Genomic DNA, 57,671 nt, shown 5'->3' on the forward strand with positions numbered 1-57,671 from the left:
CCGGGCTTCACAACCCCGGCTTTTCTAGGCCGAGGAAGGCCTCGCAAGGGCCCCGAAGTCAAGCCCCAATCGCGATCGTCGCGAAGCGGCGATGACCGGCACCGGCTCGACACGACCCGACGCGACCACCGACACAAGGTGACACGACCGCATCGGTGACCCTTCCGCTGGAACCGCCGCCGACCCACACAAGCCGACCCGAGCCGACGTTCCACGTGAAACCAGAAGCCCGCCCTACTCCCGCCCGGCCCACCAGTCGGCCAACCACTCCTCCTGCTCCCCCGTGTCCGGCACAGGAAACCCCCGGGCCGCCGAAATCAACCGCCAAGCCTTCTCCGGCTCCACCCCCTCCATCCCCAACAACATCCCGGCCAACAACGAAGACCGCCCAATCCCAGCCCAGCAGTGGAACACCACATGCGCCCCACGCCGGTACAGCGCATGCACCCCACCTACAACAGCCACAGCCGCATCCACATCAGGCACCGACCGATCCGCAATCGGAAAGCACACGTACTGCAGCCCGGCCGCCACCGCCACCCGCTCCTGATCCACGAGGTCGCACTCGACCCGTTCCGAATCAGTCTGAGCGGACACCACCACGTCGACACCGAGCCGGCGCAGCCCTCGCACCTTCCCCTCCAGCAACGCGCCGCCGGCCGGGTGAGCCATCGTCGAAACGACGCCGGGCCCGTCCCAGTCCACCGTGTAGAGAGCCGGAAGCAACTTTCCCCCAAGTTTCACGTGAAACGGCGCTCAGGATTTGGCGCCACCCGCCGTCGATCCGTCATGATGGTGCCCTGGCATTCGCCAGCTTTTCCACCGGCCGCCGGAACGTCGCCGCCGCGTGGTTTCACGTGAAACGCTCACGGACGGAGAACATGGCCGGGGAGTTGCCCGACAACGCGAAGCTCGTCTTCGGTGAGCACGTTGAGCGTGCCGCCGAGTTCGTCAGGCTCCTGGAGGAGCACGGCGTCGAGCGTGGACTCATCGGTCCCCGCGAGGTCGACAAGATTTGGGAACGGCACGTGCTCAACTCGGCGGTGATCGAGGAGCTGTTCGAGAAGAACGAACGGGTCGTCGACGTGGGCTCGGGCGCTGGGTTGCCCGGGGTCCCGCTCGCCATTGCGCGGCCTGATCTGAGGATCACGCTCCTCGAGCCGATGGCGCGCCGCGTCGCGTGGCTCGAGGAAGTGAAGGAACGGCTGAGCCTCGACAACGTGACGGTCCTCCGCGGCCGCGCCGAGGAGGGGCCGATCCGGAAGCAGCTGCTGAACTGCGACGTGGTCACGGCGCGGGCGGTGGCTCCGTTGGAGAAGCTGACGAAGTGGTGCCTGCCGCTCCTCAAGGGCGGCGGACGGATGGTGGCGCTCAAGGGCGAGCGTGCTGCAGAAGAGCTGGACCGCGACGGTGCCGCAGTGGCCAAAGCCGGGGGCGTGAACCCGCGGGTCGTCGTCGTGGGAGCGGACGTACTTGAGGTGCCTACGACGGTGCTCATCGTGGAGCGCCAGACGCGGAGGGATCGGTGAGCGTGTACCCGGAGTTCCAGGCTGCCGATGTTCCACGTGAAACGAAGCCCTCCAAACCCAAAGCCAAGCCGACCAACAACGGAGATGACAGCGCCGTGGTGTGGACCCCGATTGCAGAAGAGGCGGCTCGTGCGGCAAGCGTGCTGCACCCCGACGAGTCACTGCTCCCCCGCCCGACCCATCGCCGGGTGATCACCGTCGCCAACCAGAAGGGTGGCGTCGGCAAGACGACGAGCACGGTGAACCTCGCCGCCGCACTCGCCATCCACGGGCTCAAGGTGCTCGTGATCGACCTCGACCCGCAGGGCAACGCCAGCACGGCGCTCTCCGTCGAGCACCGCAGCGGCACGCCGTCCGTCTACGAGGTGCTGATCGGTGAGATCTCCATCGCCGAGGCGGCTCAGGTCAGCCCGACGTCCCCGAACCTCTACTGCGTGCCCGCGACGATCGACCTCGCCGGTGCCGAGATCGAGCTCGTCTCGATGGTGGCCCGTGAGTCGCGGCTCAAGGAGGCGCTGAGCCCCGAGGCGCTCGACCAGTTGCAGCCCGACTACGTCTTCATCGACTGCCCGCCGAGCCTCGGCCTGCTGACCGTCAACGCGATGGTCGCCGCGCAGGAGGTGCTGATCCCCATCCAGTGCGAGTACTACGCGCTGGAGGGTCTGAGCCAGCTGCTGCGCAACATCGAGCTCGTGCAGCAGCACCTCAACCCCGACCTCGCTATCTCCACGATCCTCCTCACGATGTACGACGGCCGCACGAAGCTCGCGGACCAGGTGACCAGTGAGGTGCGTGGGCACTTCGGCGACGTCGCCCTCAAGACCGTGATTCCGCGCAGCGTGAAGGTCTCCGAGGCACCAGGATTCGGGCAGACGGTGTTGACGTACGACCCGGGCTCGCGCGGGTCGATGAGCTACCTCGACGCCGCCAAGGAGATCGCGCACCGCGGGGCACAGAGGGAGGGCGCATGACGGAGCAGCGCAAGGGCGGACTCGGGCGCGGCCTGGCCGCACTCATCCCCCAGGGTCCGCCGGCCGGTGCGCCGAGCACCATCCGGCCCGCGGCGGCGGTCGGCAACGGGACCGCCACCAGGTCCGCGCCGCAGCAGCCGGCCGGTGAGGTCGCGGGGGCGGTGTACCGCGAGATCGCGGTGACCGCGATCAGGACGAACACCAAGCAGCCGCGCCAGGTGTTCGACCAGGACGCGATCGACGAGCTCTCGTTCTCCATCAAGGAGTTCGGGCTCATGCAGCCGATCGTGGTCCGCGAGCTGACCGCGGACACGTTCGAACTCGTCATGGGCGAGCGCCGGTGGCGGGCCACGCAGCAGGCCGGGCTGAAGACGATCCCGGCCATCGTGCGGCAGACCGCCGACGACAACATGCTGCGCGACGCCCTGCTGGAGAACATCCACCGCGTCCAGCTGAACCCGCTCGAAGAGGCGGCCGCCTACCAGCAGCTGCTGGAGGAGTTCGGTGTCACGCACGAGGAGCTCGCCGACCGCATCGGCCGCAGCCGCCCCGTCGTCACGAACACCATCCGGCTGCTGAAGCTCCCCCTCCCCGTCCAGCGACGGGTCGCGGCGGGCGTGCTGAGCGCCGGCCACGCGCGGGCCCTCCTCGGTCTGGACGACGCGGGCGCGCAGGAAGACCTCGCCGCACGGATCATCGCCGAGGGCATGTCGGTCCGCGCGACCGAAGAAGCGGTGAGCATCGCGAAGAACGAGAAGCCGAAGAAGGAGAAGGCCGCCCCGCGCAAGCAGATGCACGCGCCCGGTCTGCAGGAGCTCGCCGAGCGCCTCTCCGACAACTTCGACACCCGCGTGAAGGTCGAACTCGGGCAGCGGAAGGGCCGGATCGTCGTCGAGTTCGGGTCAGTTGACGATCTTCAAAGGATCATCGGCATGATGAGCCCGGAAACGACAATTCGGACATCGGAGTAGGCCCATAGGATCACACCAGGGTCTTATGTCACGGTGACGATGACGCCCCGCATCCGGACGGATACGGGGCGTCACCTATTTCGAAACGAAAAAAGGGCGGCACCGACAGCGTCGGCACCGCCCCGCAACACGCAGATATCAGCGAGCGACAGCGCGCTCGATCAACCCGGCGTAGATCTCGCCCAACGACTGCCCCGCCGCCTCGACCGCCATCGGCAGCAGCGACGTCTCGGTCAGCCCCGGCGACACGTTCACTTCGAGGAAGTAGACCGTCCCGTCCTCGGCCACCACGGCGTCGGTCCGCGACACGTCCCGCAGCCCGAGCAACCGGTGCGCGGCCACGGCGAGCTCCCCCACCGACTTCGCGGCGGCAGCGTCGAGCCGAGCCGGCGCGTGGAAGTCCGTCAGACCCGCGGTGTACCGGGCGGTGTAGTCGTACACCCCGCTCTCCGGAACGATCTCGACCGCGGGCAGCGCGTACGGACCCTCCGGACCGTCGACCACCGACACGGCCACCTCCACGCCGGAGATGAACTGCTCGGCCAGCACGGTGTCCCCGTACGCCAGGCACCCGACCATCGCGGGCGGCAGCTCGGCCGCGTCACGAACGACCTGGGCGCCCAGCGCGGACCCGCCCTGGTCCGGCTTCAGCATCAGCGGCAGGCCGAGCGTCGACACCATCGCGTCGAGGACGGGCCGCGCGCCCAGCTCCCGGAACGTGGCGTGCGGCAGCACGATCCACTCCGGCGTCGCCAGTCCGGCACGGGCCAGCTCGGCCTTCGCCGTCGGCTTGTCCCACGCCCGGCGGCACGCCCGCGAGTCCGTGCCCACGTACGGCACCCCGAACATCTCGAGGATCGCCTGCACCGATCCGTTCTCGCCCTCACCGCCGTGCAGCGCGACGACGACGGCGTCCGGCCGGTTCGAGCCCAGACGGCCGAGCAACGAGGCGTCGGCGTCCCACTCCTCCACGGTGAGGCCGACCGACCGCAGGGCAGCCGACAGACGGCGGCCGGAGCGGATCGAGACCTCGCGTTCGTGGGAGAGCCCACCGGACAGCACAGCGACCATGCGGTCAGCCACAGCACAACTCCAAGGATCAGGCGGTGTCAGGCGACGGGGTCTGCGGACCGGACAGCTGACGGCCCGGCGTCGCCCCGAAGGTCGCGGCCAGCTGCATCTCCTCCTCGATGACGTTCGCCAGGCGGCGGACGCCCTCGCGGATGCGCTCCGGGGTCGGGTAGCAGTACGAGATGCGCAACTGCCGGGAGCCGAACCCGTCCGCGTAGAAACCCGTGCCGGACGCGTAGGCCACGCGGGCCGTCACGGCGCGGGGAAGCATGGCCTTGGTGTCGATGCCCTCCGGCACCGTCACCCAGACGTAGAAACCGCCGTCGGGGATGTTCCACGTGGAACCTTGCGGCATGTGCTGTTCGAGAGCGGAGATGGCCGCGTCCCGACGCTCCCGGTACGCCTCGCGGTAGGTCTTGATCTGACCCTTCCAGTCCTGCGTCGACAGGTACCGGGACACGATCATCTGGTTCAGCGTCGGCGGGCACAGGGTGGCCGACTCGGCCGCCAGCACCAGCTTCTCGCGGACGGCGTGCGGCGCCAGCACCCAGCCGACCCGCAGCCCGGCGGCGAACGTCTTGGAGAACGACCCGAGGTACACCACGTTGTCGGGGTCGAGAGACCGCAGCGCCGGGTACGTCTGGCCGTCGAAGCCCAGCAGTCCGTACGGGTTGTCCTCGACGACCAGCACGCCGTACGTCCGGCAGATCTCCAGGATCTCGGCCCGCCGCGACACCGCCAGCGTCACGCCGGCCGGGTTGTGGAAGTTCGGGATCGTGTAGAGGAACTTGACCCGCTGCCCAGCACGCTTGCAGGCCTCCAGCGCCTCACGCAGCAACGAGGGCACGAGACCGTCAGCGTCCATCGCCACGTGCACGACCTGCGCTTGGTACGCCGTGAACGACCCGAGGGCGCCCACATAAGAAGGCCCCTCGGCGATCACCACGTCACCGGGGTCGCAGAAGATCCGGGTGACCATGTCGAGGCCCATCTGCGAGCCCACGGTCACCACCACGTCGTCCGGGTGGCCGTTGATGCCTTCGAGCGCCATGACGTCGCAGATCTGCTCGCGCAGCAACGGGACACCGTGCGCCGAGCCGTACTGCAGGGCGACGAGCCCCTCCGACGCCACCAGCTGACCGATCTCCTCGGACAGCGACTCCAGCGGCAACGCGGCCAGGTGCGGCATGCCGCCGGCCAGCGAGACCACCTCGGGACGGGACGCCACTGCGAAAAGTGCCCGGATCTCCGATGCCGTCATCCCTGCCGTGCGCGCTGCGTAGCGGCGGAGGTGGGGGTCAAGGCTTCTGGGGCCCTGCTTGGCTGGCTGACCGGGCATCGTCATGGGGACTCCTGTATGGGAAATGTCCCGAGCGAGTGTAACCGTCGTCCCGTTCAGGGCACGCGCCTTCCGGGTTCCGTCACATTCGCCTACCCTCGTATGGGTTCACTGTGTGTGTTAACGGGTGGAGGTCGGGGTGTCCCGTCGCGTCGTGGGCGTCACGCTGGACAACCTGGAGCATCTCTCCAAGCACAGCAGGACGTGCGTTTTCTGGGAGTTGGCTCCTCACCTGCGCGAACAGGCCGAGGAATACGGCGACACCGAGTTCGAGAAGGAAGCCTGGGTCTCCAGCGTCCTGCTCGAATGGGGTTCGTGCGGTCGCCTGATCTACTGCGACGGCATCCCCGCCGGTTCGGTGTTCTACGCACCACCGGCCGCCGTTCCGCGCAGCGCCGCCTTCCCCACCTCCCCGGTGAGCCCGGACGCGGTCCTCATGACGTCGCTGGACGTCCTCCCGGAGTTCCGAGGGGGAGGACTCGCGCGCGTGCTCGTGCAGGCCGTGGCGAAGGATCTGACGCGTCGTGGCGTGAAGGCCATCGAGGCGTTCGGCGACACGCGCCCGGACGACGAAGAGGCCAGTTGCGTCACGCCGGCCGAGTTCCTCACGAGCGTCGGCTTCAAGACCGTGCGGCCGCACCCCCGCTGGCCCCGGTTGCGCATGGAGCTCCGCAGCTCCATCACCTGGAAGGAAGACGTGGAGGCCGCTCTGGAGCGCCTTCTCAACAGCGTCACCGTCTCCACCGCGGAACCCAGCTTCCGACCGGTCTAGAGCAACGAAAACGGCCCCCTCGCCGGCAGCGAGGGGGCCATTTTCGTCAGAACGTCAGCTCTTCGACATCTCGTAGCGCAGCAGGTCGTTGAACGTGAACGTGCCCGTCGGCTGGTCGTCCTTGCCGAGCAGGTACAGGCGCTTCACGGCCACGAGGATGCCCTCGGCCACGATGTCGCGGAAACCGGGCGTGGCCAGACGGGCGCGGTCCTCGGCGTTCGTCAGGTAGCCCACCTCGACGCGGACGGCCGTGCAGCGGGTGAGCCGCAGCAGGTCCCACGTCTTCGGGTGCGAACCGCAGCTCGACATCGTCGTGCGGGCCGTGACCTCGCGCTGGATGAACCCGGCGAGCGCCTCACCGACCGTGGAGGACGTGCCGTTGCCCGTGCCGTAGTGGAACGTGGCCACGCCCTGCGCGTTCGGCGACGAGTTGCCGTCGCTGTGCAGCGACAGGATCAGGTCGGCGCCGGCCTCGTTGGCGAACCGGGCGCGCTCCCCCTCGTCCGGGCAGTTGTCGGGGCCGCGCGTGAGCAGGGCCTCCATGCCGGTGGCGGCCATCTTGCCCTCGAGGCGACGGGCCAGGTCCAGCATCAGGTCGGCCTCGGACAGCCCGTCCACGACCACACCGCGGTCCTGGCCGCCGTGGCCGGGGTCGATGACGATCCGCTTGCCCGACAGGCGTGAACCGGCACCGCGCAGCCGCTCCTGCTCGCGCAGCAGCTGCGGACGGCCACCGCGGACCTTCGGCTGGAGCTGGCGCAACGCGCGCACCGTGTCCGGACCGCACATGCCGTCCACGATCAAGCCGTAGTCGCGCTGGAAGTTCCGCAGCGCCTGCTCGGTCTGCTGGCCGAACACGCCGTTGGCGCGGCCGGCGTCGTAGCCGAGTTCCAGCATGCGTTCCTGCAGCATCAGGACGTCGTCACCGGTCGTCGGCTGCGACATCAGGAAGGCGAGCGGCCGGTCCCCCAACCGGAACGTCGCGTCGCGGAGCGTTCGATAGGTCGCCGGACCGACGATGCCGTCGATGATCAGCCCCCGCTGCTGCTGAAACGCGCGCACTGCGTGCTCGACCTGCTGGTCGAACACCGGCGGCGCCTGTGGGTCGGCCGGCGGAAGCAGTCCGAGCCTGGTCAGGGTCGACCGGATCTCGGCAACATCACTTCCGACGTCCCCGCGGCGGAGCAGCTGCATGCACCCTCGCTCGACTAGGGCGCCGAACCTGGTCGGCGCGTCAGTTGGGAAGTCTTCATTGTGCCCTGTACCGCAGAGTGATCGATGCAGGGCTACTCACAGTCGCACCGAGATCACCGCCTCGGCACCAAAACGAACGTGACCCGCTCGTCTTATCGATAGACGGGCGGGTCACGTTGCGCGTTGCAAAGAACTTCTCAGCTCTATGCAACTTTTCCTGCTCAGGCCAGGACGTCCGACAGGTCGTTCAGCAGCGCGGCCTTGGGCTTCGCGCCGACGATCTGCTTCACCGGACGGCCGCCCTGGAACAGGATCAGCGTCGGCACGGACATGATCTGGTAGTCGCGGGCGATCGACGGGTTGGCGTCGATGTCGACCTTGGCGACGGTGAGCTTCTCGCCGTGCTCGGCCGCGATCTCCTCGAGCACCGGGGCAACCATCTTGCACGGGCCGCACCAGGTCGCCCAGAAGTCGACCAGCACGGGCTTCTCGCTGGTCAGCACGTCGTCCGCGAACGACTTGTCGGTCACCGTGACGGTGGCGCCTGCCATGTTGCTCTCCCTAAAAGATCTCGCAGAAGGAACTTCAGTTGCTCTTGCCGTAGCCGCCACCGACGGCCTCGGCGGCGATCTCGGCCTGCTCGGTGCCGTGCTCGGCGAGCCACCGCTCCGCGTCGATCGCGGCGCTGCAGCCGGAACCGGCGGCGGTGATCGCCTGACGGTATTCGTGGTCGACCAGGTCGCCGGCCGCGAACACGCCGTCGAGGTTCGTGTAGGAGGTCTTGCCCTTGGTCACGACGTAGCCCTCGGCGTCCAGGTCGACCTGGCCCTTCACCAGCGCCGAACGCGGGTCGTGGCCGATCGCGAGGAAGAAGCCGGTGACGGGCAGCTCGGACTCGGCGCCGGTCTGGGTGTCCTTGACCTTGATCGACGACACCGTGCCGTCACCCAGCACGTCGGTGACCTGCGTGTTCAGCTGCCACTTGATCTTCTCGTTGGCGCGGGCGCGCTCGAGCATGACCTTCGAGGCGCGGAACTCCTCGCGGCGGTGGATGACCGTCACGGACTTGGCGAAGCGCGTGAGGAACGTCGCCTCCTCCATCGCCGTGTCGCCGCCGCCGACCACGGCGATGTCGTGGTCGCGGAAGAAGAACCCGTCGCACGTCGCACAGGCGGACACGCCGCGGCCGAGCAGCTCCTGCTCGCCGGGGATGTCGAGGTAACGGGCGGCGGCACCCATCGCGAGGATGACCGCGCGCGCCTCGTAGGTGACGCCGTTCGCGACGACCTTCTTGACCTCACCGGTCAGCTCGACCGACTCGACGTCCTCGGCGCGCAGCTCGGCGCCGAAGCGGGTGGCCTGCTCGCGCATCTGCTCCATGAGCTCGGGGCCCATGATGCCGTCGCGGAAGCCGGGGTAGTTCTCGACCTCGGTCGTCGTCATGAGGGCGCCGCCGTACTGCGAACCCTCGAAGACCAGGGGCTCCAGCTGCGCACGTGCCGCGTAGACCGCCGCGGTGTAACCCGCAGGGCCCGATCCAATGATGATCACGTTGCGCACGCTCACGGCTGATGCAACTCCTCGATCTCGTCGTCTGACTGGCTCAACGGATCGTAGGTGCAGCTAATTCCGTGACTTGAGCGACTACCTCGGCTTGATGGTCGTGTCGGCCAGCACGCCCGCCGGCTGGTCCGGCCCGCAGGTCTTCGGATCCAGCACGACCAGCCGGAACTCGCCGAGACCCGCGGGCAGGATCGCCATCACGGCGTCCTTGCCCTCGAGGTTGATCGGGCTGATGCCGAGCGGCGTGCCCGAACTCGTGATGCCCCCGCCCTTGAGACAGCCGGCCAACCGGTCGGGAGTCTCCAGCGGGCCGTAGTTCTGGGCCTTGAGCACCTCGCCGACCGCGGAGCCCAGCTCGTTGCGCTGCAGCGACAGCGGGGCGGACGCCGAGTTCGAGTTCGTCGTGGGCGCCGGCGCGGCGTCACCGGGCGTGTTGTTCGCCTGGTCACCGCCGGGGGCCACGGCGAACACGATGCCGAACGCGGCCGCGGCGGCCACCAGCACACCACCGCCGAGTCCCAGCCTGCGGTTGCGGCGCTTGCGGGCGTCGTTCAGCGAGACCACCGGCGCGATGCCGGGACGGGCCTCGGCGGCCAGCGCCGCGTCGATCCGGGCGGCCACGTGGTCGGGCATCGGGATCGGCGGCAACGCCTGCAGGTCCTCCAGCGTGGCGTCGAGCGCCCGGAGGATCTCGGCGGCCTCCGCGTCGGCCTCCACCCTCGGGCGCAGCTGTGCGGCGACCTCAGGGGGCAGCACACCCGCGTGGAGGTCCGCGATGAGGTCAACCGACCACGGCGGACCCATCGGCACGCGCTCCATGCCGGTCATCGACCCTCCCACTGACGTTGCTCTTGCACATTCACACCGTCAGCTGGGACGTTCGCATCTGCGATTCGGTTCCTGAGGTGCCCGAGAACTTTGGCGAGCTTGGCGCGACCTCGCGCACACCGGCTCTTGACCGTGCCCTCCGCGATGCCGAGGAGCTTGGCCGTCTCCGCGACCGAGTATCCCTCGACGTCGACGAGCACGATGGGCGCCCGCTGCTCTTCCGGCAGCTCCATCAGCGCCTGCTGCACCATGAGGCTGGTCTCGCGGTCGCTCATCGCGTCACGGGGCGCGACGGGCTCACCGGGGCCGGCCTCCGGCAACGGCACTGTCGGTCTTGTTTGTCGGCGTCTCATCCGGTCGAGGCACGCGTTCACCACGATCCGGTGAAGCCAGGTGGTCACCTGTGACTCCGCGCGGAACGACGACGCCGCCCGGAAGGCCGAGATGAACGCCTCCTGGAGCGCGTCCGCGGCCTCTTCGGGGTCGCGCAGCGTGCGCAACGCCACCGCCCACATCCGGTCCCGGTGCCGTTTGACCAGCTCCGAGAACGCGTAGGGGTCACCTGCGGCGTGGGCCGAGATGAGATCGGCGTCCGAGCTGGCTGCGGCGGTCACGAGACGCACTTTAGCGAGAGTGATCACAGATCACCCGGACAGGTCTACTCAGCGTGCCCGCGTAGTTCTACTGGGCCCTGGTGTAGACGATCTCTCGGATCTCCGTCTGGTTCTTGCCGCCACCGGGACTGGCCAGCTGCGTGATCCAGATCAGCACGTGGCCGGTCGCCTCGTGCTCGTTCAGCTGGATCTGCGTCTGCCCGTCCGAGAGGTCCGCGACCCCGATGACCTTGGTCTCCTCCAGCGGCGAGTCGAGCGCCGACGCCACGCGGATCTCGACCTTCGTGCCCTTGCTGGGCGAGGTGACCGTGACCGAGGCCAGCTTCACCGGCTCCGCGAACGACGCCATCAGCCCGATGCCCGGCTTCAGCGTCGGGAACGGCTGGAAGTAGTTGTCGGTCCGCCAGAACGTCCCCGCGTTGCCGTCGACGGCCCTGCTGGCCTGGTTCGCGCTATCGGGCTGGTTCGTGACGTCGTACACGCCGATCTGGCCCGGCTGCACCGGTCCGGCCGGCGCGGGCGGGGGTGCGGTCTGGCCGTTCGACCCGGGCTGGTTGATCACGACGGTCGGGCCGCCGCCCTTGGTCGGCTCGTCGCTGAAGAACCCGACGATCTGCACGCTCAGCCACACGATCACGGTCAGCGTGGCGACGGCGAGCACCGCGACGCTGATCCACAGCTTCTTCTTCGTCTGCTTGTCCTGGCGCGGCTTCTGCGTCGTCCAGACGACCTGTTCGTCGTCATCGTCGTCGCGAGACGACGACACCGGCGAGAGCAGTGCGGTCTGGGCCTCCTCGGCCGCGATCTGGTCGAGGACCTGCAGGATCGCCGCGGACGTGCGGATGCCGCCCACCGAGGTGTCCTCGAGCGAACGCACCGCGACGGACGACAGGTCGTGCGGCAGGTACGGGTGCAACGCGTTCGGCGCGACCACGGACCCGTCCGGGCCCGTCGGGGCCACCGGCACGCCCTGGGGACCGCCCGGCAGCGCCCACCGGCCGGTGAGCAGCAGGTACAGGATCGCGCCCAGGCCCTTGACGTCGTCGCGCGCGATCGCGTCCGGCCGCGGGCCGGGGAACGCGAGGCGCAGGCGGCCGTCCGAGGTGACCCGGATGCGCTGCGGGTGGTCGGCGCCCAGCACGAGACCGGCGTGGTGCGCGCCCTCGATGGCGGCGCCGAGCGGTTCGAGCAGGCGGGTCGCGGCGCCCGCCGGCAGCGGGCCCTCCGCGATCAGGTCCATCAGGTCGGTGCCCTGGGTCCACTCGGCGATGACCATGCCGAGGATGCCCTCGTCGGGGCGGATGCCGGTGCCCGGCGTGAGGACGTCGATCACCCTCGACACACCGGGGTGCGTGAACGACGACGCGTGCATCGCCCGTTCGACCGTCCGCCGTGCTCGGGCGGCGGCCTCGCCGTTCGCCAGGTCGCCCAACAGGATGGTCAGCGCCACGTCCCGGTTGAGCTGGCCGTCCCGCGCGCGCCAGAGCTCCGCGTTGGACCTCGCGTCGGCGCCTGATTTCGCGAGCAGCCGGTAGCGGCCATTGCCGATGACGCCGCCGGGGACCAGGGCGGCGTGGACTCCGCTACTCACGGAAACGAGGGTACGGGACGACGGTCACGGACTGGAGTCACCTTCGCCGCACCAAACGGTTGATCTTGTCGATCGCCGGCTTCATCTCCGGCACCCGGAACGCGGCCAGGAGGCCGAACGCGAGCGGCAGACCGATCAACGTCACCAGGATGGTCTCGAACCAGGCGGCCACCACCGGGTTGGAGAACGCGATCAGGTCCAGGAGCAGCACGTTCACCCCCTTGGCGACCGCGAAGGCGACCGCGGAGGCCACCACCGTGAGGCAGATGGTCCAGATGGTGAAGCCGGTGCGCAGGCGGCCGAGGCGGATCCGCAGCCAGACCTGGCCGACGACCGCGCCGAAGACGAAGCTCAGCGACATCGCGAGCGACACGCCGACGGCCAGCTGCTCGGGCTCCGACACCGCCAGGAAGAAGTACAGCAACGCGATCCGGACGGCCACGATCAGCGCCTGGATCAACGTCGGCGTGCGCGCGTCCTTCATCGCGTAGAAGACCCGGATCTGCAGCAACGTGATCGCGTAGGGCACCAGGCCGAACGCCGACAGGGCGAGCGCCAGGCCGACCGCCGTGCCGCCCTCCACACCCGACTTGCCGAACCCGAACGCCGCCAGGCCGATCGCCACGCCGGAGACCGTCATCAGGACGCTGAACGGCATCAGCAGGATCGACGACATGCGGTTGCCGAACAGCAGGTCGCGCACGATCGCGTCGTTGTCGTTGTTCGCCGCCGCCCGGCTCATCTTCGGCATCAGCGCGGTCAGCAGCGAGACGCCGAGAACGCCGTACGGCACCTGGGCGATCAACCACTGGAAGTTGAAGGCGGCCAGGGCGCCGTCGCCGTGCGTCGCGACCTTGGTCAGCACCGTCAGGCTCGCGAACCCGAGGCCGACGTAGAGCAGCACCCAGAACGCGAGACCGCCGAACTCCGCGAGCCGGGCGTCCCAGCCGAACCGCCACTTGAACCGGAAGCCCGTCTTGCGCAGCGCCGGGATCAGCACCGACGCCTGCACCGCCACACCGAGCGCGGTGCCGAGACCGAGCACCAGCACGTGGCTGTCGGTCATCGAGACGGGATTGAGCGTGATGTCGCCCGGGAGCATCCAGTAGACGCCGAGGACCGCGATCACGACGAGGTTGTTCAGCACCGGCGCCCAGGTCGGCAGGCCGAACACGTGCCGGGCGTTGAGCACCGCGCTGAGCAGCGCGGTCAGGCCGTAGAACACGATGCCCGGCAGGACCAGGTAGGCGAACGCCGTGACCAGGTCCCGGTTCGCGTTCGGCGAGTCGGCGATGAACAGCGAGGTGAGCAGCGGCGCGCAGGCCACCGCGATCACGGTGCCGACACCGAGGATCGCCGTGCCCATGCTGATCAGCCACTGGGCGTACGACTCACCGCCGTCGCCGTCCTCCTTCTCGGCGCGGACCAGCAGCGGGATCGCGACGCTGGTCAGGATGCCGCCGAGCAGGAGCTCGTTGATCATCGTCGGCAGCGTCGAGGCCGCCTGGTAGGAGTCGTTGAGGGTGCCGATGCCCAGTGCCGCGACCAGCAGCACCTTCGAGAGCAGGCCGGTGACCCGGCTGACGATCGTCGCGATCGCCATCGAGCCGCTGGCCCTGGCGACCGACGGCTGCTGCTTCTGCTGCTCTGGCTGGGTGGTCGTGGCTGTCTCGCTCACGCGCTCGACTTCTCCGGTGTGACGTTCTCGATGGAAGGTGCGTCGCCGTTCTCGCCGTTGCGGGCGCGAACCCGCTTGTAGATGCGCCGCCCCGAGAGCAGGACGAGCGCGATCCCGGCGAGCACGGTGACGATCACTGTGATGGTGCCGTACGCGGACGACGACACCTCCAGCTTGACAGTGTCGCCGAGCGGGACGCCCTCGGGAGTGGTCAGGCGGACGTTGACCGGGAACCGGCCGGACCGCAGCACCTCGACCGGCACCCGCACGACGCGCTCACCGCGGGCGGGGAGCACCTGGTCCGCCAGGTCGAGCTTGCGGATGCCGGGGGTGTCGGCGAGGTTGATCCGGACCGTCACGCGGACGTCGAGCTTGTTCGTGATGGTGATCGGGATCGGGCTGTCGCCGGAGCCCAGCAGGATGGGGCTGTTCGGCTGCGTCACGCCGACCATGCCGGTGAGCTGGTCGATCTCCCCCTGGCTGATCTCGGCCGCGGACCGGGCGCCCTGCTCGTTTCCCCTCCACGCGCCGGACATCACCCGCAGCAGCCCGAGCCACAGCGGGTCGGCCAGGTCGGCGGGCGACGCGTGCGCGGTGTCCTCCTGCTGCATGGCGGCGACCAGGCCGTTGAGCTCGACGCTCTGGTTCGTGACGGAGTCCGAGATGATCGCCGAGATCTCCCTGGCACCGGCCTCCGGCGGGTAGGCGACCTTGGCGTTCGTCACCGACGGGGTGGCGCTGGTGAGCTCCGCGAGACCGGTCTGGGTCGCGTACCCGCCGGCCAGCAGCTTCTGGGCGGCGGTCAGGAACTCGGTCATCTCCGAGAGCGGCGCGTGCCAGCGGCGCGGCGGCGCGACCAGCACGTTGCGGCCGTCGCCCTGCCAGCCGGCGCGGAACACCAGGACCGACAGCGCGTTCTGCACCGACACCGGCTGGCTCTCGACCGGCGCGGTCACGCCGGACAGCGTGCGCGGCCGCGAGTCGCTGCCCTGCAGCGCGTCCGAGACCATCGAGTCGATCTTCACCGCGGTGACCGGCGTCTTGCCGCCGATGCCGACGGGAGCGGTGCCCGGCGCGTCGGCGAGGCCCGTCGGGTCCAGGAGCAGCGACTTCGCCCCGGGGTAGCGCTTGTCGGGCTGCGGGGTGACCAGCTCGTCGAACGTCGACTGGTCGAGCACGCCGTCCTCGGGCCAGACCAGGTCGGGCAGCGGCTGCACGCCCAGCACGTCCTGGATGAGCTTGGGGCCGTCGGTCACGGCGAGCGTGCGCATGGTGGCGAGCTTCGCCCTGTTCAACGCCACCAGGTCGGCGTCGGCGTACGGCAGCGCGACGACGCACCGGCCCGTCACGGCGAGCTTGAGGCGGTCGAGCCACAGCTCCGCCTCGCTCTGGCCCTTGCCCTCGGCGCCGCCGCGCACCCTGTAGCCGGTGCTCATGGCCTGGACGGTGCGCAGCAGGTCGGGGTCGATGGCGAGGCACATGGCCGTGCTCATCTGCGAGATCGCCTGCTCGTAGGCCTGCAGCAGGCCGTACAGCCGGCCGCCGACCGAGAGGGACGTCGCGAGGTCGTCGTCGACCAGCTCGGACTGGCCCTCGCCGCCGAGCCTGACCAGGCGCGGGCGGTCCGCTATCGGCCACAGGACCGTCATCTTCGCGCCGGCGCCGACCTTGCCCTTGGTCTCGCCGCCGGGCACACCCAGCACGGGCAGCAGCGTCGACAGCGCCGCGAGCCGCGCCTGGCCGCCGAAGTCCGGCCTGCCGTTGATGTTCGCGAGGATCGGGTAGATGCCGGGCTGGTCGACCTGCAGCGACGTCGCGTCGGCACCGCGCAGCGGCACCTCCAGCGTGAAGTCCTTCTGCTCACCGGGCTGGAGCTCACCGGCCACGGGCGTGAACTTCGGCTGCACGGCCTCGGCGGCAGCGGGCTCGCGCAACGCGTTGCGCAGGTCGTCCTCGCCGGCCAGCGGCTCGCCGCGTTCCAGGCGCAGCACGATGTCGGACACCTTGCGGTCGCCGACGTTGACGATCTTGCCGGTGATCTTGACGGTCGACGGGGAGTCGCTCGTCACGAACCGGGGGGTGAGCTGGCCGATGTCGAGCCGCAGGAACTGCGGCTGCGCCTGGCCGGGCTGGGCGGAGAGCGATCTGGTCGCCCACACCTGGGTGGCGGGCGCGGGCATGAACGGCAGCGCGTCCACTTCGTCCGGTTGTGACTGCTGCGCGCTCGCGGGCGGCGCTGCGATCACCACGAACGCGGCGACGGCGGCTGTGCAGACGAGCTTCCTCAGGCTCACGCCGACTCCGCTCCGTCCCGGCAGCGGTCGGAGAGCAGTTCGGCGGCTCGGCGGACCAGGCGGCGCTCGTCGGCATGCGCGAGTCGCTCGTCCAGTTCGCCGAGTGGCACCCACGCCACCTCGGTGACCTCCACGTCTTCGTCGGAAAGCTCTCCCCCCGTCGCTTCGAGGAGGAAGTGGTGAACCGTCTTGTGCACCCGGCGGTCGTCCGCGACGAACCAGTAGTCGATCGACCCCAGCGGGCGCAGCACCCTGCTATGAATACCGGTCTCCTCGGCGACCTCGCGCACCGCGGTCTGTTCCGCGGTCTCGCCGGCCTCGATGTGACCCTTGGGCAAAGACCACAGCAACCGGCCCCGCCGGTCAAGTCTGCCGATCACCGCCGCCCGCTGCTCCCCGTCGAGCACCAGGCCACCCGCCGACGTCTCGTCGACGGTCTTGAGCCTCCGGCCCCGACGCCTCTTCCGGCGTCCCGGTGTGGGACTCCCGGAACGCGCGGCTGACGGGGACATACGGCCGATCGTACTTACGAACCTTAAGTACGCTGGTTTCTCGTGTCTCGATCGCTCCAGCAGAATGCGGTGGTGGAGAAGCCCGCCATCACACCAGTCGTCGCCGAGCTCGCCGCCCGGTTCGCAGCCGGGGGCAAGCGCCTCTACCTCGTGGGTGGAAGTGTGCGCGACGCCGTGCTCGGGCGCCCGACGAACGACTTCGACTTCACGACGGACGCGCGACCTGCGGAGATCCAGAAACTGCTGAGCGGCTGGGCCGACGCGCAGTGGGACACCGGCATCGCGTTCGGCACGGTCGGGGCGTCCAAGCAGGGCGAGATCATCGAGATCACGACCTTCCGCGCGGACGTCTACGACGGCGTGACCCGCAACCCCGAGGTGACCTTCGGCGACTCCATCGACGGCGACCTGGTCCGGCGCGACTTCACGGTCAACGCGATGGCGTACGACATCGCGGCGTCCGAGTTCGTGGACCCGACCGGCGGACTGGCCGCCGCGCGCGAGGGCGTGCTGGACACCCCGGCGACCCCGCAGGAGTCGTTCGGCGACGACCCGCTGCGCATGCTGCGCGCCGCCCGGTTCGTCTCGCAGCTCGGCTTCACGGCCGCGCCGCGGGTGGTCGAGGCGATGCGGTCGATGGCAGGCCAGCTCACCCGCATCACGCCGGAGCGCGTGCAGGTGGAGCTCTCGAAGCTCCTGTGCGGCGCGCACCCGCGCCGCGGCATCGAGCTCATGGTGGAGACCGGGCTGGCCGACATCGTGCTGCCCGAGCTCACGGCCATGAAGCTGGAGATCGACGAACATCATCAGCACAAGGACGTCTTCGACCACTCGCTGGTTGTGCTGGAACAGGCAATTGATCTTGAAGATGTTGATCAGTCACCCGATCTGGTGCTGAGGATCGCCGCGCTCCTGCACGACATCGGCAAACCGGCGACCCGGAAGTTCGAGCCCGGCGGCGGCGTCTCGTTCCACCACCACGAGGTCGTGGGCGCGAAGATGGTCCGCAAGCGCTTGCGGGCGTTGCGGTTCTCGAAGGAGATCACCGAGGACGTCGCCAAGCTCGTCTACCTGCACCTGCGGTTCCACGGGTACGGCAACGGCGAGTGGACCGACTCGGCCGTGCGCCGGTACGTGACGGACGCGGGTGACCTGCTGACGAGGTTGCACAAGCTGGTCCGTGCCGACTGCACGACCCGGAACAAGCGCAAGGCGAACCTGCTGCGCCGCACCTACGACTCTCTCGAGGAACGCATCGCGCGCATCGCCGCCGAGGAAGACCTCGCGCGCGTACGCCCGGACCTCGACGGCAACGAGATCATGAAGCTCCTCGGCCTGCCGCCGGGCCGTGAGGTCGGTGCCGCTTGGAAGTACCTCAAGGAGCTCAGGCTCGACAGGGGGCCGCTGGAGCGCGACGAGGCCGAGGCCGCGTTGCTCGACTGGGCGCGCGAACAGGGCATCACACCGCCGGCGTCGTAACGGATTGTGAGCGAATGCAATCCCCGCGTTAGCGAAGTGTCAGCGCGGGGAGGCACCATTGAAGTGCGTCGAAGGGCGCATGGGGGGTGGTGCAGATGTTCGCCTGGGGACTTTCCGCAGGTCCTGCCGTCTACGACCTGGAAGTTCTGACCGACGACCAACGGGCCGTGCTGCGGTGTCTCGCACGCGGTCACGCCGAGCACGAGATAGCGCGCGTGCTCGGCATGGGGCAGCAGCAGGTGGCCGACGAGGTGGCCGAGATCCTGCGGCGCCTGGATCTACCCGATCGAGTGGCGGCCGTCGTCTTCGCGCACGAGGCCGGGATGCTGCACCTGCCGTTTCCGCGCTGACAGGAACAGGTAGGCGCCCAGTCCGACCAGGTAGAGGGACGCGGCGACGAGGATCAGGCCGGGCGAGCGCCCGTCGAGGGGGACCACCGTCGCCGTGATCGACACCGCCGTGACCTGCGCGATGTTGAAGAGGGTGTCGTAGAGGGCGAAGACGCGCCCGCGCACCTCGTCGCCGACGTCGTGCTGCACGGCGGTGTCCACGCACAGCTTCACGATCTGACCGGCGAAGATGATGACGAAGCTGGCCAGCAGGATGGTCACCAGTGTCATCGGCAGCCCGAGCCCGACCTGGGCCGCGGCCGTGAGCAGCAACGCGCCGCAGATCGTGCGCCGGACGCCGAACCTGTCGACGATCCGGTCGGTCAGGACGCCCGCGAGCAGCACACCCGCGCCGCCCGCGACGGCGACCTCGCCGAGCCCGCCGATGCCCGCCTTGAGGATGCCGACGTCCTCCAGGCTGTAGCGCATCAGCAGCAGCGTGATCATGAGGCTCATGCCGAACGCGGCCCGGTGCGCGAGCAGCGCGGCCAGCCCGGCCGTGACGCTCGGCGTGCGCCAGGTGGCCTTCGCGCCGTCCACCAGGCCGCGCGCGACGGCGCTGATGGCGTTGTGCGGCTCGTCGACCTCGTCCGGCCCGAGCACACCCGGCTTGAACCGGCTGGCGATGAACGCGCTGAGCAGCAACCCGAACACGGCGATGCTGGTCGTCCACGCCGACCCGCCGTCCCCCGCGCCGAGCACCGTGCGGAACCCGATGGCGCACGCGGCGCCGATCACGGCCATGATCGCGCCGGCCGTCGTGGCCAGCGCGTTCGCCTCGACGAGGTGGTCCTCGGGGACGACGTGCGGCAGTGACGCGGAGAGTCCGGACCCGACGAACCGGCCGATGCCCATGACGATGAGCGCGGAGACGTAGAGGGGCAGCCCGCTGAACCCGGCACCGACCGCCGCGGCCGTGAGCAGGACGAACGCGGCCCGCGTGACGTTGGCCACGACGATGACCTTGCGGCGGTCCCACCGGTCCAGCAGGGCGCCGGTGAACGGCCCGATCAGCGAGTACGGGAGCAGCAGCACCGCGAACCCGGCCGCGATCGCCGCCGGATCGGCCTGCCGTTCGGGGTTGAACAGGACGGCGCCGGCGAGCCCTGCCTGGAAAAGCCCGTCACCCCACTGCGACGCGAGGCGGGTGGCGAGGAGCCTGCGGTACTCGGGAATGCCGAGGAACCGGCGTGATCCCCAGTGGTGCTTCTCCACCGCAAGCGTTGTCACCATTGCACTCTATGCGCGTGGTGGTGAAAACCACGAAAGCCGGACCTCTCGGCCCGGCTCTCCTGGTGCCGGATGCCAGGTCGCCTCACGGCGCGATGCACTACGCGGCTCCAGCCGAACGGTATTCCGCGAAGGCGGTTGTCTGTTGAGCCCGGGGGACACAAAGACATCCGACACCTCAGTCTAACGGGACGCGGGCCTGAGTTGTTCCGGCGATCACGAGTGATTTCATGGTGACGTGCGTCCCGATGACGAAGTCGAAGTCGAGTCAGGCTCCCTGCTGGTGGCCGCTCCGAGCCTCAACGACCCGAACTTCACGCGCACTGTCGTGTACATCATCGATCAACGTCCGGAGGGGACCCTCGGCGTCGTGCTGAACCGCCCTTCCGAGGTGGCGGTCCACGACGTGTTGCCGCCGTGGGGCCCGCACGTCACGAAGCCGCAGTGCATCCACATCGGCGGCCCGGTCGAGCAGAAGACGGCGCTATGCCTCGCGGCCCTGAAGCCGGGTACCGACCCGTCCGGCGTGGAAGGTCTGGTCGCGGTACAAGGCCCCGTCGCCTTGGTCGACCTCGACGCCGAACCCGACGACCTCATGCCGCTGGTGCGCGGCCTGCGGGTGTTCGCGGGCTACAGCGGGTGGGGCGAGGGCCAGTTGCAGGGCGAGATCGACCGCGGCGACTGGATCGTCGTGACCGGCCTGGCCGACGACGTGCTGGTCGGCGCGAACGTCGACCTGTGGGGCAGGGTGTTGCGCCGGCAGGGCATGCCGCTGGCGCTGCTGTCGACCTACCCGAAGGACGTCCGCGACAACTGATTCACGTGAAACCTCGCCCACGAAAAAGGCCGGATCACCCAGTGACCCGGCCTTGGTGCTTGCAGGAGCGTCAGAGCCCGGCGAGCGGCGAGCACCCGCCACCACCGCAGGCGCAGCCACCGCAGCCCTTGGGCTTGACCGGCTCCGGCAGCGCCTCCGCCGCTCGGTTGCCGACGACCCCGCCGGCGAACGCGATCGCCAGCGCGCCGACCAGGCCGATGATGCCGGCGGTGACGGCGAGGTCGGCCATGACGAACGCCATCGCGCCCGACACGATCGCCACCGCGCCTGCTGCGATGTTCGGCACGCCCGCGACCCTGTTGGCCAGCGCGAACGTCTCCTCGTCGCGCAGGGCGGCGGCCGTGCGCACGCCGAGGAAGCGGTTGCGGCGCAGCTTGCCCTGCAGACCCATGAGACCGACCGCGCCGAGAGCGACGCCGAGCACACCCAGGACGACCGACAGCACGATGTTCACCTCATGAGGGTAAGCCGGTGCCCGCGCTCACCTCGACCTCACCCCGTGCAGATGTGCCTCAGGCCACCGCCGAGTGCATCGCGCTTGCGCTGCGCTGATACCGTTGACGACATGAGCACGGCCCGCCTGCTCCTTATCTAGCCGCGACGACCTGTTCGAGAGACGGTCGGCGCGGCCACCCTCCATGCCCATCTGGGCTGGGGGGTTTCGTCATGTCAGGGGCAGGAACAGACGTGAGAGGGACCTTGAAATGAGCACGGACGCGGCGGAGATCCCCGCCTACCGCTACACCGCCGAGCTGGCGAACCAGATCGAGGAGCGGTGGCAGCGGTACTGGGAGGACCACGGCACCTACTACGCGCCCAACCCCGTCGGCGCGCTCAAGGGTGACGTGCCCGCGGACAAGCTGTTCGTGCAGGACATGTTCCCGTACCCGAGCGGCGCCGGCCTGCACGTCGGCCACCCGCTGGGCTTCATCGGCACGGACGTCTTCGCGCGGTACCACCGCATGAACGGCCGCAACGTGCTGCACACCATGGGTTTCGACGCCTTCGGCCTGCCCGCCGAGCAGTACGCGGTGCAGACGGGTCAGCACCCGCGCAAGACCACCGAGGACAACATCAACACCTACCTGCGCCAGATCCGCAGGCTGGGGCTGGGTCACGACGAGCGCCGTCGCATCTCGACGATCGACCCCGAGTACTACAAGTGGACTCAGTGGATCTTCCTGCAGATCTTCAACTCCTGGTACGACGCCGACCTGAAGCGCGCTCGTCCGATCGCCGAGTTGATCTCGCAGTTCGAGTCTGGCGAGCGGGACGTTCCCGGCGGCCACACGTGGTCTGAGCTGTCTTTTGCCGACCAGCAAAGGATCTTGGGCGAATTCCGCCTGGCCTACATGTCGGAGGCGCCCGTCAACTGGTGTCCCGGACTGGGTACTGTGCTGGCGAACGAAGAGGTCACCGCGGACGGTCGCAGTGAACGTGGCAACTTCCCCGTGTTCAGGAAATCCCTGCGCCAGTGGATGATGCGCATCACCGCGTACTCGGACCGGCTGATCGACGACCTGGACCGGCTGGACTGGCCCGACAAGGTCAAAGCCATGCAGCGCAACTGGATCGGGCGCTCGCACGGTGCCCGAGTCCGATTTGCGGTGGGAAGCGAGAACATTGAGGTCTTCACGACCCGTCCGGACACGCTGTTCGGCGCGACCTACATGGTCCTGGCACCGGAACACGAGCTGGTGGACCAGATTGCGTCGCCCGATCGCGTGGCAGACATCGCCGCGTACCGGCGCGCAGCGTCCCTGAAGTCCGAACTGGACCGTCAGGAGAACAAGGAGAAGACCGGCGTCTTCATCGGGGCGTACGCCACGAACCCGGTGAACGGCAAGGAAATCCCCGTCTACATCGCCGACTACGTGCTGATGGGCTACGGCACCGGCGCGATCATGGCCGTCCCCGGCCAGGACCAGCGCGACTGGGACTTCGCGAAGAAGTTCGACCTGCCGATCATCCGCACGGTCCAGCCCTCGGAGGGCTTCGAGGGCGAGGCCTACACCGGCGACGGCCCTGCCGTGAACTCGGGCTTCCTGGACGGCATGGCCATCGACGAGGCCAAGAAGACGATCATCGCGTGGCTGGAGGAGCAGGGCCACGGCCGCGGCACCGTCCAGTTCAAGCTGCGCGACTGGCTGTTCAGCCGCCAGCGCTACTGGGGCGAGCCGTTCCCGGTCGTCTACGACGAGGCCGGCACCGCCATCGCGCTGCCCGAGTCGATGCTGCCGATCGAGCTGCCGGACGTCGACGACTACTCGCCGCGCACCTTCGACCCGGAGGACGCGGACACCGAGCCGTCGCCGCCGCTGTCGCGCGCCACCGAGTGGACGACCGTCGAGCTGGACCTGGGCGACGGCCTGAAGACCTACCGCCGCGACACGAACACCATGCCGAACTGGGCGGGTTCGTGCTGGTACCAGCTGCGCTACGTCGACCCGGTCGAGACCGAGCGGTTCGTCAACGCGGAGAACGAGAAGTACTGGCTGGGCCCGCGCACGGCGGAGCACGGCGCGAACGACCCGGGCGGCGTCGACCTGTACATCGGCGGCGTCGAGCACGCCGTCCTGCACCTGCTGTACTCGCGCTTCTGGCAGAAGGTCCTGTTCGACCTGGGCCACCTGTCCGGCGACGAGCCGTACCGCCGCCTGTTCAACCAGGGCTACATCCAGGCGTACGCCTACCGCGACGACCGCGGCACCCCCGTGCCCGCGGACGAGGTCGTCGAGGTGGACGGCAAGTACACCTACAACGGCGAAGTGGTCCACCGCGAGTACGGCAAGATGGGCAAGAGCCTGAAGAACGTCGTCACGCCCGACGAGATGTGCGAGCGCTACGGCGCAGACACCTTCAGGTTCTACGAGATGTCCATGGGCCCGATGGACGTCTCACGCCCGTGGGCGACCAAGGACGTCGTAGGCGCACAACGCTTCCTGCAGCGCCTGTGGCGCAACCTGGTCGACGAGACCGACGGCTCCCTGCGCGTCACCGACGAGGAGCCCTCGGCCGAAGCGCTGCGCCTGCTGCACAAGACGATCGCCGGCGTCCACGACGACTACGCCAACCTGCGCTACAACACGGCGGGCGCGAAGCTGATCGAGCTGAACAACTACGTCACCAAGCACTACGCCGCCGGCACGCCCCGCGCGCTGGCGGAGCCCCTGGTCCTGATGCTGGCGCCGCAGGCCCCGCACGTGGCCGAGGAGCTGTGGACGAAGCTGGGCAACGACGGCTCGCTGGCGCACGGCCCGTTCCCGAAGGCCGACGAGCAGTACCTGGTCGAGGACACGGTCGAGTACCCGATCCAGGTCAACGGCAAGGTCCGCTCGCGGGTCGTCGTGTCGGCGTCCGCGGCGCAGGACGAGATCAAGGCCGCGGCCCTGGCCGAGGAGAAGATCGCCGAGCTGGTCGCGGGTGGCGAGCCGCGCAAGGTGATCGTGGTGCCCGGCCGCCTGGTGAACATCGTTCTGTAGCGACGAGGAGGGCCGGCGCGGCTACGGCTGCGTCGGCCACGACTCGGGTGCCGGGCCGAACGCACGCCTGGCAGCCCGCACGGCGAGAGTGGCCATGGTGGCGTTCGCACCGCCACCGATCAGCGCGCCGATGCCGAACGGAACCGCCCGGCCGAGCACGATGATGCCCTGCCTGGTGCCGTACTTGGTGACGAAGTTCCTGCCCAGGACCTTGTTGATCTGCTTCAGGGTCGTCACGGGCACGGAGTTGACGAGCTGGCGGGCCCAGTGCTGTCCGGTGCGCTCGGCGACCTTGCCGATCGTCTTGGAGCTGCCCTCGCCGAGCAGGATCCCCAGCACGAGGGTGCGGCGGCGTTCGATCTCCTCGAGCGGGACGCCGTGGACCTCGGCGACCGAGAGCACGTACAAGGTGCTCAGCTCAAGCGAGGACAACGCCTCCCCCGCCGACAACGCCAGCGCGATCCCGGTACCGAAGCCGGGCGCGGCCGCGGCACCTCCCACCGCGGCTCCCGTGCTCGTCAGGGCACTGACGTACATCTTCTCGAGGGTGCCGATGACCTCTGCCGGCGTCGCCTCCGGGTTGCGCTGGCGGGCGCGGGCGATGTTCTTGCGCACCATCGACGTCTGCAGGCCGATGGCTTTGTCCACCAGGTCGAGGATGGCCTGGCCCGGTCCGCCCGACGACTCCGGTTCGTCGAGAGCGGCAGGGGGATCGGCAGGAGCTGCGGAGTTCTCGGCGTCGACCACGGGGCGTATGTCGTCGAACACCCGGTCCGCGCTACATCGGTGTCCAGTTTCAGCCGTTCTCCGCGAACCCGATGTCCGCCAGCATCTGGTCCAGCATGCTGTCGAACATCGGCTCCGGGTTGCTCACCGCGAACGGGAACCGCCCGAACACCTCCAGGGCCACGTGTCCGTACAGCCGCACCCACGACTGCACCACGTGGTAGATCTTCCCGAGGTTGAGCACCTCGTCCGCCAGCGTCACGCCGTGCTCCGCCACCGCGTCCCGCAGCACCTGCTGGAACCGCACCAGGTCCTCGTGCAACACGGCGGGCACCGGCTCGTCCACGTGGTTGGCGTCCTGGTTGGACGCGATCAGCGGCCCCGCCAGCTGCAGGAACACCGAGCCGAACTGGTCGGCCCCCAGCGGGTCCCGCGGGGAGGCGAACACCAGCGCGAACTCCTGCGGGTGGGCCAGTGCCCAGCGGCGGAAGGCGTGGCACACCGCGCGAACCTTGCACCCGACCTCGCCTGACGTGTCCGCGGCGAGGTCCGCGTAGAGGGCGGCGGCCATGTCCGCGCAGATGTCGTCGCAGAGCTGCCGCAGCAGGGCGTCGTGCGAGTCGTAGTAGCGGTACAGCGCGGGGGCGGTGATGCCTAGTTTGCGTGCGATCGCACGGAGGGTAACCGCATCTTGGCCGCTTTCGACCAAAAGGGCGCGGGCCGCCTGCCGAATCTCACGCTCGGTCTCGGCGCGGAGTCGTTCTCGGCGAGTGGCCTCGGTCATATGTCACTCCATCGGGTTGTAGACCCCGTCCACCGCCCCGTACGGTTTTAGTGAACGGTGTTTACAAGAGTTCACGGGATTTACAGCACGGTAACCCAGGAGGCCGTCGTCGATGTTCGCGAAGTGGGGCTCTATCGCATATCGCCGCCGGTGGGTGGTGTTGATCGCGACCGTACTGCTCGCGGTGCTCGGCGGCGTGTGGGGCATCGGCGTGTTCGACAAGCTCAGCCAGGGTGGCTACGAAGCTCCTTCCAGTGAGGCTGCGCGGGCCGACAAGGTAGCCGAGGAGGCGTTCGGGCGGCAGAACGGTGATGTGATCGTCATTTATCGTGGCGATTTCGCGAATCCGCTCGAGCTCAAGAAGATCGCCGACCACATCAGCGGCTTCCCGAAGGACGACGTGCTCAAGGCCGTCGGTCCCGTGCCGTCGGACGACAAGCAGCAGGCGCTCGTCGCCATCACGCTGACCAGCGGTGACTCGAACGAGCAGATCAAGCAGTTCCAGGACGTGGAGCCGCAGCTCGCGATCGACGGCTTCAGCCGGCAGGTCGGTGGGCTCGTGCCCACCCAGAAGGCCATCAACGACATGTCCCAGGAGGACCTGACGCGCGCGGAGATCTTCTCGCTGCCGCTGGTCCTGCTGCTGCTGGTGGTCATCTTCGGCGGACTGGTCGCGGCCAGCCTCCCGGTCGTCGTCGGCGGCCTCGCGATCATGGGCGCGCTCGGCGTGCTGCACGCCGTGGCCCTCTTCGCCGAGGTCAACTCGTTCGCCGTCAACGTCGCGTCGCTGCTCGGCCTCGGCATGGCGATCGACTACGGGCTGTTCATGGTCGGCCGGTTCCGCGAGGAGCTCGCGCAGGGACGGACGACCGAACAGGCCGTCGGACGCACGGTCGCGAGTGCGGGCCGCACCGTCGTGTTCAGCGCGACGCTGCTGGTCATCGCGCTGGCCGGGTTGCTGCTCTTCCCGCACGGCTTCCTGAAGTCCCTCGCGTACGGCGGTGTGGCGTCGGTCGCGATCGCGGCGCTGGTCTCGATCACGCTGCTGCCCGCGTTGCTGGGTGTGCTGGGCAAGCGGGTCGACAAGCTCGCGATGCCGTGGCGCAAGAAGGAGCCGAGCGAACGCGGCTGGCGCAAGCTCAGCGGCGCGGTCATGAAGCGCCCCGTGCTGATCGCCGTGCCGATCATCGGTGTGCTGATCGCGCTCGGGTCGCCGTTCCTCGGCGTGCAGTTCGGCCAGGTCACCGAGAAGGTCCTGCCCGAGGGCAACGCCGTGCGCGTGGCCACCGAGAACATCAACCAGAACTTCTCCGCGCTCTCCAACACCGGCTTCAAGGTCGTCGTCCAGGGCGGTGAGCAGGCCGCCGTCCAGGAGTTCCTGGGCAAGGTCGGCAACGTGCCCGGCGTCGGCGAGGTCCAGCCGACCGGCTCGGACAAGGGCGTCACGGCCGCGTCCGCCGGTCTGGAGAACGACGCGCTGAGCGAGGAGTCGAAGCAGGCGCTCAAGGACGTCCGCGCGCTCGAGCCCCCGGCCGGTGCCGAGGTGCTGATCGGCGGCAACACCGCGGTGGTCAGCGACTCGCTCGACGCCATCGCGGACGGCCTGCCGTTGATGATCACGCTGCTGGTCGGCGCGACGCTGGTCCTGATGTTCCTCGCGTTCGGCTCGGTCGTGCTGCCGATCAAGGCGGTGGTCATGAGCGCGCTGTCGCTGTCGGCGACGTTCGGCGTGCTGGTGTGGGTGTTCCAGGACGGCCACGGCGCCGACTGGCTCGGCGTCACGCCGGGGCCGCTCGAGTCCGGCATCGTCGTGCTGATGGCGGCCATCGTGTTCGGTCTGTCGACGGACTACGAGGTCTTCCTGCTGTCCCGCATGGTCGAGGCCCGCGGCCAGGGCGCGACGACGGAGGAGGCGGTGACCACCGGGCTCGCCAAGACCGGCCGCGTGATCACCTCGGCCGCGCTGCTGCTGATCGTGGTGACGGGCGCGTTCGCGTTCTCGCAGGTCGCGATGATGCGGTTCGTCGGCGTCGGCATGATCCTCGCGCTGGCGCTCGACGCCACCGTGGTCCGCATGCTGCTCGTGCCGGCCGTGCTCAAGCTCCTCGGCAACGCCGCGTGGTGGTCACCCGGCCCGCTCAAGAAGATCCAGGAACGCCTCGCGCTTCACGACGAGCCGGTGGACGACCTGGACGACTTCGACGACGAGGTGCGCAAGCCGGTCCCGGTCGGCTGAGGCGGGAAGGCGACCACGGCCGCGTCGAACGGACGCGGCCTCGCCTCCTGCAGCTCACCCGTCTTCATCCGGTACGTGGTGAGCACCGCGTTCGTGCTGTCCAGCACCGTCGTCGTCGCGCCGGTCGCGAGGAAAACCCTCGTGTCACCCGGCGCGATGGCGACGCTCGGCGAGTCGATGGACAGACGTTCGCGCACGGTCATGGTCACCGCGTCGACCACCACGACCGAACGCTCCTTCGGCAGCGTCAGGTAGAGCGTGGCGCCGTCCGGGGTGACGGCGATGCTGCCCGCTCCCCTGCCGACCTCCACCGCGCCGACGACCTGGTTCGTGGTCGTGTCGATCACCGACAACGTGCCGGGCGTGGTGCTCCCGAGCCGCAGGCCGCTCACGTAGAGCCGCTTGCCGTCCGGGGAGAGCGCGAGGTGCTGCGGCAGTCCGCCGACCTGCACCGTCGACGTCTGGAACGCCGTGGCCGTGTCGATCAGACCGACCGTGCCGTCCTGCGAGTTCGCGACGTAGAGGACCTTGTTGTCCGGGTGGACCGCGAGGCCCTGCGGCTGCCCGCCGGCCTTGACCACCGCGACCAGCTGGAAGTTCTCCGGGTTCACCACCGCGACGCCACCGCTCGCCGAGACGTAGAGCCGCTGACCGTCCGGGCGCATCGCCGCGTGCGAGAGCTGGACCTGCGTGAACAGCCTGTCGACGATCTCGCCGGTGGACGGGTCGACCGCGGTGATCGCGCCCGTCCACCCGTTGACCACGTAGAGGCGCCGTCCGTCGGGGGACACCGCGACGCCCGTCACGCGCCCGCCGGTGTCGGCCTGCACGAGAACGGCACCGTTGCGGGTGTCCACGACCTGCACGAGACCGGTCTTCCCCACCACGTACGCAAGCGGTGAAACCGATGCGGAGGAAGTGGTCGTGTAGTCGTGTCCCTGGTGGACACCCGTCGCCGCGAAGGCCGCTGAGAGCGCTAGAACCGCGGCCACGAGGCGTGGCTTTGCCATACGGCCGATGGGAACACTTCCGGGTGCTTTCGATCCACTTCAGTCACTCGGTCGAGGGAAATCTTTGCCTGGACGTAGTAAGACCGCGGTCCGGTCACGGGTTCCTCGCCGACGACACCAGCTTGGCGTACCGGGTGCCCGCGGTGAGCAGGACCAGACCTGCACCGAGGAACGCCAGCACGCGGGCGATGCCGTCGAGCGCGGAGAGGTCGAACAGCACCAGCTTCAGCACCGCGGCGGCCACCAGGACGAGGCCGGAGATCCGCAGCGCCTTGTTGTTGATCCCCTTGACCAGCAGGAACAACGCGGCGATCGTCCACGACACGGTGACCACCGAGTGTCCGAAGAGGAACCCGGTCTCGTCCGGCGACACGAGCAGCGCCGCGCACAGCACCACACCGGCCGCGCCGTAGAGCATCACGAGCGCGGACACGATCCACGGGAACGGGTGCCTCGCCGGCTCGCGCAGCACCTGCATCTTCAGCGCGGCCCACGGCAGCACGGCCGCGAAGACGGCCAGCACGATCGCCGTCACCAGACCGGCCGCGTAGTCGCCCGGCGTGACGTCGGCGAAGAACCGCGGTTCCTCGACCAGCCAGGTGATCGGCACGGCCAGGCCGATCGCCATGAAGAAACCGACGAGCCCGAACGCGATCGAGCCGACGAGTGCGCTCTTCTTGTTCAGCCGGGCCGCGAGGAACGCGAGCAGCACCGCCTCGGCCAGCACGATCGCCGTGCGGACGTTGCCGTCGAGCGCGATCACCGTGGTCTGGAACAACGCGAGCATGCCCGTCGCACCGGCCGCCGTCGTGAACGCACGCGGCAGGTCCGGCACCATCCAGATGGCCAGCAGCACCGCGGCGACCGCACCGGCGAGGACCGAGTTGACCGGGTCGGACAGCAGCGTCGTCGCGAACAACGACGGCAACGCCGAACCCGCCACCAACGCGATGGCGACGACGTCGTCGGGACGCTTGCGGATCGTCAGGAACGCCACGGCGATGCCGACGACGGTCGTGGCCGCCGCGATGCCCACGACGGTCCACTCGAACGAGCGCGGAATCGCGTTCGCGGTGGTGAGCAGCGAGGCGAGGATCGGCGGGAACCCACCGGCGATCGCGAGACCGGGCCAGTTCCGCCTGAGCTGGACGGGGGTGCTGGCGAGCTTCAGGACCAGCAGGAACGCCACCAGCAGCGCCGAGAAGCCCTCGGTGATGATCGGCGCGCAGAACGCGCACGCCGCGACGACGGCGACCGCCAGCGCCTGCGACTCCCACTTCAGGGCGAGCACGACACCGGAGGCCGCGACCCCGAGCCCGAGCACGAGCCCCACGCCTTCCGGCAGGTAGTGGTAGAGGCTCGTGGCGGCGATGACGTCCAGGTAGAGCCCGGCGAAACCGGTGAACACGAGCGCCATCGCCCCGGTCCGGCCGGCGGGGTTGCGGTGCAGGCGCATGCCGATGCCGACCATCGCGGCACTGACCACGGCACCGCCGAGGACGCGCGGCAACGGACCGAGCCAGCCGCGCTGCACGGCGAGGACCAGCAGCAGGACGAACCCGAGCACGGTGATCGCGCCGCCGACCCAGGCCAGCAGCTTGGCGCCGGCGCCGTCCTTGCCGAGCTTCTCGAAGAGGGTTTCGCGCGGGGGCTGCGGGGCCCACGGCTGCTGCTGCTGCTGCTGCTGGGGCCACCGCTGGCCGGGCGGAGGCGGCGGGAACTGGGCGCCGGGCGGGGGCGGCTGGTGACCGGGGACCTGCTGGCCGGGCACCTGCTGACCGGCGGGAGTCGGCGGCAGCTGGGCGGACGCGGCGGCCTGCGACGACCAAGGGTTCGGCGGCTGCGGCACGCCCGTGACCTGCGGCGGAACCCCGACAGGCGGCTGGTGCGGAACCCCGGCAGGCGGCTGGTGCGGAACCCCAGCAGGTGCCTGCTGCGGCAGGCCGACGGGCGGCTGCTGCGGCACCCCCGCGGGCGGCGTCGGGACGGTCGTGGCAGGCGGCTGTGCCGCTTCGGGTGCCTCGGCCACTGCCACCGAGGCGGAGTGCTCGCGCATCTCCGAGCTGATCGTCGAGAGCCGCTGCCCGATAGCGGCGAGCTCCAGGGCGAGGCGCTGCTCGTACCCGAGGCGATCCTGTCCGTCCATGTGATCAGAGTGAGGCAGCGCACGCCCGGTGACATCCGTACACCTACTCATCCGCTTGACTAGATCCATGTGTAATCGATTAACTACTGCTCCGTGACGACCATGAAGGACGTCGCGCAGCACGCGGGCGTGTCGACGGCCACCGTGTCGCGCGTGCTCAACGGCCATGCCGCGCCGACGCCCGAGACCCGTGAACGGGTGCTCGCCGCGATCGAGGAGCTCGGCTACCGGCCCAACGCGCTGGCGCGGTCCCTGCGCACCACCAGCACCCAGACCCTCGGTCTGGTCATCAGCGATCTGCTGAACCCGTTCTTCGCCGAGATCGCCCGGGCGGTCGAGGACGAAGCCCGGTCACACGGCTACTGCGTCGTGATCGGAAACGCCGACGAGAGCGCCGAGCAGGAGGCCACCTACGTGCGCACCCTGCTCGACCGCCGGGTGGACGGCCTCCTGCTGTGCCCCGCGACCGACGACCCGAGTCTGGTTCGCGAAGTGAGCGCAGGCGGCGTGCCCGTCGTCCTGCTGGACCGGACGGTCAAGGGCGCCACATGCCCCGTCGTCCGGGCCGATGGCAGCGAGGCGTTGACCGCGCTCGCCCGGCGGCTCGTCGGCGCCGGCCACACCCGCATCGGAGTGATCGCGGGTCCGCCGAACACCTCCACCGGAAGAGAGCGGACCGACGTGCTCACGGGGTCGCTCGGCGGCCTCGCGCAGGTCGTGCACGGCGACTTCCGGCAGGAGAGCGGCAGTCAGGCCGCCGCGAAGCTCCTCGACGGCGGCGCCACGGCACTCGTCGCGATGGACAACCTGATGGGGCTGGGCGCGCTCGGCGAGATCCGGGCCCGCGGCCTGCAGATCCCGAACGACGTCGCGCTCGCGGTGTTCGACGACCAGCCGTGGTTCCCGCTGCTCGACCCGCCGATCACGGTCGTCGCGCAGCCGACCGTCGAGATGGGCAGGGCCGCCGCCCGCAGCCTGCTCGCCCTGATCAACGGCCAGCAGCCCGACGACGTCCGCCTGACCGCGAAGCTCGTGCTGCGCGGCTCGCTCGGGGAGGCCGAGCTGTGAACGCCCTGATCACCGCCCGCGGGATCACCAAGCACTTCGGCGCCACCAAGGCGTTGGACGGCGTGGACCTCGACATCAACGCGGGTGAGGTCCACGTCCTGCTCGGCGAGAACGGCGCGGGCAAGTCCACGCTGGTCAAGGTCCTCGCGGGCATCCACGGCCACGACGCCGGCACGATCGAGGGCCGCGCCAGCCTCGCCGTCATCCACCAGGAACTGGCGCTGGTACCCGAACTGTCCGTCGCCGAGAACCTGTTCCTCAACCGCCTCCCCCGCAGGTTCGGCTTCGTCGACCGCGCCGAGATGCGCCGCAGGGCACCGGAACTGCTCCGGAAAGTCGGCCTGAACGTCGACCCGGACGCCAAGGTCAAGGACCTCGGCATCGCCCAGCAGCAGATGATCGAGATCGCCCGCGCGCTCGACAAGGACACGAGCGTGCTGATCCTCGACGAGCCGACCGCGGTCCTCACCGACACCGAGACCGACCGGCTGCTCGAGATCATGGCCCAGCTGCGCGACAACCGCGTCGGGCTCGTCTTCATCACCCACCACCTCGACGAGATCCAGCGCGTCGCCGACCGCATCACGGTCCTGCGCGACGGGCGCAGCGTCGGCGTCCTCGGCCCGAGGGCCACCACCCAGCACATGATCGAGCTGATGGTCGGCCGCCCGATCGACGAGCAGTACCCGCGCGCCCGGCAGCGTCCGGGCGCACCGCTGCTCCACATCCAGGGCCTGACCAGGCGCGGGGTGTTCGAGGACGTCACCATCGAGGTCCACGCGGGTGAGGTCGTCGGCATCGCCGGACTGGTCGGCGCGGGCCGCACGGAGGTCGCGCGCGCCGCGTTCGGCGTGGACGGCTACGACCACGGCACGGTCGCCGTCGACGGGAAGCCGTTGCCGCGCCACAACGTCCAGGCCGCGATCAAGGCGGGTCTCGGGCTCGTCCCCGAGGACCGCAAGGGCCAGGGCCTGGTCCTGACGGCGACCGTCGGCCAGAACCTCGAGCTCGTCACGCTCGACGACCGCGACGAGAAACGGCTCCACGACATCGCGGGCAAGCTCCGCATCAAGGGCCGCGTCGAGCAGCCGGTGAAGGAGCTCTCGGGCGGCAACCAGCAGAAGGTCGTCATCGGCAAGTGGCTGCTGGCAGACCCGAAGGTGCTGATCCTCGACGAACCGACCCGGGGCGTCGACGTCGGCGCCAAGGTCGAGATCTACGAGCTGATCAACCGCATGACCGCGCAGGGCCGGGCCGTGCTGCTCGTGTCCAGCGACCTGCCCGAGGTGATCGGGATGAGCGACCGGGTCGTCGTCATGGCACACGGCCGCGTGGCCGGTGAGCTGCCCAAGGGCGCGACCCAAGACCAGGTGATGGCACTCGCCGTGCAGGAGATTCCAGCGTGAGCACGATCAGCATTCGCAAGTACGCCAGCGAGAACGGCGCCCTCGCGGGGCTTCTGGTCCTCGCGCTGGTCATCGCCCTGATGCAGCCCGCGTTCCTCAACGCGCAGAACCTGCTCAACGTCGGCGTGCAGGCCGCGGTCATCGCGATCATGGCGTTCGGCATGACGTTCGTGGTGGTCGCGGGCGGCATCGACCTGAGCGTCGGCAGCATCGCCGCGCTGGCCGCGATGGTCGGCGCGCTCACCGCCGGACCGGTCGGGCTCCTCGTGGGTGCGTTGTGCGGTCTGGTCAACGGCGCGCTGATCAGCTACGGCAAGCTGCCGCCGTTCATCGCGACCCTGGCCATGCTCAGCGTCGCCCGCGGTCTCACGCTGGTGTTCTCCGAGGGGCAGCCGCACGAGACGGACGAGCTGGTCACGTTCCTCGGCTCGAACCTCGCGCCCAGCCTCCCGTTGCCCTTGCTGCTGATGCTCGCGTTCTTCGGCGTCACGGGCCTGATCCTCACGCGCACCAACCTCGGCCGCCGCATGTACGCGATCGGCGGCAACGAGGAGGCCGCGAAGCTCAGCGGCATCGACGTGCGCCGCAACAAGCTCTGGATCTACGCGCTCTCCGGCCTGTTCGCCGCCGCCGCGGGCCTCGTGCTCGCGGGACGGCTCGGGTCCGCCGGTCCGCAGGCCGCGGCCGGTTACGAACTCGACGCCATCGCCGCCGTGGTCATCGGTGGTGCGTCGCTGTCCGGTGGCGTCGGCCGCGCCACCGGGACGTTGGTCGGCGCACTCGTGCTCGCCGTCCTGCGCAACGGCCTCAACCTGCTGCAGGTGCCGCCGTTCTGGCAGCAGGTCGTCATCGGCGTGGTGATCGCTCTCGCCGCGCTGCTCGACTCACTTCGCCGTCGCTGAGAAAACCCGCAACAGGTAAGGAACACACCAATGAAGGTGACCCGACGGATCGCGTTGACGCTCGGTGCCGCTGCTCTCGTGGCGACCGGCTGCAGCGGGACTGGGGCGTCCGGAGACATCACCATCGGCCTCGCGGTGTCCACTTTGAACAACCCGTTCTTCGTGGAACTGCAGCAGGGCGCGCAGGAGATGGCGGACCGGCTCGGTGCCAAGCTCACCGTGGTCGACGCGCAGAACGACGCGACGAACCAGGTCAACCAGGTGCAGACGCTGGTGACGCAGGGCGTGAAGGCGATCATCCTGAACCCGGTCGACTCCAAGCAGTCCGCGCCCGCCGCGAAGGCCGCCGAGACGGCGAACATCCCGCTGATCTCGGTCGACCGCGCGGTCGAGGGCGGCAAGGTCGCGGCCGAGGTCGCGTCCAACAACGTCTCGGGCGGCAGCCTCGCGGCCATCGAGCTCGGCCGCGCCACCTCCGGCGACGTCGCGCACCTCAAGGGCATCCCGGGCGCGTCGGCGTCCCGTGACCGCGGTCAGGGCTTCGAGCAGGGCCTGAACAGCGGCAACATCAAGGTCGTCGCCACGGCCGTCGCGGACTTCGACCGCGCCAAGGGCCTCAACGAGACCACGAACCTGTTGCAGGGCAACCCCGGCATCAAGGGCATCTTCGCCGAGAACGACGAGATGGCGCTCGGCGCGATCAAGGCCCTCGGCGCCCGTGCCGGCAAGGACGTGCAGGTCGTCGGCTTCGACGGCACGCCGGACGGCCTGAAGGCGATCCAGGACGGCACGCTCGCGGCGACCGTCGCGCAGCAGCCGAAGCTCCTCGGCTCCAAGGCCGTCGAGCAGGCCGTGCACGCGGCCAAGGGCGAGTCCGTCCAGCAGGTCGTGGACGTCGAGGTCAAGGTCATCACGGCGAAGAACGTGGCAGAGTTCGTCAAGTGACACAGACTCTGCTCGTTCTCGGGTCCGCCAACGCCGACCTCGTGGTCGAGGTCGGCAGGCGGCCCGGCGGCGGTGAGACCGTGCTCGGCGGCGACACCGTCGTGCTGCCCGGCGGCAAGGGCGCGAACACCGCCGTGGCCGCCGCCCGCGTCGGAGCGTCCGTCGCGCTGGTCGGAGCCCTGGGTGACGACGGGTACGGCTCGCTGCTGCGCGAGTCCCTGGAGTCGTCCGGCGTCGACACGGCGCTGGTGAAGACCTCCGCGCGCCCGACCGGGATCGCGTACATCACCGTCACCCCGGACGGCGAGAACTCCATCGTCGTCTCGCCCGGCGCCAACTCCGACGTGGCACCGTCCGATGTGGACGGCCTGGCGTTCGAGGGCGCACGGGTGCTGACGTGCTCGCTGGAGGTGCCGCTGGAGACGGTGGTCCACGCGATCGGTGCCGCCTCGCAGGCCGGTGTGCGAACCGTGCTGAACCTGTCCCCGGTCGCCGACCTGCCCGCGGAGACGTTGCGGCAGCTCACGGTCCTGGTCGTGAACGAGCACGAGGCCGCGCAACTCGCCCGGGACTGGACCGGCCTGCTCGCCCTCGGCCCCGCCTCGGCCGTCGTCACGCTCGGCTCGCGCGGTGTCGCCGTGGTCGAGCGGTCCGGTGTCGTCGAGGTGCCCGCGGTCGAGGTCGCCGAGGTCGTGGACACGACCGGCGCCGGTGACGCGTTCGCCGGAGCGCTGTCCGCCCGGCTCGCCGACGGCGACGACCTGGTCCGGGCCGCGGAGTACGCCGTGAAGGTCGCCGCCCTGTCCGTCACGAAGGCGGGCGCGCAGCCGTCCTACCCGACGGCCGAAGAGATCGGCTAGGACCGCACCGCCGCGCGGTCGTCGAACAGGTCCTCGTCCGGCAGCGCGTACGCCTCGGCGTCCGGCTCGCTGCCCGGCAACGGCCCGGCCGGCATCTCCGGCTGGACGGGCGGCGCGGCGACCTGCGTGAACGGGATCCCGCGTGGTGCCCTGGACTTCTTCGAGGACGCGCCGACGACCACGTCACCCCTCGGGTTGCCGACGACGAGGTTGCGGAACACCACGTTCTTCGGGCTGGACGTGATGCTCATGCCCACCCCGAACGCGCCGTCCGCCCGCGCGGGCGACAGCGCCTCGTCGTTGTCGGAGACCAGGTTGCCGGCGATCGTGACCTGGTCCTGCCGTTCGGCGCGCGACAGCAGACCGACCCGGTTGCCGCTGAACCTGTTGCCCAGCACGAACATCCCGCCGGACGCGTTCGCGCCCTCGTACCCGACGGCGTTGCGTTCGGCGACGTTGCCGCGCACGACGACGTCGCACGGCCTGCAGTGGCCCACGTAGATGCCGGCGGTCGCACTGCCGCTCGTGTAGCTCTGCTCGATCACGCCGCGCTGCGCGTCGAACGCGTGGATGCCGAACAACGCGTTGTTGCTCGCCGTCACGTACGAGACGCGGAAGTCCCGTTGCGCGGAGATCAGCACGCCGTTGGACGTGTGGTTTCGGACCGTCAGGTTCTGCACGGACACCTCCGGCGCCGCGACCACGATCCCGTTGGCGCGCTCGGTCTCGCCGTCGATGATCACGCTGCCGCGCCGGGCGCCCCTGATCGTCAGACCCCTGGTTTTAACGTGCACCGTCTCCTCGTAGACACCTGGAGCGACGACGATGGTCGCGCCTTCGCCTGCTGCGTCGACGGCTTGCTGGATGGTGCGCGCTTCCGCCGGGACGGAGATCTCGGGACCGAGGTCCGGTCGGGCCGCCGCGCATCCGGCGGCCAGGAGCGTTGCGGCGAGGACGTACGGGAGGCGCACGGCTGGTCACGGTACTGCTCCGAACGGCCTACTCCACGCGCGGGCGTTCCATTGGGCACACTGAACTGTCCTGGGTGTACGGTCGGAGGGTATGGTCTAGACCATGTCGAGCACGCGGCTCAGCGGTGTCGGTGTCAGCAGCGGCCGGGCGACCGGTCCCGTGGTGAGGGTCGCGGAGGCCCTTCCCGAACCTCCCGCGGGTCCCCGACCCGCGGACACAGCGGCCGAGGCCGCGCGCATCCGCCCGGCGACGGAGGTCGTGGCGCAGCGCCTGATGGAGCGCGCGAAGACGGTCGAGGGCGACGCGCGCTCCGTTCTCGAGACCACGGCGGCGATGGCGGGCGACCCGTCGCTCATCAAGTCCGCCGAGAAGCTCGTGTCCGACGAGTCCCTGCCCGCGGCCCGCGCCGTCCACCAGGCCGCCGCGAAGTTCATCTCCGCGCTGCAGGCCGCCGGTGGGTACATGGCCGAACGCGCCCGCGACGTCCAGGACGTGCGCGACCGCGTGGTGGCCGAACTCCTCGGCCTGGCCGCGCCCGGCGTCCCCGACCTGACCTCCCCGTCCGTGCTGGTGGCCCGCGACCTCGCGCCCGCCGACACCGCGGGCCTCGACCCGTCGAAGGTCCTCGCCCTGGTCACGGAGGAGGGCGGCCCCACCTCGCACACCGCGATCCTCGCCCGTTCGCTCGGCATCCCGGCCGTAGTCGCGTGCCGCGGCATCCTGGCGTTCGAAGGCACCTCTCTCGACGTCGACGGCGACACCGGCCAGATCCGCGAGTCCGACGGCAAGGTCCGCGCTGCCGGCACCGGCCAGAAGGCCCAGTGGAACGGCGTCGGCGCGCTCAAGGACGGCCACCGCGTCAAGGTCCTCGGCAACGTCGGCTCCCCGGCCGACGCGGCAGCCGCTGCCGCCGCGGGTGCGGAGGGCGTCGGCCTCTTCCGCACGGAGTTCTGCTTCCTGGACGCGGCGGAGGAACCGACCGTTGCTGAACAGACTGCTGCTTATGAAGCGGTGCTGGCGCCGTTTGCGGGCAAACCCGTTGTGGTGCGCACCCTCGACGCGGGCGCGGACAAGCCGCTGGCGTTTCTGAACCCGGACCCCGAGCCCAACCCGGCCCTGGGCGTCCGCGGCCTGCGCGTCGCCTTCGACCGCCCCGAGGTCCTCGACCGCCAGCTCGAAGCCATCGCCGCCGCGGCGGCGTCCTCGAGTGCCGAGGTCTCGGTCATGGCCCCGATGGTCGCTACCGCCGCCGAAGCCGCCTGGTTCGTCGAACGGGCCCGCGCCGCCGGCATCCAGCGCGCCGGCGTCATGGTCGAGGTCCCGTCCGCCGCCTTGTCGGCCCGCGAGATCCTGCAGGTCGTCGACTTCATCTCCATCGGCACCAACGACCTGGCGCAGTACGTCTTCGCGGCCGACCGCCAGCTCGGCGGGGTCGCGGCGCTGAACGACCCGTGGCAGCCGGCGCTCCTGCGCCTCATCGCCCTGGTCGGCGAGGCGGCCACCGCCACCGGCAAGCCCGTCGGCGTGTGCGGCGAGGCAGCGGCCGATCCGTTGCTCGCGTGCGTGCTCATCGGCCTGGGCATCACGTCGTTGTCCATGAACCACACGGCACTCACGGGCGTCGGCGCCAAGCTGGCGACCACCAGCGTGGACATCTGCCAGCTCGCCGCCCGCGGCGCACTGGCGGCGGGCGACCCGGCCTCGGCCAAGCTCGCGGCCCGCGCCCCGCACTAGGGGCCTCACCCGATCGTGTGATCAACGCGGGGGCCCGGCCCCCGCGTTGTGGTCGCATGACTCGGTTCATCACCAAGAACGGCAAGGTCATCCCGCTGGACGGCGGGGGTGGCGGCAAGAAGGGCACCGGCGTCGTCGTGGCGGGAGCCCTGGCGCTGGCCGTCGCCGCGGGGACGGGTGGCATCACGACGGGCGGCTTCGGCGCGACCGAGGTGGGATCGGGCGGCTCGTCGTTGCGGCTGGGCCCGCGCAAGGCCGAAGGCCAGAAGGCGGCCCGCAAGGGTGACACCGAGGGCGCGTGGCAGCGCCTCGGCATGAGACAGCTGAGACGCACCGCCCGTCAGCAGGCCGAATGCGTCTCGGTGTCGTTCGGCGAGATCCGCGAGTTCTTCCTGCGCACTCGGTGCACCTCACTGGAACGCGTGCTGTTCGCGGTGGCCGACGGCGCAGGCAACACGGCGGTGATCTCCGTCGTCTGGGTCGGCCTCGCCACCGACGGCGACGCCCGCAGGTTCGAGTCCGTCATGACCAGGCACGGCAGCGGCGACATCCACCCGCTCGGCAGCCACCTGCTCGACCTGGCCGAGATCCGGTTCACCGGCCTGCGCTACGGCAGCGACCGCGAGGGCCGGACCGTGACCGTCGCGGAGGCCGAGACGGCGAGCGGCCAGGTCGACCACGACACCCTGGACGCCCTCGCCGAGGTCGCCGCTCACCTCCCCCGCGTCTAGCCGACCGCCGTCACGCGGATCTCGATCCGCATCTTCGGGTGCCCGAGCGCGGTGACCCCGCTCTCCGTCCAGATCGGCGCCCGCTCGCCCATCCGCTCGCGGAACTGCGCGACCATCACCCGGTTGTGGTCGTCGAACGTGTCGCTGCCGAGCAAGTGGTACGAGTTCACGTGCACGACGTCGGTCCACGACGCACCCGCCGTCGCGAGGGTGCGCTCGACGTTGTCGAAGGCGCGCACGATCTCGTCCTCGAGCGACTCGGGGAACTCGAACTCGTCGCTCCACCCGCCCTGACCCGAGATCTCGACCCGGTCGCCGATGCGCACGGCCTGGCTGTAGCGCATGTTCTCCAGCTGCGTCTCGCCGTATCCCGGGGTGGCGAAGAACTCCGGCTTGCTCACGATTGCCTCCAATGACTTCACGCTTGAAGTCAACCGTACATGACTTCAAGCATGAAGTAATCCGCTAGGGCCGGAGCTCGTCCAGCACCGCCCTGATCAGCGGGTGGTCCTCCGACCCCTGCCGCACCGCCGCCACCACCCGGCGCAGGGGCGCCACGCCCGCCACGGCCCGCCGCACGGCCTTCACCCCGCTGACCGCGTTGCGCGGCGCCAACGCCACCCCGGCGCCCGCCGCGACCAGCGCCTCGATCGCGCGGAAGTCGTCTGACGTGTGCCGGATGCGCGGCGTGAACCCGGCCTGCGCGCACGCCATCTCCACCACGTCGCGCAACGGGTTGCCGGGCAGCGTGACGACCCAGTCCTCGTCGGCCAGCGACGCCAGGTCCACCGGCCCGGACGCCTCGCGCCCCGGCGGCAGCACGACGTCGAACGGCTCGGTGTACAGCGGGAACCGGGTGAAGCGCTCGGTCGTGCGGTGCTCCTCGGTGATCGCCACGTCGATCTCGCCGTCGAGCAGCAGCCGCACGCTCTCGTGACCCTCGGCGTCGCGCACGGACAGTTCGATCGACCGTTCCTTCAACGCCGCCAACGCCGGCGCCACCACCTGCGTGATCGCCGACGCGAACGCCGCCACCGCCACCCGGCCCGCCGTGCCGGAGGCGAGAGCGTCCAAAGTGGCCTGTGCGCGTTCCAGTTCCGCGGCGACGACGTGGGCGTGGGTCACCAACAACGACCCGGCCGGCGTCAGCGACACGCGACGGCCTTTGCGCACCAACAGCGGGTGTCCCGCCTCGGACTCCAGTGCCGCGAGCTGCTGTGACACCGCCGACGGCGTGAGGTGCAGCGCGGCGGCCGCGGCCGTCACCGTGCCGTGGTCGGCCAGCGCGCGCAAGACGCGGAGCCGTCGTGGGTCGATCACCGCTCAATGATGGGGGATTCCACCTTGCCGTTCACGGGGACGCCCAGCGGCAGGACCGGCTCGACGTTCGTCTTCTCCAGCAGGAGGTACTGCTCCTCCGAGATCGGCGTGTTCACGGGAAGGCCGTGCTGGGACGAGGTGAGGACGTTCCGCTTCAGGACCGGCTTGCCGGTGCCGGGGTTGATGACGAACCAGGTCTCGACGCCGCTGAACTGGAACTGCGGCGGTGCGGGGATCGCCACCCCGACGCCCTCCCCGCCGCTGGGCAGGCGCACGTGGTCGAGGTACCGCGCCCCGTCGAGCGACTTGAGCAGCTCGAACCCTCCCCGCCGCTGGTCGTCGCGCACGTTCGCGATCATCACCGCCATGACCAGGTCCGCGAGCTCGTAGGCGCCCTTCTCCTCGGGCTGCAACTTCGCCCTCATGCCCGCCGGGTCCGCCGGCAGGTCGTCGAACGACTCCAGCCGCTCCCAGTAGGCCGACGTCAGCGAGAGCCCGCTGACGTAGGACTCCTGCACCGCCGGCGCCATCGGACCGATGCGCACCGACCGGCTGCCGCCGAGCTGGGGCACGACCTCCGGCCGGCCCGCCGCCTCCCACGCGGCGTCGTCGTCCCGCGCGTACGGCTTGACCTCGCCGTCCTTCTGCACCACCGCGATCTCGCGGTTCCCGGCCTGCCACTGGTCGGTCTTGGAGCCGAACCGCACGACGTAAGGCTTCGCCGGCTCCCCGACGACCATCAACGACGTCTGCTGCCGCAACACCCGCCACCACGGGGCTGGCGCAGCAGGCTGCACGGGCTGAGGGGGCGCAGGCAGCGCCACCACCACAAGGGTGATCACGGCAGCGACGACAGCCAACGGTGCGAACCGCCGCACGAACTGCTTCCGAACCGGCCTCTCCCGCGGCAACGCGATGATCCGCGCGAGGTCGCGTTCCATCCGGGCGGCGTCGACCTCCGGAACAGGCGGCCTGGCCTCGGCCAGGTTCTTCAGGACGTCTTCCATGACTCCCTCGCGCTGTCGAATTTCGGAGTCCACAGAGCGGCCTGCAACCGCCGCCGAGCCCGGTGCAGCCGCACGAAGAACGTCGCCGTCGTGCACCCGAGCACCTGCGCCGCCTCGGCCGCCGCCAGCCCGTGCCACGCGATCAGCGTGAGGACCTCCTGGTCGGCCTCCGACAGGCTCGACAACGCCGCCCGCAGCTCGATCACCGCGAAGTCGTCGTCGGCCGGGAAGTCAGTGAGCTCGTAGGTCGTCGTCTGGCGGTGGGCGGCGCGCACCAGGTTGCGGGCGATCCCGAGCAGCCACGGGAGTGCGTTCGACGGCATCTGACCGGACTTGCGCCACGCGATCGTGAAGGTCTCGCTGGTGATGTCCTCCGCGAGCCTCGGCCCCGCATGGCAGGCGGCGTACGCGAGCACCCGCGGGTAGCACTCGCGGTAGACGGCCGAGAAGTCCTCCACGACAGGAAGTGCGGTGGCCGGGCCGATTCTTACTGTGTGGTGACGCGCGTCACATCACGGAGGAACGCCGACCAGGCCTCGGCGGACACCGGCAGGTGGGTGGCCGGCGCCTTGCTGTCCCGGATGCCGACACCCCGGCCGACCTCGACGCAGTCGCTGGAGTTGGGGCTGTAGGAGCTCTTGCGCCAGGTCGACATGCGTCTCCTCAGGTCAGGATGCCGGTGATCAGCTGCCTCGATTCTTCCGGATTCAGAGCTTGATCGTCGAGCCGCTTCACCACTGATGCGTAGACGGCGAGTGAGGCCGGGTCTTCGAGGAAAAGACCGGAGTTCTCGCCCTCCAGGAAGACCACGGGCTCGAACTTCTCGTAGCCGAGGCGGATGAATGATCCGGAAACACCGGCGTGGGCTCCGATCGCGGCCGGCACGATTCGCACGGTGATGTAAGAACGCTGCGCCATCCCCAGGAGGTGGATGTATTGGTCTTTCATCACGTCCGGTCCACCCACCGGGAGGCGGAGAGCGTATTCGTGGATGTAGAAGACGAACGTGCGGCTCCAGTGGAAGAGCTTGTGGCGTTCGAGCTTCGCGGCGATGACTTCTTCGTAGTCGACCGCCTCCGGGCGAACCACTCCACCGATGGCCGCACGCATGTAGTCGGTGGTCTGGAGGTGACCCGGGACGAGGAGCGAAGACCAGACGGTGATCTCGTTGGCCAGGCGTTCCTGCTCCAGGAGTGCGGGTACCCGGTCATCGGGGAACTTGAGGTACCCGCGCACCCGAGTCTCGCGGTACAGGGCGAGCAGGTGCCGGGTCACGTCCGGCTTGACGCGGCAGTAGCCGAGCAGCTGCATCACTTCGGCTTCGGTCACGCCGCCTTTGCCGCGGACCATGTCGGACAGCTTCGCTTCGTCCCAGCCGAGTTCTTCAGCGATCTTGCGGTGGGTCAGCCCGGTCTGCTCGATGATCCGCCGAACAGCGTCACCGAACTCGCGTCCCACCACACTGGACTTTCGTCGTGGCATGCCGACGAAAGTAGAAGCAGAACCGGTACCGGCTCCATTGTTTCCTTCCGAATGTGCCTGAAGGAAGTAGTTCTTGGAGCCGGTACAAGTCCTACCTTTACATCTTCTCCCGTGCGGCGATGAACGCGTCGACGGCGCGGTTAACGTCCTCGGTGGTGTGTGAAGCCGACATCTGCGTGCGAATTCGCGCCTTGCCGTGCGGCACGACCGGGTACGAGAACCCGATCACGTAGACGCCCTGCTCCAGCAACAGGTCCGCGAGGCGCGCCGCCTCCGCCGCGTCGCCGATCATCACGGGGATGATCGGGTGCTCGCCCGGCAGGAGGTCGAAGCCGGCCTCGGTCATCCGCCGGCGGAACAGCTCGGTGTTCGACCGCAGCTGGGTGAGCAGCTCCGTGGACGACGACAGCATGTCCAGCGTGGCGATCGCGGCAGCGGTGATCGACGGCGCGAGCGAGTTCGAGAAGAGGTACGGGCGCGAGCGCTGGCGCAGCAGTTCGACGATCTCCTTGCGGCCGGACGTGTAGCCGCCGGACGCGCCGCCCAGGGCCTTGCCGAGGGTGCCGGTGACGATGTCGACGCGGTCCTGCACGCCGAAGAGCTCCGGGGTGCCGCGGCCGGTCGGGCCGGTGAAGCCGACGGCGTGCGAGTCGTCGACCATGACCAGGGCGTTGTAGCGCTCGGCCAGGTCGCAGATCTCGTCGAGCGGCGCGAGGTAGCCGTCCATCGAGAAGACGCCGTCGGTCGCGATGAGGCGGTAGCGGGCGTCGGAGGCGTCCTTGAGCTGGCGCTCCAGGTCGTCCATGTCGCGGTTCTTGTAGCGGAACCGGCGAGCCTTCGACAGGCGCACGCCGTCGATGATCGAGGCGTGGTTCAGCTCGTCGGAGATGATCGCGTCCTCGGCGCCGAGCAGCGTCTCGAACAGGCCGCCGTTGGCGTCGAAGCAGGAGCTGTAGAGGATCGTGTCCTCGGTGCCGAGGAACTCGCTGAGCTTGCGCTCCAGTTCCTTGTGCGGCTCCTGGGTGCCGCAGATGAACCGCACCGAGGCCATGCCGAAGCCCCAGTCGTCGAGGGCCTTCTTGGCGGCCTCGATGAGCTGCGGGTGGTCGGCGAGGCCGAGGTAGTTGTTGGCGCAGAAGTTCAGCACCTCGTCACCGGAACCGACCCTGACGGCGGCGTTCTGCGGGGTGGCGATGACGCGTTCGGACTTGTAGAGCCCGGCCTCCCTGATCTCCCCGATGGTCTTGAGGAGGTCGTTCTTGAGCTCGCCGTACATCAGGCTCCCGTCCAGTCGAGGATGACCTTGCCGCACTTGCCTTCGCGCGCGGTCGCAAACGCTTCTGCGTGCTGCGTGTGGTCGTACCGGTGGGTGATCACCGGCGCGAGGTCGAGGCCGCGCTGCAGCAGCACGGTCATCGAGTACCAGGTCTCGAACATCTCGCGGCCGTAGATCCCCTTGATGTGCAGCATCTTCAGCACGACGCTGCTCCAGTCGACGGAGAACTCGTCCGCGGGCAGCCCGAGCATGGCGATGCGGCCGCCGTGGGCCATGTTCGCGATCATGTCGCGCATCGCGACGGGCTTGCCGGACATCTCCATGCCGACGTCGAAGCCCTCGGCCATGCCGAGCTCGGCCTGGGCGTCCGCGATGGTCATCTGGGAGACGTTCACGGCGAGGTCTACGCCGACCTTGCGGGCGAGGTCCAGGCGGTGCTCGGAGATGTCGGTGATGACGACGTTGCGCGCGCCCGCGTGCTTGGCGACGGCGGCGGCCATGATGCCGATGGGGCCGGCGCCGGTGATGATCACGTCCTCGCCGATGACGGGGAAGCTCAGCGCGGTGTGCACGGCGTTGCCGAACGGGTCGAAGATCGCGGCCACGTCCAGGTCGACGGGCGTGCGGTGCACCCAGGCGTTCTGCTCGGGCAGCACGACGTACTGCGCGAACGCGCCGTTGGAGTGCACGCCGAGACCGCGCGTGTTCGCGCAGAGGTGGCGCCGGCCGGCCTTGCAGTTGCGGCAGGTCCCGCAGACGAGGTGGCCCTCGCCGCTGACCAGGTCACCTGTTTTGACGCCGGTGACGGAGGCGCCGACCTCGACGACCTCGCCGACGAACTCGTGCCCGAGGACCAGCGGCGCCTTGATGTTGGTCGCGGCCCAGTCGTCCCACGAGTCGATGTGCAGATCGGTGCCGCAGATGCCGGTGCGCAGCACCCTGACCAGCACGTCCGTCGGACCCGGTGTCGGGTCGGGGACGTCGGTCAGTTCGAGTCCAGGCCCAGCGGCGACCTTGACGAGAGCCTTCATGCGGGAAGTCTCACCCTTTGCTGCTTGTGCAGTCCATCAGGACTTTCTGAAGTTGTTGTGCAGTTCAGCTTCATTGGCGATGTTGCGCACCATGCCGCCGAACACGATGCCGTGGAAGGGGTAGACGGCCGCCCAGTAGAGGTGGCCGGCGAGCCCTTTGGGCACGAACACGGCACGTTGGCGGTAAGTGGACCCGTGTCCCTCGTTCGCCGCCACTCGAAGCTCCAACCAGGCCTTCCCGGGCACCTTCATCTCGGCGCGCAACCGCAGCAGCGAGCCCCGTTCGATCTCCTCCACGCGCCACCAGTCGAGGGCCTCGCCGACGTTCAACCGGTGCGGGTCCCGCCGCCCGCGCCGCAGCCCGACACCGCCCGCGAGCCGGTCCATCCACCCGCGCACCGCCCATGCCAGCGGGAACGAGTACCAGCCGCGTTCGCCGCCGATACCCTCGACGACCTCCCACAGCCGTTCCGGGCTCGCGGTCGTCCGCCGCTCCCGTTCGTCGACGTAGACCGACCCGCCGGACCAGTCGGGGTCGCTCGGCAACGGCTCGCTGGGCGCCCCCGGCAGCGATGCCCCCGACCAGCGCGTCTCCACGTCGGCGTCGCGGACCTTGTCGAGCGCGAGCTCCACGGCCTTGTCGTAGCCGATGTTCTCGCCCGGCAGCAGCGTCTCGATGTCGTTCTCGCGGCACACCACCTCGTGCACCAGCGACTCGATCAACGGCCTCGCGATCGACTTCGGCACGGGCGTGACCACGTTGACCCAGTGCGACGACAGGCCCGGCGTCAGCACGGGCACGGGCAGCACGCGGCGCCTCGGCAGGCCCGCGACCTCGGCGTACCGCAGCATCATCTGCAGGTACGTCAGCACGTCCGGGCCGCCGATGTCGAACGTGCGGTTCTGGTTCTCCAACGTCGTGGCGTCTACCAGGTAGCGCAGCACGTCCCGCACGGCGATCGGCTGGATCCGGTTGTGCACCCAGCGCGGCGTCACCATGACCGGCAGCCGTTCGGTGAGGTAGCGCAGCATCTCGAAGCTCGCCGAGCCCGAACCGATGATCACCGCGGCCTGCAGCACGACGGCCTGGACCGGTGACCGCAGGAAGACGTCGCCGACCTCCTTGCGCGAGGCCAGGTGCGGCGACAGCTCGGTGCCCTCGGGGTGCAGCCCACCGAGGTAGACGATCCGCCGCACGCCGGCGCGTTCGGCAGCGCGAGCGGTGTTCTCGGCGGCCTTGCGGTCGGCGTCGGCGAAGTCCTTGTCGTGCAGCGAGTGCACGAGGTAGTGCACGACCTCGATGTCGCGCATGGCCTCGTCGAGGTCACCGAGCACGTCTCCGCGCACGATCTCGACGTCGGCCGCCCACGGGACGTCGCGCAGCTTCTCAGGGGAACGCACGAGGCAGCGGACCTCGTGCCCTTCGGCCAGCAGCCGGGGCACGAGACGTCCGCCGAGGTACCCGGTCGCGCCGGTCACGAGACAACGCATGCCTCGATCCTGCGGCTTGCCGGGGCGGCCCGCAGATCAGCGCTTGGAGCGCTTGATCACCACGGTTCCGCCGCGCACCACGCCCTTGAGCTGGAAGTGCGGGCTGCCGGCCGTGTTGCGGACCTTGTCCTTCACCTCGCCGGCGGTGATCTCGACCGCGTCGAAGTTGAGCGACGCCCCCGCCGGCAGCAGCATCTTCACGGTGCCCAGCGACACGTCCAGGTCGACGTTGACCACGGGCGGCACCTCGGCGGCGGTGAAGTCGAGGTTCGTGGTGCCGAGGGTGTTGCGGATGACGAGCTCGTTCGGCACGACCCAGTGGCCCTTGCGGGTCGTGGTGCTCATCGTGTTCTTCAGTTCGGTGCGCTCGCGGGCCAGCTCGTTGTTGACCATGCCGGGCAGGTCGATCAGCACGGCGTTGAGGTCGGCCCTGGTCTTCGCGGCGAGAGCGGTGTCCGTGCGGACGGTGAACTCGTCCAGCGTGATCATGCCCCGGCCCACCGCCTTGTTCAGCAGGCTGACGACGTGCTCACGTTCCGCGTCGGACACGCGTAAGTCTCTCGGATCTGTCATTTCTCTGCCTCCGGTTCGGCGTCGAGACCGTGCTCGATGGCATAACGCGCCAGCTCCACCCGGTTGTGCAGTTGGAGTTTCCGCAAAGTCGACTGGACGTGGTTCTCGACCGTGCGGTGGGAGATCACCAGGCGGTTCGCGATCTGTCGTGCGGTCAGGCCCTTGGCCACCAGCCGCAGCACCTCGGTCTCCCGGTCGGTGAGCTGGGGCTTCTCCTCTGAGTCGTCCGGCGCGGCGGCCATGCGCCGGTACTCGCCCAGCACCAGGCCCGCGAGCCCGGCCGTGAACACCGCGTCGCCGGCGGCGGTCCGGGAGACGGCCTCGACCAGTTCCTCGGAGGACGCGGACTTCACCAGGTAGCCGGACGCGCCCGCCTTCACGGCCTGCAGCACGTCGTCGTGCTCGCCGGACGCGGACAGCACGAGCACGCGCGTCTCCGGCAGCTCGCTGGTGATCATCGCGGTGGCGTCCACGCCGGACAGTTCGCCGAGGTTGAGGTCCATCAGGACCACGTTCGGCCGCACCGCCTTCGCGATGCGCACGGCCGAGGGCGCGTCGCCCGCGGTCGCCACGATCTCGAAGCCGCGTTCCTGGAGATCGCGCGCGACGCCTTCGCGCCACATCGGGTGGTCGTCCACGACCATCACCGAGACCGTCACCTTGCCGCCCCCTTCCTGAACACCCGAACCTCCCACTCCGTGCCCTCCCCCGGCCCGGTCTGGAGCTCCAGCGTTCCGCCGAGCGACTCCACCCGGCCTTTGATCGACTTCTCGATCCCCATCCTGCCCTCCGCGGCGGCCACCGCGATCCGGCCTTCCGGGATCCCCGGACCATCGTCCCTGACGCTGAGCACGATTTCCTCACCGAGGTCTTCCAGCAGCACCCAGGCCCGCGCGTCCTCGCCGGCGTGCTTGTCCACGTTGGACAGCGCCTCGCGCACCAGCGACGTGAGCTCGACGGCCGCGGCGGACGCGAACATCACCTGCGTGGCGGGCGTCGAGACCTGGATCCTGGGCGTGGCGAGGACCTGCAGCCCGGGGCGCAGGTCGATCTCTCCATCCACAGTGGAGTCGACGGGAGCGGCGGCCACCAGGTTCCTCAGCGCCACCTCCTGCTCACCGGCCATCTTCGCCAGCTCGGCGGCCTCGCCACCGACCTCCAGGCCGCGCTTGCGCACGCGGGCGAGGACCTGCAGCACGCTGTCGTGGATCGAACGGGCAAGGCGCTCGCGTTCCGCCGTCGCCGCTTCGGCCCTCAAGGCCTGCGCGAGGAGCACCGCGGACCGCCGTGCCGTGGCCGAGGCCATGCCGACGACCATGCCCGCGCCGCCCAGCAGCACGACGTCGCGCAGCAGGTCGAGGCTCGGCACGCCCTTGCTGAGGTAGGTGGAGAGGCCGACCGCCAGCCCGCCCGCGAGACCCGCGTACGCCCCGCCGAGCGCGCCCAGCGCCACGGCCGGCACGCACGCCCAGATCGTCGTGATCAGCGGGACGTTGAGGGTCAGCAGCTGGTGGTCGGACATGATCAACGGCGACAACGACATCAGGCCGCAGGTCAGGACGAGGTCGACGAGCACGATCGGCCACCGCCTGCCCCACGTCGTGCTGTAGGCGCGGCTGGTGAAGACGGACCACAGCGCCATCACCCCGAGCGTCACCCACGCGAGCCACGGCCGGACGTACTCGGAGTGGTTCTCGATGACGTTCACCGCGGCGAAGAGGAATGTGACTATGCGTAGCGCAATCGTCCCGCGCCACAGGGGCGTGGCCGGGTCTTCGATCACCTTCGTCACACGTTCGGCTGGCTCGTTGCGCACGCTGTGCTCCTTTCGAGCACCATCCTGCCGCGTGAACGTGTGCTGGCTAACCCCCAGGTGGCCGTCTTCTGCCGAACGGAGGAATGTGCGACGCTCTCCGGGTTCGGGGGAGGGCGAATGAGGGTGCGCGACTGGCCGTTGTGGACTTTGCGGCGGCCCGCGCTCTGCTACTGGTTGTTGATCGACGCCGCAGCTTTCGCCACCGTCACCTACGCGATCGTTTCCTCCGAAACGCCGTCACCCTCCGAAATCGCCAGGTTCGCCGCCATCGCGGGCACGGCCGGTGCCGTGGTCATCGGCAGCTCCATCTACAGCCACCGCCTCGGCGAGACCGAACGCAACCCGTGGGCAGCGCACCTCTCGTACCTGACGGCGGGCATCATCGCCCTCCCGCCGAACCTGATGGTGCTCCTGCTGTTCGGCCCGGCACTGCACTGCCTGCTCGCGCAACGCCCGGAGACCCACCGCTGGCTGTTCACGCTGAGCGCCACCACCCTCGCCGTCTTCGGCACCCGCTACCTGCTCGGCTGGGTCGACCCGCACGCGAACCTGCTGATCATGACGCTCGGCGCCAGCGCCCTGCTTATCCTCCGCGCCGCCCTGATCGCGTTCGGCCTGAAGCTCCGCCGCCCGAACGCCACCTTCGAGGAGAACGTCGGCGAACCCATCGACGCCGTCCTCGGCATCGTCGCCGTGTCGATCGGCGGCCTCATGGGCTGCGTGGCGGAGTCGAACGCGGTCCACGCCCTCATCGCGGGCCCACCCCTCGCCCTGCTGGAACGAGCGGCCCAACTCCCCCAGTGGCGCCGCTCGGCCCAGCGCGACGCCAAGACCGGCCTCGCCAACGCCGTGCACTGGGACAGCCGCGCCCGCTCCGAACTCGCCAAGGGCTCCGGCCGCGCCCGCCCGATGGCGGTGATGTTGCTGGACCTCGACCACTTCAAACGGGTCAACGACGAGGTCGGCCACCTGGCGGGCGACGCCGCCCTGGCCGCGATCTCGTTGCTGCTGCGCGGCACCGTCCGCCGCGGAGACCTGGTCGGCCGGTTCGGCGGCGAGGAGTTCGTCGTCCTGCTGCCCGAGGCCACCCCGGACGAGGCCGAGATCGTGGCCGAACGCGTGCGCACGGCCGTGCAGAACCTCCGCGTGCCCACGATGGCCACCAACGGGCTGCCGCACGAACTACGCGGCCTGACGGTGTCCATAGGGGTGGCGACGACGACCCGGTTCGGGTACGAGCTGCCGGACCTGCTGGTGGCGGCGGACGCGGCACTGCTGGCGGCCAAGGCGTACGGCCGCAACCTCGTCTCGATGGCCTAGCGGTTCAGGTACTTCGTGATCTCCGAAGCCATGTGCTCGTGCGCGAACCGCGCCTTCCCGAACGCGTAGGAGAACAACAGCGCGGGGCACTCGAACGTGACGCCCACCTTGATCCGCACCCGGTCGTCCCCCACCTCCGACACCCGCACGTGGCTGGTCAACGTCGTCCGCGGCTGCTGGTGCGCGACGGTGAGCACCTCGTCCTCGCCCCGCACCACCAGGTCGGCGCGGTAGGTGATGTGCATGCCCACCGGCCCGAACTTCAGCCGTGACGTGACGGCGGTGCTGCGCAGGACCTCCGGCGACGGCGGCGGCACGGCCTCCGCGCGCACCGCCAGCGGGTGCATCGTGACCAGCCGCGGCACGTCCGCCATCAGGTCGACCGCCGACGCGACCGTGCCCGGACCGGTGATCGTGTACTCGAAGGTGCCGGTCCGCACTCGCCTCAAAGCTCCTTGACCCGTTCGCTCGTGTCGTCCTTCGGCGCTGTGTCCTGAGGGTTCAGCACGTCGACCTTCTGCGGGTTCTGGTCGGCGTCCGCGTCGGACACGAGCGACCGGATGCCCGAGTTCAGCACCGCGAGCAGCGGTACGGCCAGCAGCGCACCGGCGATGCCGCCGGTCACCAGGCCGCCGGCGATGGCCAGCACGACGGCCAGCGGGTGCAGCTTGACCGCGCGGCCCAGCAGGATCGGCTGAAGCACGTGCGATTCCAGCTGCATCACGCCGATCAAAACCGCCAGCACGACGAGGGCCGCGATCGGTCCGTTGGTCACCAACGCGATCAAAACGGCCACGGCACCCGTGAACACCGCACCGATGATGGGGATGAACGCACCGAGGAACACCAACGCCGACAGCGGAACCACCAGAGGCACGCCGATGATCGCCAGGCCGATGCCCACACCCACGGCGTCGACGATGGCGACCACCGCCGTCGCGCGCACGTAGGACACGAGAGAGCCGAACCCGCGACGGCCGGCCACGTCCACACGCTGACGCACGTCACGAGGAACCGCACGCGTCACGAAGCGCCAGATGCCGTCGCCGTCGTGCAGGAAGAAGATGAGGGTGAACAGCGCCAGCAGCAGGCCCGTCAGGACCTCGCCGAGGGTCGCGGCGGTCGTCAGCGCGCCGGACGTGATCTCCGCCTGGTTCTCCTTGATCGTCTTCACGATCTCGTTGACGTAGTTCTGCAGCTGCGCGTCGGACAGGTGGGCGGGCCCGTCCTTCAGCCACGTCTGGATGGTGTCGAGCGAGGCGGCCACCTGCGTCTGCAGCTCGGGCAGACCGCGGGAGAACTCGCTGATCACGAACGTCAGCACGCCGCCGAGGACGCCGAGGCCGATGATCATCATCACGGTCACCGCGACGCCGCGCGGCACCCGCCACTCGACGAGCTTCGACACACCCGGCGACAGCAGCGCCGCGAGCAGCAGCGCGATGGCGACGGGGATCACTATCGACGCGAGGTAGCCGAAGACGTAGGCCACGACGTACAGCGCGGCGACCACCACGACGAACCGCCAGCTCAGCGCGGCACTCACCCGCAGCAACTTCGGAACGCGGTTGCTGATCTCCGACTCCGGCGTGCTCATGGACCTCACGTTAACTGTTCGGACCCTCGCCAAGCCGGAACTCCACCAGGGATGATCCGACTCGTCAGGGGAGGACGAAGTGATCAAGCCGGATGACTTGACCGATGTCGAGCGCCAGGTCGCGGCGGCTTACGCGGGCGGGACCGAGATCGACCTGACCGGGCAGAGCGCTCGCGGCGAGGTGCTCACCGGACTGCTGACCGGCATGTACCGCGTTCCGCGCAAGGGACTACCCGCTCTGAGGCTCCGCAACGCGCGGATCACGGGGAAGTTCGAGCTCGAGGGCACCCGCGTCACGCGGGTCATCGACCTCACCCACTGCACGTTCGAGGAACCGCTCGACCTCCGCATGGCCCGCCTCATCGGGCTGAGGCTGCGCGGCACCCGCGTGCCGGGCCTGCAGGGCCGCAACCTCAGGGTGTTCAGCGACCTCGTCCTCGAGGCCGGGTTCACCAGCACCGGCACCGTCGACCTCACCGACGCCGCCGTCGACGGCACGCTCCGGCTGGCCGGCGCGGTGCTGCGCTCCGACTCCGACCACGCCCTGCTCGGCGCGCGCCTGCGGGTGAGCGGTTCCGTGCAGGCCATCGCGATGCGCGCGAACGGCGAGGTCCGGCTCCGGGGTTCGGCGATCGGCGGCAGCGTCCACCTCGGCGGCGCCCGGCTGATCAACGCCGGCAAGGACGCGCTCGACGCGTCCGGGATCGTCGTCGCGGGCAACGTCTTCTGCAACGCCGAGGGCGGCCGGTTCACCGCGGACGGCAGGGTGCTGTTCGACGGCGCGCGCGTCGGCGGGAACCTCGAGTTCACCGGCGCCCGGCTGAACTCGACCCACCGCGTCGACAACCAGGTGCTCGTCCTGCCGCACGGATCCGCCGACGAGGCCGCGACGCTCGTTGCCGACCGCATCCGGGTCGAGGGCAACCTCGAGCTCGACGACGGCTTCACGAGCACCGGCACCGTCCGGCTGCCCAACGCGAGCATCGGCGGCTACCTCAGGCTGTGCGGCGCGGTGATCGGGCCGCGCGAGGTAGCCGAGGAGCTCGCGGGCGACGTCACCAACCGCATCCCGGTCGCCCTGCACGCGGACGGCATGCAGGTCCGCGGCGACGTCGAGGCCCGCAGCGCCGTCAACGGCGGCGGCACCCGGTCACCCGCGTTGCGCACCTACGGCCAGGTCCGGCTGTCGAACGCGCACATCATGGGCAGCGCCAGCATGTCCGGCGTCTCGCTGCACGGGCCCGGCATCGACGTCCTGTTCGCCGACCGCCTCCAGGTCGGCGGCACGCTGTTCCTGCGCGAGTTGAGGGCCAAGGGCTCGATCCGCCTGCAGAACGCGAACATCGGCTCCACGCTCGACCTCTCCGGCGCCGAGCTGACCCTCCCGCGGCTGCGTCCGAACGGGACGCAGAAGCCGTCGCTCGACGCCCGCGCCATCACGATCGGGAAGGACCTCCTGTGCAGCCGCGGGTTCACCGCGGTCGGCGGCGTGCGGATCCGGCTGGGCGAGGTCGGCAAGATGGCGACGTTCAGCGACTCGCACCTCGGCTCGACCGCGGCCGACATCGCGTTGAACGCCTACGGCCTGACGGTCCACCAGTTCCGCCTGCACATCCCCGCGGGCCAGCAGCCCAAGGGGAAGGTGGTGCTGAGCCGCCTCAAGGCCGTGTCGGTGACCGACGGGCCGGGCCTGTGGGACGCCGAGGGCGGCGTCGCCGTGGACGACTTCGAGTTCGCCGGAATCACCGCCGACCCGGACGTGCCCGTGCAGACGCGGCTCGAGTGGCTCGTCAAGGTGCAGCCGGACTTCGCGCCAGGGCCGTACGAACAGCTCGCCGCCGTCTACCAGCAGGGCGGCGAGGAGGAGCTCGCGCAGAAGGTCCAGCTGGAGAAGCAACGCCGCCGCTACTCCGAACTCGGCCGTGCGGGACGGGTGTGGGGCGCGGTGCAGCGGTGGACGGTCGGCTACGGCTACCGGCCGTGGCTCGCGATCTGCTGGCTGGCCGTGTTCTGGCTCTTCGGCGCGCTCTGGTTCACCTGGCACCCCATGGTCAAGCTCAACAAGGACGAGGACCCGGTGTGGAACGCCGCGCTCCTCGCGCTCGACCTGTTGATCCCGATCATCGACTTCGGGCACGACGGCAAGTGGCAGTTCACCGGTGCGTCGCAATGGATATCGGCGCTGCTCGTGGCCGTCGGGTGGATCCTCGCGTCGACCGCGGCGGCAGGTGCGGCGCGCGTGCTGAAGCGGGTGTGAGGCAGGGAAAGGCGTTCACACGATGTAGTTAACCGAGCGCTCAGAGCGTGCATTCGGGGTGGATGGACTGGCAGAGTCGCCGACGTCGACTTGATCAGCATGATCGTCGGCGAAATCCCTTGAGTGCCACCGAGTAGCGAGGTTTCCTGCGTTGTCCGCTGATCTGCGAGCGAAGACGGGAGCGAACGGCGTGCGCCGTTTCGCCACCCGAGCGCTGCTCGCGGTTGGTGGTGCGATCGCGGGCACCGCGGTTGCCTGGGTGCTCAGCACGTCGGCGGCCCACGCGGCCGACGAGGTGGCGCCCGCCGAGGCGCAGCAGGTCGACGTCATCAGCAAGCTCGTCACGAAGACCGACGAGAAGCTGCCGGTCGTCACCCCCGCCGCCACGGCGGTTCACAAGATCGACGAGACCCTGCGCACCGAGCACGAGAAGGCTCGCGCCGCTCTGCCGGAAATGCAGGTCTCCCAGGCGGTCGAGCAGATCGTCTCGCACATCGTGCCGCAGGTTCCCCGGATCGGTCAGTCCGAAGCCCCCGCCACCGAGCGGATGCTGGACGTGACGTTCCCGGAGACCCCGGCCGTTCCCGTCACCGAAGCCGTCCAGTCGTCGGCTCCGGTGGTTCCGCAGGTCATCGGCGTGTCCGGTGCCTCGTGGACGGATCTGTTGGAGCACAACGACTTCGTCGTGCCCTCCGAGCAGCTTCCGTCCCTGCCGAGCAACCCGATGCCGAAGCTGCCCGCCCCGGCCCCCGCGCCGGTGCAGTGCTCTTCGTGCCACGACGGTTCTGGCTCGGCCAAGAGCAGCGCCATCGCTGCTCTCGCTGCGTCCGGCAACGCTCACGGCATCTCGTCGACGCGCGCTCTCGCGCCGTCCACCGACGAGGTCACCGTGACGCCGGGCAAGCAGCCCGGTATCAACCCCGACTGATTCCAGCGCGCGGTCCGCGACAGCCCTTCCTCCCCTGGCTGTCCGGAAGTCGACCGTCGCGCTTTTTCCTTGCGCTCAATTCGGTCGATCACCGCGTGCGACTCCCCCGGTGATGGCGCGCCCTCCCCTGCGCGCTTCGGCCCCACCCCCTTTGAGCCCCCGTCGTTCTGGACGGGAAACCCAATGAAGGAGTTCTAATGCAGACCTGGGCAAAGCGCGGACTTCAGACCGCGTTTGTCACTGGTGGTTTGCTGATGCTCGGTACGGGCATCGCTTCTGCCCAGGAGAACGTCGACCCGGACGCCGCGCCTCCGGCCGTCGACGTCGCGGCCGCGATCCCGATCAAGGCCGACCAGAACAAGCTCGCCACGCCGGTCCGGGAAGTCACCCTCCCCAAGATCGACCGCACGATCAGCACGGACCGCGTCACCAGCGTGGTGCCGACCCGCACGGCAGCGCCCGTCGCGAACCCGCTCGTCCGCCAGGCCGGTGAGCGCCTGCAGAACACGCCGATGCAGAACGTGGTGCGCGGCAACACGATCCAGGCACACGTCGACGTGCCGATCAACATCTGCGGCAACGCGATCGCGGTCCTCGCGAACACCGAGGCGACCGCCGACTGCCAGCAGCACACCCACCGCGACGGCACGATCGTCACGGACGGCGCGGGCCAGGCACTCGCCGGCAACGTCGTGGCCGTCAACCACATCCTCCCGGTCCAGATCACCGGCAACGCGGTCGGGGCGGGCGGCAACGCCGCTACGAACACCAGGGCCGAGCAGGTCTCGACGACCGGCGGCGACATCACCACCAACGGTGACAAGGGCGCCATCTCCGGCAACGTCATCGCCGAGCACGGCGCGACCCCGGTCCAGATCACCGGCAACGGTGTGGGTGCGGCCGGCATCGCCGAGGCCAACTCGACCGCCGACACGTTCGCCTCCTCCGAGGGCGACGTCCTGACGAGCGGCAAGAACAGCTCGATCTCCGGCAACACCGTGCCTGTCGCCCTGGCCCCGCTGGCCGAGGTCAACGGCAACGCGGCCGCCGCCGCGGGCAACGCCACCACCGACTCGGTGCAGTCCGGCACCGCGTACGCCGGTGGCAAGACCGACACCAACGGCGACCCGGCCACGCTGGCCGGCAACGTCGTGGCGCCCGCCCTCTCGGGCCCCGTCACGGTCGACGACAACGCGGCCGCCGCCGGTGGCAACGCGACCGCCGTCAGCGAGACGACCAACGAGTCGGTCGCCGGTGGCATCATCCACACCTTCGGCGACGGTTCCACGGCGTCCGGCAACATCGCCGGCGCGCCCATCGCGCTGCCGACCTCCGCGGGCGGCAACGGCGCGTCGATCGTCGGCAACGCGCTGACCGACCACGCCAACGAGTCCTACTCGAAGTCCGGTGGCGAGGCCTACACGGTCGGCGACAACTCGGTGCTGTCCGGCAACATCGCGGACGTCCCGCCGGCCACGGCCATCGACGTGTGCGGCAACGGTGCGACGCTGGCCGGTCAGGCCGCGGGCACCTGCGAGAACGACGTCAAGTCGATCACCTCGGGCTACCAGGGCACGACGGGCACCGACTCCGTCATCTCCGGCAACATCGCGTCGACCCCCGTCGCGACGCCCGCCGAGGTCTACGGCCTCGCCGCCACCCTCGGTGGCCAGGCGACCGGTTCGGCCGACGAGGTCAAGGAGGTCCG

General features: G+C 69.7%; 53 protein-coding genes (1 of these 53 running past the window's edge). 20 read left to right on the forward strand and 33 right to left on the reverse strand.

Going from position 1 to position 57,671, the window contains the following annotated elements:
* Positions 1-234 precede the first annotated feature (234 nt).
* Positions 235-705 carry a protein-tyrosine phosphatase family protein gene (locus BMY74_RS46785; protein ID WP_218159943.1) on the reverse strand — a complete coding sequence of 157 codons (471 nt, stop codon included), beginning with the start codon at positions 703-705 and terminating at the stop codon, positions 235-237.
* Positions 706-881: 176 nt separating this feature from the next.
* Here BMY74_RS46785 and rsmG point away from each other — a divergent pair, with 176 nt between their 5' ends.
* The 3 genes from rsmG to BMY74_RS41940 all read left to right on the forward strand — a co-directional run bounded on the left by rsmG (position 882) and on the right by BMY74_RS41940 (position 3,471).
* Entirely contained in the window at positions 882-1,529 is a 648-nt protein-coding gene (rsmG, locus tag BMY74_RS41930) for a 16S rRNA (guanine(527)-N(7))-methyltransferase RsmG (protein WP_089927374.1), read from the forward strand.
* A 95-nt stretch (positions 1,530-1,624) separates the two neighbouring features.
* Positions 1,625-2,500, forward strand: coding sequence for a ParA family protein (locus BMY74_RS41935; RefSeq protein WP_089927377.1), 876 nt, complete (start codon positions 1,625-1,627; stop codon positions 2,498-2,500).
* Complete coding sequence (locus tag BMY74_RS41940; RefSeq protein ID WP_089927381.1) at positions 2,497-3,471, forward strand: ParB/RepB/Spo0J family partition protein; 975 nt, start codon at positions 2,497-2,499, stop codon at positions 3,469-3,471. Before BMY74_RS41935 ends, BMY74_RS41940 begins: the two co-directional genes overlap by 4 nt.
* Before the next feature lie 138 nt (positions 3,472-3,609).
* Here the strand turns inward: BMY74_RS41940 and BMY74_RS41945 are convergent, their stop codons facing one another.
* Together BMY74_RS41945 and BMY74_RS41950 are read right to left on the reverse strand one after the other, a co-directional pair.
* Positions 3,610-4,554: a D-alanine--D-alanine ligase family protein gene (locus BMY74_RS41945; RefSeq protein WP_089927383.1), complete on the reverse strand. Its 945-nt coding sequence runs from the start codon at positions 4,552-4,554 to the stop codon at positions 3,610-3,612.
* A gap of 16 nt (positions 4,555-4,570) precedes the next feature.
* Entirely contained in the window at positions 4,571-5,887 is a 1,317-nt protein-coding gene (locus BMY74_RS41950) for an aminotransferase-like domain-containing protein (protein WP_089927386.1), read from the reverse strand.
* Positions 5,888-6,020: 133 nt separating this feature from the next.
* On the opposite strand from BMY74_RS41950, the gene BMY74_RS41955 reads away from it, so the two are divergent.
* Positions 6,021-6,653, forward strand: a complete 633-nt coding sequence (locus BMY74_RS41955) for a GNAT family N-acetyltransferase (protein WP_089927511.1) — start codon at positions 6,021-6,023, stop codon at positions 6,651-6,653.
* Positions 6,654-6,707: 54 nt separating this feature from the next.
* On the opposite strand, the gene BMY74_RS41960 is transcribed toward BMY74_RS41955, so the two are convergent.
* The 9 genes from BMY74_RS41960 to BMY74_RS42000 all read right to left on the reverse strand — a co-directional run bounded on the left by BMY74_RS41960 (position 6,708) and on the right by BMY74_RS42000 (position 16,927).
* Positions 6,708-7,847: an N-acetylmuramoyl-L-alanine amidase gene (locus BMY74_RS41960; RefSeq protein WP_089927389.1), complete on the reverse strand. Its 1,140-nt coding sequence runs from the start codon at positions 7,845-7,847 to the stop codon at positions 6,708-6,710.
* Between the two features lie 221 nt (positions 7,848-8,068).
* The gene (gene trxA / locus BMY74_RS41965) at positions 8,069-8,398 is read right to left on the reverse strand and encodes a thioredoxin (protein WP_089927392.1); all 330 of its coding nucleotides are present in this window, start codon (positions 8,396-8,398) and stop codon (positions 8,069-8,071) included.
* A gap of 34 nt (positions 8,399-8,432) precedes the next feature.
* A complete protein-coding gene (gene trxB / locus BMY74_RS41970; protein ID WP_089927395.1) occupies positions 8,433-9,413 on the reverse strand; it encodes a thioredoxin-disulfide reductase in 981 nt (326 codons plus the stop codon).
* 78 nt (positions 9,414-9,491) lie between these two features.
* Positions 9,492-10,238, reverse strand: a complete 747-nt coding sequence (locus BMY74_RS45605) for a hypothetical protein (RefSeq protein WP_089927397.1) — start codon at positions 10,236-10,238, stop codon at positions 9,492-9,494.
* A complete protein-coding gene (sigM, locus tag BMY74_RS41980) occupies positions 10,235-10,852 on the reverse strand; it encodes an RNA polymerase sigma factor SigM (RefSeq protein WP_089927514.1) in 618 nt (205 codons plus the stop codon). Before sigM ends, BMY74_RS45605 begins: the two co-directional genes overlap by 4 nt.
* A 67-nt stretch (positions 10,853-10,919) precedes the next feature.
* Entirely contained in the window at positions 10,920-12,443 is a 1,524-nt protein-coding gene (locus BMY74_RS41985) for a protein kinase family protein (protein ID WP_089927399.1), read from the reverse strand.
* A gap of 37 nt (positions 12,444-12,480) precedes the next feature.
* Positions 12,481-14,121 (reverse strand): murein biosynthesis integral membrane protein MurJ, encoded by a 1,641-nt coding sequence (murJ, locus tag BMY74_RS41990; RefSeq protein ID WP_245786696.1) that lies wholly within the window; start codon positions 14,119-14,121, stop codon positions 12,481-12,483.
* Entirely contained in the window at positions 14,118-16,415 is a 2,298-nt protein-coding gene (locus tag BMY74_RS41995) for a DUF6049 family protein (protein WP_089927402.1), read from the reverse strand. The genes murJ and BMY74_RS41995 overlap by 4 nt, the downstream gene beginning before the upstream one ends.
* Entirely contained in the window at positions 16,412-16,927 is a 516-nt protein-coding gene (locus BMY74_RS42000; protein ID WP_089927405.1) for an NUDIX hydrolase, read from the reverse strand. The genes BMY74_RS41995 and BMY74_RS42000 overlap by 4 nt, the downstream gene beginning before the upstream one ends.
* A gap of 42 nt (positions 16,928-16,969) precedes the next feature.
* On the opposite strand from BMY74_RS42000, the gene BMY74_RS42005 reads away from it, so the two are divergent.
* Together BMY74_RS42005 and BMY74_RS42010 are read left to right on the forward strand one after the other, a co-directional pair.
* Positions 16,970-18,406, forward strand: a complete 1,437-nt coding sequence (locus BMY74_RS42005) for a CCA tRNA nucleotidyltransferase (RefSeq protein WP_089927407.1) — start codon at positions 16,970-16,972, stop codon at positions 18,404-18,406.
* Between the two features lie 95 nt (positions 18,407-18,501).
* Positions 18,502-18,756, forward strand: coding sequence for a LuxR C-terminal-related transcriptional regulator (locus BMY74_RS42010; RefSeq protein ID WP_143091946.1), 255 nt, complete (start codon positions 18,502-18,504; stop codon positions 18,754-18,756).
* Here BMY74_RS42010 and BMY74_RS42015 read toward each other — a convergent pair.
* Positions 18,685-20,028: an MFS transporter gene (locus tag BMY74_RS42015; RefSeq protein WP_089927413.1), complete on the reverse strand. Its 1,344-nt coding sequence runs from the start codon at positions 20,026-20,028 to the stop codon at positions 18,685-18,687. The two genes, BMY74_RS42010 and BMY74_RS42015, sit on opposite strands and share 72 nt — an antisense overlap.
* Positions 20,029-20,263: 235 nt before the next feature.
* On the opposite strand from BMY74_RS42015, the gene BMY74_RS42020 reads away from it, so the two are divergent.
* Entirely contained in the window at positions 20,264-20,842 is a 579-nt protein-coding gene (locus tag BMY74_RS42020) for a YqgE/AlgH family protein (protein WP_089927416.1), read from the forward strand.
* Between the two features lie 70 nt (positions 20,843-20,912).
* On the opposite strand, the gene BMY74_RS42025 is transcribed toward BMY74_RS42020, so the two are convergent.
* Positions 20,913-21,317, reverse strand: coding sequence for an SdpI family protein (locus tag BMY74_RS42025; RefSeq protein ID WP_342718470.1), 405 nt, complete (start codon positions 21,315-21,317; stop codon positions 20,913-20,915).
* A gap of 250 nt (positions 21,318-21,567) precedes the next feature.
* On the opposite strand from BMY74_RS42025, the gene leuS reads away from it, so the two are divergent.
* Positions 21,568-24,345: a leucine--tRNA ligase gene (gene leuS, locus BMY74_RS42030; protein WP_089927419.1), complete on the forward strand. Its 2,778-nt coding sequence runs from the start codon at positions 21,568-21,570 to the stop codon at positions 24,343-24,345.
* Between the two features lie 21 nt (positions 24,346-24,366).
* Here leuS and BMY74_RS42035 read toward each other — a convergent pair whose 3' ends face one another.
* Complete coding sequence (locus BMY74_RS42035; protein WP_218159944.1) at positions 24,367-25,113, reverse strand: hypothetical protein; 747 nt, start codon at positions 25,111-25,113, stop codon at positions 24,367-24,369.
* A 28-nt stretch (positions 25,114-25,141) separates the two neighbouring features.
* A complete protein-coding gene (locus BMY74_RS42040; RefSeq protein ID WP_089927422.1) occupies positions 25,142-25,855 on the reverse strand; it encodes a TetR/AcrR family transcriptional regulator in 714 nt (237 codons plus the stop codon).
* Positions 25,856-26,012: 157 nt separating this feature from the next.
* Between BMY74_RS42040 and BMY74_RS42045 the strand changes: the two genes are divergently transcribed.
* Positions 26,013-28,091 (forward strand): MMPL family transporter, encoded by a 2,079-nt coding sequence (locus BMY74_RS42045; RefSeq protein ID WP_245786703.1) that lies wholly within the window; start codon positions 26,013-26,015, stop codon positions 28,089-28,091.
* Here the strand turns inward: BMY74_RS42045 and BMY74_RS42050 are convergent.
* A complete protein-coding gene (locus tag BMY74_RS42050; protein WP_089927427.1) occupies positions 28,022-29,101 on the reverse strand; it encodes a YVTN family beta-propeller repeat protein in 1,080 nt (359 codons plus the stop codon). The two genes, BMY74_RS42045 and BMY74_RS42050, sit on opposite strands and share 70 nt — an antisense overlap.
* A gap of 94 nt (positions 29,102-29,195) precedes the next feature.
* A complete protein-coding gene (locus BMY74_RS42055; RefSeq protein ID WP_089927430.1) occupies positions 29,196-31,247 on the reverse strand; it encodes a DUF2339 domain-containing protein in 2,052 nt (683 codons plus the stop codon).
* Positions 31,248-31,349: 102 nt separating this feature from the next.
* Between BMY74_RS42055 and BMY74_RS42060 the strand changes: the two genes are divergently transcribed.
* The 5 genes from BMY74_RS42060 to BMY74_RS42080 are packed head-to-tail and all read left to right on the forward strand — an operon-like array spanning position 31,350 to position 36,428.
* Positions 31,350-32,315, forward strand: coding sequence for a LacI family DNA-binding transcriptional regulator (locus BMY74_RS42060; RefSeq protein WP_245786704.1), 966 nt, complete (start codon positions 31,350-31,352; stop codon positions 32,313-32,315).
* The gene (locus BMY74_RS42065) at positions 32,312-33,721 is read left to right on the forward strand and encodes a sugar ABC transporter ATP-binding protein (RefSeq protein WP_089927435.1); all 1,410 of its coding nucleotides are present in this window, start codon (positions 32,312-32,314) and stop codon (positions 33,719-33,721) included. Before BMY74_RS42060 ends, BMY74_RS42065 begins: the two co-directional genes overlap by 4 nt.
* Complete coding sequence (locus tag BMY74_RS42070; RefSeq protein ID WP_245786698.1) at positions 33,718-34,623, forward strand: ABC transporter permease; 906 nt, start codon at positions 33,718-33,720, stop codon at positions 34,621-34,623. The genes BMY74_RS42065 and BMY74_RS42070 overlap by 4 nt, the downstream gene beginning before the upstream one ends.
* A 30-nt stretch (positions 34,624-34,653) precedes the next feature.
* Positions 34,654-35,568: a substrate-binding domain-containing protein gene (locus BMY74_RS42075; protein ID WP_089927439.1), complete on the forward strand. Its 915-nt coding sequence runs from the start codon at positions 34,654-34,656 to the stop codon at positions 35,566-35,568.
* A complete protein-coding gene (locus BMY74_RS42080; RefSeq protein ID WP_089927442.1) occupies positions 35,565-36,428 on the forward strand; it encodes a ribokinase in 864 nt (287 codons plus the stop codon). The genes BMY74_RS42075 and BMY74_RS42080 overlap by 4 nt, the downstream gene beginning before the upstream one ends.
* On the opposite strand, the gene BMY74_RS42085 is transcribed toward BMY74_RS42080, so the two are convergent.
* Positions 36,425-37,399: a right-handed parallel beta-helix repeat-containing protein gene (locus tag BMY74_RS42085; RefSeq protein ID WP_089927445.1), complete on the reverse strand. Its 975-nt coding sequence runs from the start codon at positions 37,397-37,399 to the stop codon at positions 36,425-36,427. The genes BMY74_RS42080 and BMY74_RS42085 overlap by 4 nt on opposite strands.
* Positions 37,400-37,502: 103 nt before the next feature.
* Here BMY74_RS42085 and ptsP point away from each other — a divergent pair, with 103 nt between their 5' ends.
* Together ptsP and BMY74_RS42095 are read left to right on the forward strand one after the other, a co-directional pair.
* Positions 37,503-39,134, forward strand: a complete 1,632-nt coding sequence (gene ptsP / locus BMY74_RS42090; protein WP_089927449.1) for a phosphoenolpyruvate--protein phosphotransferase — start codon at positions 37,503-37,505, stop codon at positions 39,132-39,134.
* 56 nt (positions 39,135-39,190) lie between these two features.
* Positions 39,191-39,865, forward strand: a complete 675-nt coding sequence (locus BMY74_RS42095; protein ID WP_089927451.1) for a hypothetical protein — start codon at positions 39,191-39,193, stop codon at positions 39,863-39,865.
* Here the strand turns inward: BMY74_RS42095 and BMY74_RS42100 are convergent.
* From BMY74_RS42100 to macS, 12 genes are all read right to left on the reverse strand, one after another.
* Entirely contained in the window at positions 39,862-40,266 is a 405-nt protein-coding gene (locus BMY74_RS42100; RefSeq protein ID WP_218159945.1) for a Rid family hydrolase, read from the reverse strand. The genes BMY74_RS42095 and BMY74_RS42100 overlap by 4 nt on opposite strands.
* A 64-nt stretch (positions 40,267-40,330) precedes the next feature.
* Positions 40,331-41,185 carry a LysR family transcriptional regulator gene (locus BMY74_RS42105; protein ID WP_089927454.1) on the reverse strand — a complete coding sequence of 285 codons (855 nt, stop codon included), beginning with the start codon at positions 41,183-41,185 and terminating at the stop codon, positions 40,331-40,333.
* Positions 41,182-42,192, reverse strand: coding sequence for a hypothetical protein (locus BMY74_RS42110; RefSeq protein ID WP_089927456.1), 1,011 nt, complete (start codon positions 42,190-42,192; stop codon positions 41,182-41,184). Before BMY74_RS42110 ends, BMY74_RS42105 begins: the two co-directional genes overlap by 4 nt.
* Positions 42,177-42,650 (reverse strand): RNA polymerase sigma factor, encoded by a 474-nt coding sequence (locus BMY74_RS42115; protein ID WP_089927459.1) that lies wholly within the window; start codon positions 42,648-42,650, stop codon positions 42,177-42,179. The genes BMY74_RS42110 and BMY74_RS42115 overlap by 16 nt, the downstream gene beginning before the upstream one ends.
* 29 nt (positions 42,651-42,679) lie before the next feature.
* Entirely contained in the window at positions 42,680-42,847 is a 168-nt protein-coding gene (locus BMY74_RS42120; RefSeq protein WP_089927464.1) for a DUF397 domain-containing protein, read from the reverse strand.
* An 8-nt stretch (positions 42,848-42,855) separates the two neighbouring features.
* Positions 42,856-43,650 (reverse strand): helix-turn-helix domain-containing protein, encoded by a 795-nt coding sequence (locus tag BMY74_RS42125; RefSeq protein WP_177230210.1) that lies wholly within the window; start codon positions 43,648-43,650, stop codon positions 42,856-42,858.
* Between the two features lie 121 nt (positions 43,651-43,771).
* The gene (locus BMY74_RS42130; RefSeq protein WP_089927473.1) at positions 43,772-44,950 is read right to left on the reverse strand and encodes a glycine C-acetyltransferase; all 1,179 of its coding nucleotides are present in this window, start codon (positions 44,948-44,950) and stop codon (positions 43,772-43,774) included.
* Positions 44,950-45,981 (reverse strand): L-threonine 3-dehydrogenase, encoded by a 1,032-nt coding sequence (tdh, locus tag BMY74_RS42135; protein ID WP_089927476.1) that lies wholly within the window; start codon positions 45,979-45,981, stop codon positions 44,950-44,952. Before tdh ends, BMY74_RS42130 begins: the two co-directional genes overlap by 1 nt.
* 36 nt (positions 45,982-46,017) lie before the next feature.
* On the reverse strand, positions 46,018-47,472 hold the full coding sequence (locus BMY74_RS42140) for an SDR family oxidoreductase (RefSeq protein WP_089927478.1): 1,455 nt from the start codon (positions 47,470-47,472) through the stop codon (positions 46,018-46,020).
* A gap of 36 nt (positions 47,473-47,508) precedes the next feature.
* Positions 47,509-48,045 (reverse strand): DUF1707 SHOCT-like domain-containing protein, encoded by a 537-nt coding sequence (locus tag BMY74_RS42145; protein ID WP_089927480.1) that lies wholly within the window; start codon positions 48,043-48,045, stop codon positions 47,509-47,511.
* Positions 48,042-48,689, reverse strand: coding sequence for a response regulator (locus BMY74_RS42150; RefSeq protein WP_089927531.1), 648 nt, complete (start codon positions 48,687-48,689; stop codon positions 48,042-48,044). The genes BMY74_RS42145 and BMY74_RS42150 overlap by 4 nt, the downstream gene beginning before the upstream one ends.
* Before the next feature lie 11 nt (positions 48,690-48,700).
* On the reverse strand, positions 48,701-49,861 hold the full coding sequence (gene macS, locus BMY74_RS42155) for a MacS family sensor histidine kinase (protein ID WP_245786699.1): 1,161 nt from the start codon (positions 49,859-49,861) through the stop codon (positions 48,701-48,703).
* A gap of 117 nt (positions 49,862-49,978) precedes the next feature.
* Here macS and BMY74_RS42160 point away from each other — a divergent pair, with 117 nt between their 5' ends.
* Complete coding sequence (locus tag BMY74_RS42160) at positions 49,979-51,181, forward strand: GGDEF domain-containing protein (protein WP_342718471.1); 1,203 nt, start codon at positions 49,979-49,981, stop codon at positions 51,179-51,181.
* Here BMY74_RS42160 and BMY74_RS42165 read toward each other — a convergent pair.
* Together BMY74_RS42165 and BMY74_RS42170 are read right to left on the reverse strand one after the other, a co-directional pair.
* Positions 51,178-51,621 (reverse strand): SRPBCC family protein, encoded by a 444-nt coding sequence (locus BMY74_RS42165; RefSeq protein WP_245786700.1) that lies wholly within the window; start codon positions 51,619-51,621, stop codon positions 51,178-51,180. The genes BMY74_RS42160 and BMY74_RS42165 overlap by 4 nt on opposite strands.
* 5 nt (positions 51,622-51,626) lie before the next feature.
* The gene (locus BMY74_RS42170; protein WP_089927486.1) at positions 51,627-52,778 is read right to left on the reverse strand and encodes an AI-2E family transporter; all 1,152 of its coding nucleotides are present in this window, start codon (positions 52,776-52,778) and stop codon (positions 51,627-51,629) included.
* A 79-nt stretch (positions 52,779-52,857) separates the two neighbouring features.
* Here BMY74_RS42170 and BMY74_RS42175 point away from each other — a divergent pair, with 79 nt between their 5' ends.
* The 3 genes from BMY74_RS42175 to BMY74_RS42185 all read left to right on the forward strand — a co-directional run.
* The gene (locus BMY74_RS42175; protein WP_245786701.1) at positions 52,858-55,035 is read left to right on the forward strand and encodes a translocation/assembly module TamB; all 2,178 of its coding nucleotides are present in this window, start codon (positions 52,858-52,860) and stop codon (positions 55,033-55,035) included.
* Positions 55,036-55,186: 151 nt separating this feature from the next.
* On the forward strand, positions 55,187-55,963 hold the full coding sequence (locus BMY74_RS42180) for a hypothetical protein (RefSeq protein WP_143091947.1): 777 nt from the start codon (positions 55,187-55,189) through the stop codon (positions 55,961-55,963).
* Positions 55,964-56,217: 254 nt separating this feature from the next.
* On the forward strand, positions 56,218-57,671 hold the beginning of the coding sequence (locus BMY74_RS42185; protein ID WP_177230211.1) for a beta strand repeat-containing protein. It continues 1,501 nt past the right edge of the window; 1,454 of the gene's 2,955 nt are visible here — the first part of the coding sequence; the start codon lies at positions 56,218-56,220; its stop codon lies off the right edge, out of view.

The sequence above is a fragment of the Lentzea albida genome (assembly GCF_900111005.1).
Lineage (GTDB): Bacteria > Actinomycetota > Actinomycetes > Mycobacteriales > Pseudonocardiaceae > Lentzea > Lentzea albida.

What these genes read in the sequence shown, in the direction of transcription:
- rsmG (WP_089927374.1), top strand. Translation starts at nt 882, where the DNA reads ATGGCCGGGGAGTTGCCCGACAACGCGAAGCTCGTCTTCGGTGAGCAC.
- BMY74_RS41940 (WP_089927381.1), top strand. Translation starts at nt 2,497, where the DNA reads ATGACGGAGCAGCGCAAGGGCGGACTCGGGCGCGGCCTGGCCGCACTC.
- BMY74_RS41950 (WP_089927386.1), bottom strand. Translation starts at nt 5,887, where the DNA reads ATGACGATGCCCGGTCAGCCAGCCAAGCAGGGCCCCAGAAGCCTTGAC.
- BMY74_RS41960 (WP_089927389.1), bottom strand. Translation starts at nt 7,847, where the DNA reads ATGCAGCTGCTCCGCCGCGGGGACGTCGGAAGTGATGTTGCCGAGATC.
- trxA (WP_089927392.1), bottom strand. Translation starts at nt 8,398, where the DNA reads ATGGCAGGCGCCACCGTCACGGTGACCGACAAGTCGTTCGCGGACGAC.
- BMY74_RS45605 (WP_089927397.1), bottom strand. Translation starts at nt 10,238, where the DNA reads ATGACCGGCATGGAGCGCGTGCCGATGGGTCCGCCGTGGTCGGTTGAC.
- BMY74_RS42000 (WP_089927405.1), bottom strand. Translation starts at nt 16,927, where the DNA reads ATGTCCCCGTCAGCCGCGCGTTCCGGGAGTCCCACACCGGGACGCCGG.
- BMY74_RS42010 (WP_143091946.1), top strand. Translation starts at nt 18,502, where the DNA reads ATGTTCGCCTGGGGACTTTCCGCAGGTCCTGCCGTCTACGACCTGGAA.
- BMY74_RS42015 (WP_089927413.1), bottom strand. Translation starts at nt 20,028, where the DNA reads ATGGTGACAACGCTTGCGGTGGAGAAGCACCACTGGGGATCACGCCGG.
- leuS (WP_089927419.1), top strand. Translation starts at nt 21,568, where the DNA reads ATGAGCACGGACGCGGCGGAGATCCCCGCCTACCGCTACACCGCCGAG.
- BMY74_RS42040 (WP_089927422.1), bottom strand. Translation starts at nt 25,855, where the DNA reads ATGACCGAGGCCACTCGCCGAGAACGACTCCGCGCCGAGACCGAGCGT.
- BMY74_RS42050 (WP_089927427.1), bottom strand. Translation starts at nt 29,101, where the DNA reads ATGGCAAAGCCACGCCTCGTGGCCGCGGTTCTAGCGCTCTCAGCGGCC.
- BMY74_RS42055 (WP_089927430.1), bottom strand. Translation starts at nt 31,247, where the DNA reads ATGGACGGACAGGATCGCCTCGGGTACGAGCAGCGCCTCGCCCTGGAG.
- BMY74_RS42060 (WP_245786704.1), top strand. Translation starts at nt 31,350, where the DNA reads ATGAAGGACGTCGCGCAGCACGCGGGCGTGTCGACGGCCACCGTGTCG.
- BMY74_RS42075 (WP_089927439.1), top strand. Translation starts at nt 34,654, where the DNA reads ATGAAGGTGACCCGACGGATCGCGTTGACGCTCGGTGCCGCTGCTCTC.
- ptsP (WP_089927449.1), top strand. Translation starts at nt 37,503, where the DNA reads ATGTCGAGCACGCGGCTCAGCGGTGTCGGTGTCAGCAGCGGCCGGGCG.
- BMY74_RS42095 (WP_089927451.1), top strand. Translation starts at nt 39,191, where the DNA reads ATGACTCGGTTCATCACCAAGAACGGCAAGGTCATCCCGCTGGACGGC.
- BMY74_RS42110 (WP_089927456.1), bottom strand. Translation starts at nt 42,192, where the DNA reads ATGGAAGACGTCCTGAAGAACCTGGCCGAGGCCAGGCCGCCTGTTCCG.
- BMY74_RS42120 (WP_089927464.1), bottom strand. Translation starts at nt 42,847, where the DNA reads ATGTCGACCTGGCGCAAGAGCTCCTACAGCCCCAACTCCAGCGACTGC.
- BMY74_RS42130 (WP_089927473.1), bottom strand. Translation starts at nt 44,950, where the DNA reads ATGTACGGCGAGCTCAAGAACGACCTCCTCAAGACCATCGGGGAGATC.
- tdh (WP_089927476.1), bottom strand. Translation starts at nt 45,981, where the DNA reads ATGAAGGCTCTCGTCAAGGTCGCCGCTGGGCCTGGACTCGAACTGACC.
- BMY74_RS42140 (WP_089927478.1), bottom strand. Translation starts at nt 47,472, where the DNA reads ATGCGTTGTCTCGTGACCGGCGCGACCGGGTACCTCGGCGGACGTCTC.
- BMY74_RS42145 (WP_089927480.1), bottom strand. Translation starts at nt 48,045, where the DNA reads ATGACAGATCCGAGAGACTTACGCGTGTCCGACGCGGAACGTGAGCAC.
- BMY74_RS42150 (WP_089927531.1), bottom strand. Translation starts at nt 48,689, where the DNA reads ATGGTCGTGGACGACCACCCGATGTGGCGCGAAGGCGTCGCGCGCGAT.
- BMY74_RS42160 (WP_342718471.1), top strand. Translation starts at nt 49,979, where the DNA reads ATGAGGGTGCGCGACTGGCCGTTGTGGACTTTGCGGCGGCCCGCGCTC.
- BMY74_RS42170 (WP_089927486.1), bottom strand. Translation starts at nt 52,778, where the DNA reads ATGAGCACGCCGGAGTCGGAGATCAGCAACCGCGTTCCGAAGTTGCTG.